The following is a 57671-nucleotide window of genomic DNA, read 5'->3' as shown; positions in this document are numbered from 1 at the left end:
TCAAGCACATTCCGACCTGTCACATTGACTTCTACAGTCTTGTAACCTACAAAAGAAACTTGTAAGACAGCACTATCCGGTACAGACAAAAAGAATTTTCCATCAATATCGGTCACAGTACCATTGGTTCCCCCCTTTTCGCGTATTGTAGCACCGATCAGTGGTTCACCATAGATATCAATAACACGCCCTCTCACGGTATTATTATCAGAAGGAACTTCTATCGTCCCTCTTAACACTTGTTGCTCCGAAGCATAACAATTTCCTCCCTCCAGGAAAAATAGGCCCATTAAGAAGCAACTCACAAAAACTTCTTTTCTCAATGATATAATAAAATATTGTTTGTTCATCACGCCGCAAAAATAACTAATTATTTTAAATCTAGCATTTTTTCTCATTGATTTTGAGGGAAATAAACATTATCACTATTTTTGTACGAAATTAAAATGAAAGGAATTATGGAAATCGAAACACATCCGTTAGAACCGTTTCTCCCAGCGAAATCAAAGCTTCTGATGCTGGGAAGTTTTCCGCCACAGAAAAAACGTTGGTCTATGGAGTTTTACTACCCAAACCTAAACAACGACATGTGGCGTATATATGGAATTTTATTCTTTAATGATAAGAATCACTTTCTAAATTCGACACTAAAATCGTTCTGTCGCGAGCAAATCATAGACTTTTTGAACGAAAAGGGGATTGCCCTATTTGATACCGCTTCATCCATTCGCCGGTTGCAGGATAATGCATCGGACAAGTTTCTTGAAGTAGTGGAAGCTACCGATGTTGCAGCATTACTGCGGCAACTTCCCGAATGCAAAGCAATCGTCACCACAGGCCAAAAAGCAACGGACACTCTTCGACAGCAATTCGACATAGAAGAGCCCAAACTAGGTGATTACTCCGAATTTGTTTTCGAAGGACGTGCCATGCGGCTTTACCGGATGCCCTCATCATCAAGGGCGTATCCATTAGCATTGGACAAGAAAGCGGCCGCTTACCGGATTATGTTTCAGGATTTACAGATATTGAAGTAAAGTTCAAGTATTAAGTATAAAATATCAAGTATTAAATTATAAATGAATATGGCAACATTATTTTTGCAGTACCCGGCATGCAGCACATGCCAAAAAGCCAAGAAATGGTTAACAGAAAATAACATTGAGTTTACCAGCCGCTTAATCGTAGAAGAAAATCCTACGGTGGAAGAATTAAAGGCATGGATTCCACGCAGCGGTCTGCCGGTGAAGAAATTCTTCAACACTAGCGGATTAGTATATAAAGAGCTGAAACTAAGCGAGAAGCTACCTGCAATGAGTGAGGAAGAACAGATAGCACTATTGGCAACCAACGGTAAATTGGTGAAACGCCCATTGGTAGTGACAGACAGCTTCGTTCTGGTCGGTTTTAAGCCCGATGAGTGGGAAAAATTAAAATAATTCAAAACTTATTTACCCGAATGTTTGGAGATTCAGAAGTTTCTACTACCTTTGCAGCCGCAAACACGGGAGTAGCTCAGTTGGTAGAGCACCGGTCTCCAAAACCGGGTGTCGGGAGTTCGAGCCTCTCCTCCCGTGCAGAGTTAAATAGCTGTAAACGACAAGTTTACGGCTATTTTTCGTTTCAGGTCGGACGAAATTCGGACGAAATAAATGATAGTGACGCTATCCGACAAAGATAGTGACGGTATACAACAGCGATAGCGTCACTATCCCGAACATATACCGTCACTATCATTTTCTACGATTATCCATCTGGAATTCTACGTTCATTCATATCTGCGAATCTTACGCATAGTCATATAGCATACACTCACAATGACTCCTGCCCGATTTCCTAGTTCTTATTCGTTCTTTCCAATCCTTTGGCAGCCTCAACCAAACGGATGAATTCTCTTCTATATCCTTTATCATCATTATTCAGTCCCTGTTTGGCCAGATTAATCACTTTATCGTAACTGGCATTTCCTTTGAAGTCAGAGTCCCGAAGCAACTGTCCGAACATAGCCACTGCAGAAGCAAAGCGGAAATCGGAAGAAACATTATTGCCTTTATTATCAACGAAAGGAAGTTCCATTTTCTTGCTGACATCTTTATCCGGAGCTTTATAACGCAGTTTCACAGTCAGGAGATCATTAGAGCCTGTCGGTTTCACTGCCACTTTCTCTTTCTTCTGATATTTCAGATCGTCTATTTTACCCATATATTCATTCTTTGCACCTGTAGGAATCACTTCGTAAAAAGCAGTTACCGTATGTCCCGCACCCATATCTCCGGCATCTTTAGCATCATTATTAAAGTCTTCGTCTTTCAACAGACGGCTTTCGTAACCAATCAAACGATACGCCTGCACTTGGGAAGGATTAAATTCCACTTGCAGTTTGACGTCTTTCGCCACTGTATGCAATGTAGCGCCGAATTCGCCTACTAAAACACGATTGGCTTCCTGCAAGTTATCTATATAAGCATGATTACCGTTTCCCTTTTCTGCCAACACCTGAATCTTCTTATCTTTATAATTACCCATGCCATAACCTAATACGGTAAGGAACACTCCACTCTTACGTTCTTTTTCAATCAATTGTTCCAATCCTTCGGCGGAAGAAACACCCACATTAAAATCACCGTCGGAGCAAAGTATGATACGGTTGTTACCATTAGAGATAAAATTCTTCTTGGCTATTTTATACGCCAACAGGATACCCGCACCACCTGCCGTAGAACCACCTGCCGTCAATTCATCTATCGCTTCACGAATCTTCTGTTTGTCACTACCCGGAGTGGCCTCCAGTTTCACACCGGCACTGCCTGCATAAGTCACGATAGCTACTTTATCTTTATCCCGTAAGTTGTTTACCAACAATTTGAGAGATGATTTCACCAAATCCAACCGGTTGGCTCCCCACATAGAGCCGGAGACGTCAATCAGAAACACCAGGTTAGATGCAGGCAAATTATCCGTCGGAATTTCTTTAGCTTTCAAGCCGATACGCACAAGACGGTGATCCGCATTCCAGGGACATGCTCCGGCTTCCATCGTGATTTTCACAGGATCACTTCCTGTCGGTTTCGGATAATCATAGGAAAAGTAGTTCACTAATTCTTCCGTACGGATAGCATCTACAGGAGGCAATTCACCTTTATTGATAAAACGACGCATATTGCTATAAGAAGCAGCATCTACATCAATAGAAAAAGTAGAAAGCGGAGCATCCGACACACTCTTAAATCCATTCTCCTGAATCTGCCCGTATTCTTCCGCATTTACAGCATCATACATGATTCCCGGTGTCGGACATACCGCCATATAAGCAGCAGACACCGATTTAGTAGCCTTTAGCTCATGCCCGTATCCTACCACTACACATTCTTCCAATACCACATCATCCGCTTTCATCTTCACATCCAGCGCAGCCGATTTCACCACCCTTCTCTCTTGCTTATACCCGATATACTGAAACAACAACGTCTCCCCCTTCTTGGCCTGAATTGTATACCGGCCCTTCATATTCGTTATTGCCCCCTTCGAAGTACCCTTGATCTGTACCGAACAACCTACAAGCGGATTTCCATCCTTTGCATCCGTCACCGTACCCGACACAGTAATAACTTGCGCATTCACCCTACCTAAAGAAATAACCGCCATTAGCAGCACGAGCATCATCGCTCTGAATTGATTTGTTTTCATAACTTCTTATTTTAAAATGTTACTATTAGTTCGCTTTTATTATAGAGATGCACATTTCACACAGATTCCATAAATTGCCTGAACTTTTTTTATCCGGCAGAAAAAAGAGTCATTTCAAAATTCTCACTCATTCCTTTGCAACTCTTAAGATGATGTGTATATTTGCCGATCATAAACATATTATAAATATGAAAAACGAAGTCGACGGAAGGCGGGAAATAGCCTCACGAAACACGGCCTGGGCTACTATTATTGCCCGCAAACTAACTCGTTGGGGTGTCACTCCCAATCAAATTTCCATGATGAGCGTATTCTTCGCTATGGTGGGGTGCCTTCTGTTGATCGGCACAGTCATTGATCCCGGTTTTAACAAGTATGTAGCCTACATTCTGTTCATCGTTTGCATGCAGTCGCGGTTACTCTGCAACCTGTTCGATGGGATGGTAGCTATTGAAGGAGGGAAGAAAAGTGCCAACGGAGATCTCTACAATGATATGCCCGACCGCTTTGCTGATGCTTTGTTCATCATTCCCATCGGATATATAGCAGGTGGATTCGGTATTGAACTGGGATGGCTAGCGGCCCTTCTTGCCGTTATGACAGCTTATTTCCGCTGGATAGGAGCCTACAAAACGCACCAGCATTTCTTTAACGGTCCGATGGCCAAGCAACACCGCATGGCATTGCTCACGCTTGCCTTTGTAGTAGCCACCTGCACCATTCACGCAGGATACGACCGGATGGTATGTCTCATAGCTCTGATAATAATCAACGTCGGCCTTGTCGCAACACTGATACACCGTCTGTACCTCATGTCACACACAACAAACAATGAAATAAAATGAAAGAACTACTGGATATCATATTTCCTACGCTAAGCGATGAATTGATTATCGTCATTTCGCTCATCATCGGACTGCTTGTTACGGCAAGCCTTATTCTTTTTCTCGTAAAGAAGATCTCTCCAAAAACAAATATCAGCGAACTCTCCGCCCGCACGCGTTCATGGTGGATCATGGCGGGCATGTTTATCGGCGCTGTATTTATCAGCTATAACATTTCTTACTTCTTCCTTGCCTTTCTCTCTTTCATCGCTTTCAGAGAACTGTATTCGGTGTTGGGATTCAGAGAGGCAGATCGCGGAGCATTGTTTTGGGGGATATTGGCCATTCCCATTCAATATTACCTTGCTTACCTTGCCTGGTATGGAGCATTCATCATCTTCATTCCGGTAGTTATGTTTCTCGTATTGCCCTTACGACTTGTTTTAAAGGGAGACACCCACGGAATTACCAAGTCGATGGCTCTGTTGCAGTGGATTCTGATGCTTTCAGTATTCGGTATCAGCCATCTCGCTTATCTCCTGTCGCTTCCCGAACTTCCGGGATTCAATGCAGGAGGACGAGGTCTGCTATTATTCCTTGTATTCCTTACGGAAATCAACGATGTTATGCAATTTATCTGGGGCAAACTTCTCGGACGACATAAGATACTCCCGAAAGTAAGTCCGAACAAAACGTGGGAAGGATTTCTGGGCGGTGTAATCAGTACTACCGTCATTGGTTACTTCCTCGGTTTCCTGACTCCCCTCTCCGCTCCCAACGTTATCCTGGTAAGTGCTCTCGTTGCGATTGCCGGATTCTCGGGAGACGTAGTCATCTCCGCCATCAAGAGAGATAAAGGAATTAAGGACATGGGGAACAGTATTCCCGGTCATGGAGGAGTATTCGACCGGATAGATTCTCTGGCCTACACGGCTCCTGTATTTTTTCATTTAGTTTATTACATTGCATATTAAACGGAGGGAATGGAAAAAAGATTCATGCAAGCTGCTGCCATGCAGATTATATATAAAGGTGTATTCCAATGGTTTCTGAAATTGGTTGTAGGAGTTCAGTTCACCGATTGCCAGTTCCTCAAAAAGGAAAAGCAATTCATCATCCTTGCCAACCATAACAGCCATCTGGACACCCTAAGCTTGTTATCTTCCCTGCCCGGAGGACTTTTATGGAAAGTCAAACCCGTAGCAGCAGAAGATTATTTCGGGAAAACCCGCTTTCAGGCTTCCATCAGCAACTTTTTCATCAACACACTGCTAATCAGAAGAAAAGGAGAAAAAGATTCGGAGCATGATCCGATCCGTAAGATGCTTGAAGCCATCGACGCCGGATATTCACTGATTCTTTTTCCGGAAGGAACCAGAGGAAAGCCGGAACAGATGGGAAAAATTAAATCCGGCATAGCCCGCATCCTGTCTCTGCGACCCGAAGTGAAATATATTCCCGTATTCATGACCGGTATGGGACGTTCTCTGCCCAAAGGAAAAATGATATTGTTGCCATATAAAGCATCTATCTATTACGGTATGCCCGCATTGGTAAAGAGTACGGATACGCATGAAATATTAGACCAGATTACAGGTGATTTTGAAGCAATGAAAGAAAAATATCAAGTCATTATTGACGAAGAAGAGGAATAGATGTTGTTTTTCAAAAGAAAAATATCAAAACTATCGGACGAGGAATTACTAATACATTACACGAAGTCCGGTGATACGGAATATTTCGGTGAATTATATAACCGATATATCCCGTTACTGTATGGACTTTGCCTGAAATACCTGCATGATGAAGACCGGGCACAGGAAGCAGTCATGCAACTGTTTGAAGATTTACTACCTAAGTTGGGAAATTATGAGATAAAAGTGTTCAAGCCATGGCTCTACCGGGTGGCAAAGAATCATTGCCTGCAACTTTTACGAAAGGAAAATAAAGAAATTACGTTAGATTATACCGTTAATGTTATGGAATCCGACGAATTTCTGCATCTATTAAGTGAGGAGGAAAGTTCAGAGGAACAACTAAAGGCATTACATCACTGTCTCGAAAAGTTGCCCGAAGAACAACGGACCAGCATTACGCGTTTCTTTTTAGAGGAAATGTCGTATGCCGACATTGTGGAACAGACCGGATTTACTCTGAACAATGTGAAAAGCTATATCCAAAACGGAAAGCGAAACTTAAAAATTTGTATTAAGAAACAAGCCCTATGAAACTATTGGACTACATACGAGGACTCCGCAAAGGAAAAGAGGCACACCGGCTGGAAAAAGAGTCGATGCAAGACCCTTTCCTGGCCGATGCTATGGATGGATACAACCAGGTGGAGGGAAATCACGAACAACGGATCGAGAAACTGCGGATGCAGGTTTCTGCTCATTCGGCAAAGAAAAAGAACACTTATGCTATCACCTGGAGCATCGCTGCGTGTCTGATTATCGGATTCGGTATCAGCAGTTATTTCCTGTTCCTGAAAAAGAGCATGACAGATGAAGTGTTTATCGCTGAAGAGTCTGTTCCTGCAAAGTTGCCTGAAACTACAACGCCGGCAACTCCTACAAATCCGGCGACTCCGGCAGCTCCTGTAACCCCGCGAGCGGACAAGAAAGAGATGAGCGCATCCGCAGTAATAGAACCGATGATGGAGGAAGCCTTGGAGCAGACTGCTGAATTACAAGAGGTAGCAGCAACAATGGATACTTCCGAGTCTGTTTCCGACAAGAAAATGAGAATGGCTAAAGTGGTGACTCCCCCCAACAGTAACATTATTCAGGGAAAAGTGACCGATGAAAAAGGAGAACCGATCATCGGGGCCAGTGTGGCATATAAAGGGACAAATATCGGAACCATTACGAATATGAACGGAGAGTTTTCGCTGGTTAAAAAGGAAGGTAAAAAACAGTTGACAGCGCAGTTCATCGGATACGATCCGGTAGAAATTCCGGTAGATACCAGCCAGACAATGCTCATTGCCATGAACGAAAACAAACAAACGCTTAACGAAGTGGTGGTAGTGGGATACGGAACAAATAAAAATAAGAAGTCGACAACTGTCGTGACGGCTAAGGAGCAGGCAGACAAAGATATTACTCCGCAACCCGTGATTGGTAAACGCAAATATCAGAAGTACCTGAAGGAGAATCTGGTTCGTCCGACGGATGAGAAGTGCGCACAAGTGAAAGGGAAAGTGGTATTAACTTTCCTGGTTAACAAGGAAGGGCGTCCCTTCTACATCAAAGTAAAAGAGAGCCTCTGCGAATCTTCCGACAAGGAAGCCATCCGCCTGATTCAGGAAGGTCCGGACTGGATTTATGGCAATAAATCAGTGGAAATAACCGTCAAATTCGAATAGGACAAAGTCTCTAAATCCAAGTTCCTTTACGCCATAAGAATTCGAGTGGTCCCTGTTTATGGCGGGCAAGCCACCAACGACTGAATATCAACTGAACGGTAAAGATGAGCAATGCAATAAGCAGACTTGCCGTTGCTCCGGCATATTTGTACATCGCTAATCCGAATCCATAATAGATGGTAACTCCCATAATTGACTGGGATATGTAGTTCGTCAGACTCATACGACCGTAAGGAATCAGCAAACTTTGCCAGCTATACCCTTTCTCTTTCTTAAACCAAAGCAGGGTGAAGATAGAAACCAGAATAATCATAAAGGCAAAATTGGCATAAGACGGAACTGCTATGTTATAAGGAACTTGTATGGAAGGATTAGTGAGTAAATCCGGTACAAAGGTTTTCAGGCAATAGAGAGGAATGAACGCAAGGATAGTGCCTATCAGCATCTTCTTCCAGAAACACACGGATTCTTCATTCTTTATTAAATATTTCCGGCGTCCGAGCAACATTCCGAACATGAATAAAGCAGCCGTCTGAAACAAACGACCATTTTCTACTTGCCAGATGTTACTGTATAATTGTCCGTCGATAATGTTAGACCGCAATACTTCAAGGAAGTTGCCGTTGAGCGTCGCCTCCTGCGCACGTATGGCATAAGGCACGCAATGACCGGTCACTGCCACATAATCAGGATTTATCATTGCATAAACGGCACGTCCCCACTCATAAGGCTGAAGAAGCAGAATCAGGGCAATCCAGAAAACCGTTTTATCTTTTAGCTTGCAAACCGGTATCAATGCAAAGCCTACTACGGCATAGAGTAAAAGAATATCCCCGTTATAAAATAAAGCGTGCAACTGCGCAAACAGGAAAAGCAAACACAACCGCCAGGCAAATCGTCCGCGGAAGTCTATGCCACGCTTCTCCGCATTGTGAAACTGAATGTAAAAACTAAAGCCAAACAACAATGAGAAAGTAGCGTAAGCCTTTCCGGCGAATAAGAAAAACATGGTATCCCACGCATATTTATCAATCGTTTGCAACCATGCAGGCATATTCTCCGGTATAAAAAACAGATTATAATGCTCCAGATTATGTAATAATACAATTGCCAAAAGGGCAAATCCGCGCAGAGCATCCACTACTCCAAGACGTTCGGATGTTTTCAGTGTTTGAGTCATTAGATATAATTATTTCAGATTACTTTAGCGGCGGTAAAAGTAAAGGAAATATCTGGAACTCAAAAATTTGTGGATGTAAAAGATTAAATCAATTCATAACTGGCCATCTGTATCGGCATATCCAGATTGTGAAGTACTTTCTCCAACAGAATACCCTCCCGATTGTCATATTCATACCCGAAAGTGGCACGGATTCCTTGCAGGATAAATTGAGTGGCACGGTCTAATGCCATCGGCAAGCTGTCTCCCTGCATCAAAGAGCCGGTTATGACACTTGTAAAAGTATCTCCCGTACCGGGATAATGTGCAGGCAGATAAGGACAGGTCACTTTCCAGTAGCGGTTTCCCTGACGGTTATAAGCATAGACAGACGTTTTATGGGGTTCATCATGCACGGGGACACTGGTTATGATAACCACTTGCGGACCTTTATCGGACAAAAGGCGAAGATATTCTTTCAGCTCTTCATCCGTGTTGTCTGCTTTATAGGGTTCATCCAATAAATAAAATAACTCCGTCAGATTGGGAGTAATCACATCTGCTTTGGTTATCAGATGGCGCATTTCTTTCACCATCTCCATATCAAAGTTAGTGTACAGCCGGCCGTTATCTCCCAACACCGGATCGGCAACTATCAGGCTATCCGGCTGACGAAAGTCTTTGATAAAATCAGAAACAATCTGAATCTGTTTCGGAGAGCCCAGATATCCGGTGTAGATAGCGTCAAACTGTACCTCCAGTTTCTTCCACTGGGCAATAATCTTTGGCATTTCATCCGTCAGGTCGAGGAAGGAGAAACCGGGATATTGCGTATGGTTGGATAATACAGCTGTAGGAAGCGGACAAACCTGAAAGCCCATAGATGAAAGAATAGGAATAACGACAGTGAGAGATACGCGTCCCATTCCCGAAAGGTCATGAACGGCGGCTATTTTCTTTACTTTATTGGCATACATATCATTTAAATTTAAACATTTGACTACTCTTCTATGAACGAACCGGAACAGAGGCTCTATTTACAATAAACAGAAGTTCTGTTTATACCGAACAGAGGCTCTACTTCCTACCAATAGAGCCTCTGTTTTGAAACACTAGATTAATATCACTAATACGTCCCGTGCCCCATGTGCTCCCATCACCAATGCCTGTTCAATGTCGGCAGTCTTCGAAGGACCGGAGATGAATGTTCCGAATTGATATTCCTGTCCATCCAGCTCCCGATAAGCATCATACATGGTATTCACGATTTTATTCCGGTCGAGCAGGATAACCAGCTTTTCCGAGATAAAATAAATAGCTTTATATTTCACCGTCTGCGGTATCCAAATGGCTCCGTTCTCGGCAACTCCTATTTCTCCTTTCACTACGGCTACATCGGTGCCATCCAACTCTTTCGGATCATCCAGATTGTCGGGATTAAATGTCGCGCAGGAAATATCCGGTAAGACGGAAGCAATGCGCATAGCATCCGGATAAGTCCGGCGTATTACCGCATTCACATCTTCTCCTTCGCCCAATACCACTGCTGTGCCACCCACTGCACGACTGATTGCACAAAATTGTTCTATCTTGTCAGGATACGACAATCGCTCCATATCCGCAATATCCGGTTTATCATAACGAGTTTGCGTATTCTTGCGAATACTGGCTAATATCTCTTCTCTGCTGCTCATTTGGATTCCTCCTTTCCCTGTACTTTGTTCTTCTTCCACATTTCATTGAACGACTCTTTGGCAAATTCCGGCAGTTCACGCCCTTTTCCCCAATCGTCGAGATCGTTGTATTTCATAAAACGGGGCAGACCGTTCACTACCGGAGCCGCCCACAAAGCAGCATTGAACAATGCCGGACGTTCCATCAGGAATTTCATGCCGCCGGACATAATCTTCTTTCCTGTATTGGCTTTTCCCAGTCCGTCCAAATCCTGACGCCACTTGTAAATCTGTTCGGCCAAATCAACTTGCACCGGACAAACATCAGAGCAGGACATACACAGGGAGCAGGCAGAAAGATTATCATAATATTTCTCCGGATCGTGAGCCATGCCCAGATTAATACCGATAGGTCCGGGAATAAAATAGGTATAAGAGTATCCCCCACTTCGGCGATATACCGGGCAGGTATTCATACACGCACCACAACGGATGCAATTCAGTGTCTTGATATGATCGGGCTTGGAAAGCAATGTACTCCGGCCGTTATCTACGATAATGATATGATATTCACCGCCTTCGCGGGGACGGCGGTAATGGGAAGTGTAGGTGGTCACCGGTTGTCCGGTAGCCGAACGGGCAAGCAATCGGGTGAATACCCCCAGTGCATCCAAATCCGGAACAATCTTTTCCATACCGAAAGCGGCGATGTTCAACTTCGGGTAGGAAGTACCCATATCGGCGTTTCCCTCATTCGTGCAGACTACGATGTCGCCGGTTGAAGCTACGGCAAAGTTGGCCCCTGTCATAGCAGCTTCGGCATTCAGGAAGAGAGGTCGCAGGTTCTTACGTGCCGCATGAGTCAGGTAGGTAGGGTCGAAGTTTCCTTCCTCGGTTCCCATCTCCTTTTCGAAAAGTTCGCCTACCTGCTCCCGCTTGATGTGGATGGCAGGCAATACGATGTGACTTGGTTCGAGATGCATCAGTTGCAGGATGCGTTCGCCCAGATCGGACTCTACAACATCAATGCCCCGCTCCATTAGGAAAGGGTTCAATCCGCACTCTTCGGCGAGCATGGATTTACTCTTGATGAAATGGTGCACATTATGTTCATTCAATATCTCATAGACAATGGCGCAGTATTCATCGGCATCTTTTGCCCAATGCACAATGGCGCCGTTGGCAGTAGCGTTCTTCTCGAACTCCAGCAGAAGTTCTTCGAGGTGGCTGTTGGAATATAGTTTCAGTTCGCAAGCCCTGTTGCGCAACTCTTCCCATTCGGGAACTTCCTTGCTCATCTTATCCCTTTTGGCACGGACCATCCAAAGGGTTTCATTATGCCATGCTGCCATCTTGCTGTCCTGCAAGAACTTCTCGGCAGCCTTTGAATGTTTTGTACTCATGATTGCGACGCTAGAATTTCTACAATATGGATAATCTGAATAGGCAGATGCTCCCGTTTGATAACACCTTGCATGTGCATCAGGCAGGAACTGTCCGCTCCGACAATATATTCGGCTCCGGTGGCCATGTGGTCTTTCACCTTATCACGCCCCATGCAGACGGAGACTGCCTGCTCTTCCACGGCAAACATTCCGCCAAAGCCGCAACACTCGTCAATATGGCTGGGTTCGAAAACTTCGATTCCTTCAACCAGATCGAGCAAATCACGCAATTTATTGTAATAAGGAATATTCATCTCGGAGGGAGCGGAAATAAACAGTTCGCGCACCCCATGACAGCTATTATGGATGCTGACCTTATGAGGAAAGCGTGCAGGAATCTTGGAAGGTTTCAATACATCGTGAATAAATTCACAAATATCACAAATCTTTCCCGCAGTCTGACAAACATGTCCTTCTTTCTCTAAGATGCCCGGATGATTCTCTTTCACAAAAGCCACACAACTGGCGGAAGGACCGACTATGTAATCGTACTCCCGGAATAAATCGCCAAAACGGAGCGCCAACTTCATCGATTCATCTTCAAAACCGGCATTTGCCATCGGTTGTCCGCAACAGGTTTGATCCAACGGATAATCGACGTCTACTCCCAAACTTTTCAACAGTTTATACGATGCCACTCCCACATTGGGATATATGGCATTGATATAACAAGGAATAAACAAACCTACTTTCATAACTATATTATGTAATAATTTAAGATTCTTCCGTACCACCCGTCTATTTTGCTCAACGGATGTCGATTAATTTGTGTGTTTGCAGGCTGAGTCTCCATTTGGGATGTCGCATTACACAGTCCACTGTCAAAGCAGTGTTATTACAAGAACAAGGCTGGAGGAAAAAATGTTCGGCAGGAAGTAGTTCAAAAATACTTATATCTTGTCCTTCATAGACAACTTTCACTTCATTCATCCGGTCGATTGCCAGTTTTGCCCCTTGTTTGGGTGAGCAGGTCACCCAGTCGATAGATGCCGGTAAGGGGTGTGTACCGTTGGTTTCGATGGTCACATATTTACCAGCTTGGTGCAAAAGGTCGATCAATTGGTCGTCTATCCATAAGGAAGGTTCGCCACCTGTGAGGACAACGGTAACGGCAGGATATTTTTTCACTTTGGTGATAATTTCTTCATCAGTCATCATTGTTCCTTCTTCGTGTTGTGTGTCGCAAAAGTCACATTTCAGGTTGCAGCCGGAGAAACGCACGAAGATGGCCGGAGTTCCGGTGTGGTAACCTTCGCCCTGCAAACTGTAAAAGATTTCATTAATCTTTCTCATCGTCATACTTGTTTAATTTGCTACTCTTGTCCCTCTGCGCTGGCGGAATCTTTCTCATAGATGACTATGTTTCCTTCCGATTCCTGCACCTCTACCTTATAGCATTGAGGAAGCTGTTTGCACACCCACCGGGCGATATTCTCTGCTGTGGGATTGAACGGAAGTACTTCATTCAGATTTTGATGGTCGAGTTTTTCCATGACCACTTCTTTGATACGGGTGAAATCTACCACCATTCCTTCGGAGTTGAGCCGCATGGAACGGCAATAGACGGTGATAATCCAGTTGTGACCGTGTAAACTGGCGCATTTACTGCGATACGGGAGTACCAGCTTATGAGAAGCCGAGATCTCCATGCGTTTGATTACTGTAAACATGGGTGTATGTATTTTAATAGTTACACGCATCTAATGTCACCTCGATGCAACGGCAAAGGTAATACAAAATAGAGTTTTCATCCAGCAAAGAGTGTTATTTTTTCCCTTTTTTTGCACTATCTTTGCCGCATGAAAACTCTGTATATTGTTTTAGGTAGTATCTCTCTTGCACTCGGCATTCTCGGCATCTTTCTGCCGCTACTGCCTACTACCCCTTTTCTGTTACTCACCGCCGCCCTTTATTTCAAAGGGTCCCCCCGATTATATAACTGGCTGCTCAATCATCGGCACTTCGGTCCTTATATCCGCAATTACCGCGAAAACAAGGCGATCCCTCTCCGAGCCAAAGTAATCTCGCTCGTGTTGATGTGGGGAACTATGCTTTACTGCATTTTCTTCCTGATTCCTTTGATATGGGTAAAGATTCTCCTGGGACTGATTGCCGCAGGGGTCACTTATCATATTCTTTCTTTCAAGATATTAAAGTAATGCGATAGTCCCTGTCGTGCATCGGCAAGTTTATCTTCCCAATGTTTCACGGAGTTATGACCAATAATGTCAGTCACATATTTCACGGAAATAAACGGAATTTCTTTTGAACGGCAAACGAATGCCTGTGCATAGGCTTCCATGTCTACGACATCTCCGCTAACGTGAGTCAATTCTGTAAGAAAGCCATCTCCCGTGTTACAGATTCCTTCTTCTGTCCAGTGCTCGCAATAACCTTTTTCTTCGAGCAAGGCCGATGAATCAATCTCACACTCCAATCCGAACTCTTTCATTTTCTGCATATCACGGTCTACGAACTTGCGGCAGACAAAGATATCTCCTACTTGATGGTTGACTGTTCCGGCACTTCCGATATTGAGTACTAAGTCTGGTTGTACCTGGCAGATTGCTTCTGCCAGATGAAAAGCTGATTTTACTTTTCCAATACCTGTACGAATGTAATAAGGTTCTACATCCGGCCATTTAATCTCTACAAATTCGCCTTGGACGGCGTAGGTTACTAATATTTTCAACATATTCTTCTCTTGATTTATGAATATGCAAAAATAGAATTTTTATCGGAGATTAATCATTCAAGTGCAGAATAAGCCGCAAAATTTGCGGCTTATCTCCTGATTTTAACCGCAACATCCTGTCACAATTAAAATCTCATATCAGATAATCTTATAAGTTTTCACGACTATTCATACTACCTTTTGTTCTTCATTGACGTTTTCATACTTATTCTTATTTTTCAGAAATCAGACCAGTTTTCCTTCTTTCACAGCTCTTTCCAAATCTCCAAGTGTTATTCTTTTTTTGACTTTTTCCTTTCGTCCCAAAATTAAATCTAATAATTTAGGAAGTATCCAATCCCCTTCAGGATAAAAATACTCTTCAAAAACAAACTTTTCAACATTTACATTAAATATCCGACTAAACAAAGAGATAAATTCATAAGCATCATCTCCCTGAAGTTTCAAATCTCTTGCAAGATCAGTCTCACGAGTAAATTCACCACCCCACCGTTCTTCCTCAACAAACTGAATCACTTGTCTCCAAATATCTTCTCCATCCATAATTTTCATTCAAAAATCGTTTTTAATCACATACTGATTATCTGTCACATCATAGCTATGCAGTTCCAATTTTAATACTCGAAAACATATCTCGTTTTATAATCAGAAATATACTTTTTTCTATTTAGTATAAAACTGTAAACCCTTCATTTCCGTCTTTTTTATGTTTATATTTTGTAAAGGAACTAATAAATATCAACACAATCAAAGATTTCACTTTCCTTTTCTGAACACACCCAAAAAACAAATATCAAAAACCTCAAATATATTATTAACTTCAAGTATAGTATATATAACCAATACTCTCTATATAGTCACCATATTGTACATATATACACAACAAATAGCCATTACTCCACGAACATAAAAGATTAAGCATCTTTTTCTCTTCACAATGCCAACATATTAAATATATCATTACCTTTGTCACTGAAAGCAATTTGATTGTCAAGCCAATAGAACAAACAATTTTATTATCAAATATTGAAATAGCCTTTCAACATCTTATTGAATGCATAACTATAAAATAAATAATTCCATGAAAAAAGTATCATTATTGCTTTTAACAATATTACTAACAATTGGTTGTAACCAAAAGCCAAAAGAACAAGTAGTATCTCAAGAATCAAATCCACAGCTCACAGCAGCAGAAATAAGGAATCAAGAAATACAAGACTCTTTAAAGAAAGTAAGAAACGACTCGCTTGCCCTAATTGCATGGGGAGATGTTAAATTTGGGATGAGCATGAGAGAAGCATTAGCTACTGAAACATTTAAGGGTGGAGATAAATTTCCTGATAGTAATCGCATATCAATGAACTTCAATGACGAACGAAATTTCAGAAAAGCTTTTGGGTTAAATGAATCTTCCGAAATCTGGGCCAAATTTCAAGAAAATGAATTAACCAGAATATATATAGAATCACATTATCTAACAGCAAATAGCATTAATGATCTAGTGAGTGATTGTGATATATTTATCAAAAATTTCACAGAAAAATATGGAGAACCTTCATATAAGAAGAGTAAAGTTAATATCTCCGAGTTTAATTCCGGTGAAGAGTTTGAATACGCCAAATTCCAAATAGGAGATAAGACGATAACAATAGTATTAGGAGAATTAAGCAGTGAAGTCAAATTCTACTACCATGTATATATAGACAATAGCAAGTTCCCCCAAAAGAAGCATGTCATGACAGACAAAGAAAAAAGAGAAGAACAAAAACAAAAAGAAGATACTGAAAAAATAAGAAATAATTCATTCTAAATAAAGTATTAGAAAAATAAAAAAACAATTATGTTTATGCCTCATCACCATAACTCTGAAATAAATAATTCCATGAAAAAAGTATTTTTTCTTCTATTTATGGCTACTATAGTCTCTTTAGTTGGCAATGCCCAAAGCAGAACTAATAGTGATCCTACAGCGCTATCTTATAAATCTAAAGAAATAAAATCTGCCCTATATTGGCAACAAAGCAGTAAAACGGGACGTTGGGAAAGTCGCAAAAACACAAAACGCGTATATCTTGGCGAAGGAGTAGCCATCGAAAATTTCAACAACATATTCATAGGAGAATATAATAATAAGCGTTATCTTTTTTTGGACTTTTATAGATATTTCTGGCGCTATCCTGCATTGAAAAAAGAATGGATGTATTCACGAACAATAATGGCAGCATTACTTACCGACGATGATTATAGCCATTTATCATCGCTTGCTACCAATCAGACACTCTCAATTATACCACGCTTCTACCATAGTATGTATAAAGGACACGCAGAATACTCATTTCCATTCTTTTTAACTTTAGGAGAAACGCTTCTTTCTGCCACAGAAACACTATATAAATCCAATAAAAGAGCATACGGAGAAGAATATGCTAACAAAGAATGGAAAAAAGACTATCCACCTATTAATTTTATAGTTTTGAAACGTATCACAGATTCTGACGGTCAGGACGTTGTACGATTCATTTTATATCCTAAAGCCCTACCAGAGCTTATAGACTACACATATTTCGAGGTTGATTATTCCGTTTATAAGAACCTACTCACAAAGGACAAGAAAGTAAGCTACAAGTAAAAACAAATAAGGCAGGCGAAATCGATATAATAACTACATAAAAGGAGACTCACTTCCCTTTCTTTGCCTTTTTGCCTGTCTGCTTTTCAAACTCTTGTTTAGTGATATCAACAGCATAATTTCCATTAGACATAAAATGCATAAAAGCAATTTGGGTACCTGGGTGACCAGACCAATGATGATATTCTACCTCCCAATAAACGTTTCCATTTTCAATGACGTAATGCGATTCACTTTCAATCTTTCCTGATGATAAAACAGAATTTATCTTATCATATACTGCTCTTCTCCCCATTTTTACCTGCTCCGATTCGCAAGAAGTGAAAACAAATCCACAAAATAGAATTATAGTAAGAATTATCTTTCTCATACTCAACAGTTTCTTATAGCTTTAAGTTTTTAGATTTATTATTTTAAAGAAATAGAACTTTTATCATAATATCCTGTCGCAAATTCATAAGGATAGTTATCACCTCTAATCAATAATTGCTCACCTCCAGTTCCATAATCTGTCATTTTCTCATGTCCCCAATGAACAAAACTTATATAAAGAGTATAGTATTCTCTTTCACCTCCCAAAACTTCTTCCATGTATGGATGTTTAACAAGGTTGAGATCATTCTTATTTATGGAATAATCAACAGAGTGAATACTTGTAAATTTCCCCCCTTTATATGTATAGTACCCTAATTTCCCATTTTCAAAAACTAAGTAACCCGTTGGCGGAATTAATTCACTAAAAAATGTCAGGAAATAAGTTGTGCATATCATTGATTATTAGTATTTTAATGGTGATCAAACTATTAAAATACAGCTCAATTATGCACAACTTATATGCAATATTCGCTAAATTTCTTGATATATGCAAGATGTTTTCTGCTGATTTAGTAAACGAAAAAGGGAATATACCTCGCAGAGGAGTCGTCCCGAAGTTCTCTGACTTAGAAGTGATCAGTTTAAGCCTTGCTGCCGAATCAATAGGTATAGATAGTGAAAGCTTTTTGTTTTCTAAATTAAATGAATACAAAGATGATTTTTCTTCTCTCATATCCCGTCGTCAATATAATGATCGCAGGAAGCTCACTATCGGCTTATGTAATCAGGTGCGTGAAAGAATTGCATCAAAAGTTGATGGTGGAGAAGCTATTTTCTGTATTGATTCTATGCCAATTGAAGTCTGTCGTCCCATAAGGTCAAAACGTTGTAAAATGGGAAAGAATAATTATGATAAAGCTCCCAATTATGGCTATTGTGCTTCACAGGGTAAACATTATTACGGATATAAATTACATTCTCTCTGTGGGTTGAGCGGTGTCATACACTCTTTTGACCTGACAAAGGCGAGTGTTCACGACATTCATTATTTGAAAGACGTAAAGTGTAACTTTCAGAATTGCACCATCATCGGTGATCGTGGATATATTGGAGCAGCCATACAACTTGATTTATTTGAAAAAGCTAATATCAAGTTGGAAGTTCCATATCGGTCGAATCAAAAAGATTGGAAACCTGTATTTAGTCCATTTGCTAAAGCAAGGAAAAGGGTTGAAACGCTTTTTGCACAATTATGCGATCAATTTATGATAATCAGAAATTACGCAAAACAAACAGAAGGATTGTTTACCAGAATTACGGGGAAAATTAGTGCACTTACAATCCTTCAATATATAAACAAGATTAATAACAAACCCATTGGACAAATTAAATATGCACTAATTTAATTCCGCCAACGGGTTAAGTAATATGTATATGAGCCTTTGTTCATTACATATGTTCCCGTACCAGATTCTAATTCATTTGCAGTAATTTGTTTTTCATAAAACTCATCTTTTTCTTCATCTTTGCTACATCCAGCAAACATTAGTGCAGTAATCATTAAGAGCAGTAAATTCTTCATATTTATTTTTGTATGTTTATTGTTTACAAAGGAACTAATAAGTTTGAATACAAGCAATTTTTTTACTTTACTTTTTTGAAGATATTCAAAATACAAATATCAAAAGGCTCAAATACATTATTTATTATAAACATGTTGTGTATATATCTCCAGCGTATTGGATATATATAACCAATGTGCAGGAGATATATAACCAATATGTAGCGCATATATACCATGCGTGTAACATATACATAGCCTGCATGTAGCACATATATACACAACAAACAACTACTACTTATGCAAACATGAAAGATTTAGTACAATTTCTCTTCAATAATGACCCGATTACAAAATATATCATTACCTTTGCCGCAAGAAATAGTTATACAGCGAAACAAACAGGCTTATACTTCTAATTCAAAAACAAACACTTAGACAAAACTAATTTTAAACATATAATAATGAAAAAAATTCTACTTCTATTGGCTATATTGCCAATATTGACAACAGCGTGTTCAAAAGATGATAAATCTACCGAACAAACCTTCTTTGTTAATGTGTACACCAAATGGGAAAATGATGAGGAAGAAATATCAAAACAGGCTTTTGTCTATATCTTCGCAAATGAAAACAAGAGTATTGATAATGCCAAAAGTGCTGAATCTGTAGCAGATGATGGAGTAATCACTTACACAGATGGCAGCAAATCTTCCAAACCTAAATATGCTACTAAATATCAATCCGGTGTGTTTAATATAGAAAACATGCCCAATGGAGAATATATATTATGGGTTACAGATATGAACGAGTACGGTGGTGCATGCTATTCATCATATAAGAAGATATCTGTAAATGAAAGTTATAGAGGTACAAGTGAGAAGAAAGTATTCCTAAGAACTGCACAAGACAGAGGGTTGTACCTCTATCAAAACTGGTAACAAAATGACGATATAATTTTTAAGACATATATTTATAAAGAATTTTTTATTTTTAATTGCAGTTACATTAGTAATAGCTGGATGTAGCAATGACAAACAAGAAGAGATTATTGAACAGACTACCCCACAAGAGATTATAGTAACTTTTGATTATTATTTTTGGGAAAGTGGAAGTATGACAAAAAGTACAGGAAATGAATTATATACTACTTTTTATAATAAATATATAAAAAACAAGACACTTACTCCAAGAAGCTATGCATTGACATTGAAAAATCTGAAAACAGGAGAATCATCTTATATAAGAGGTTATTGGAATAAAAAAGAAGGTGTTAAATTAATGGAAGGCACATACGAAGTTACAGGAACCTCTTCACCTATATATAATAGTTATCTTTATCAGAAGTTAGACACAGTTTATCTAGCGTTTAAAGAAAATATAGCCATAAACAGTAATACCACATCTGTTAATCTTTCCGCAAAATACAATTCTTTCATGTTGATGTTTGATACAGATAATACAAAATCAATCGAATATGGTTATGGAGAAAACAGTAGCAATAATATTGTGTTATCCAAAGTAGACAATATTTATTATATGTTCCTCGACAAACTCTCAATAGCTGGTAACGACAGACTTCGTATAAAGAGAACTAGCGGTTCTGAATCCAACATTGGTATAAGCAAAACTCCTTTTGAAAATGGAAAATACTATTATTTCAACGATATAACTAATTCTTTTGATGTCCCCCCAATGGAACAAGGAAATTAATACAATCTGCATCTCAAGTATTAATATTCACCGTGTAGAATGTTGATACTTGAGATGTTGACTATTAATATCCAAGAAGTCAGGTATTAACTATCAAAATTAAGAATCTTTTAATAATGACAATCTCTTTCTAAATTAAAGAAATCATTAAATCTAACACATTCAACTTTATAGGTATTTTTTCGAATAATGATTCTCGTTGCATAAACAAGCTCCTTAGGAATTAAAGAAGAATTATCTTTTTCCTCTTCTTTTATCTTCAGAATGTTCCATTGGGATACTAGCCCCATCATATATTTTGTAAATAACAGATTGCTTACATATCCAGGTTTATCCTCCGTATTTGTATATGAGATTGTATCTACTTTATTCCAATAAGTCAAATACAAATCTCCTTGAAAGCCCAACATTTCTAAAGCAAATACAGTATCATTAGCTGCCGAATATCTTAGCCTTTCTAATATATTCGACTTTTCCCTATATGCTTGTAGCCCTTTTAGCAGCATAGCATCACCAAACGCTTGAATTTGATTCATGTAGATGTTATTAGCAACCTTCACGAAATTGAGTTGCTGTTTACATCCTCCTAAAACAGCTATAAACATGAATAAATATATTCCTTTCTTCATGACTACTGCATTTTTTTACTTTGCCTATTCCGCTTGCATTATGAATTCAATTAAACCATATCTTTAACTTCATGGATATCATAAAAAACGTGATAAACATATCTCTATTATTATTTAATAAACAAACAGAGACTAAAAAGATTTTGTAAATATATTGATTATTAGAAACAAAATCTATAAAATTTCAAAGAAAAAATACAGAATAATTTTGTTGTTCATTATCCCCTTCGAAATATCGAACCCAATAATATGCGTAAGAATTAATTTGTGCATACTGGATTATAATACAAATAAGAATAGTCTACTTCACAAAAATAGTCTACCTTTGTATCGTCTTAATCGACTAGGTGTTTTTACCAATTCATAAGGAAGATATAATTAGTTCTACTTCATATATTAATAATTCCCCCTTATCTTTTAGCAAATTCATCCGCATGAATTAATCTGTTGCACTTGAGCAACTATTCAGTTATACTTGTGCAACCACCCAGCTACACAAGTCCATTTCTGGATTTACTCAACTGCAATATATAATAGTCATCTAAAAGAAATTATAATTATGAGCATACTTTATAAAACCACTCGTTTTGCAGATACTTTTACCGGCGACAAAGAAACGAATGTGCGGGTACAACTATTATCATGGGACACTTTGGATACCAAAGCTTTTGTTGAATACTTAGCTGACAAAAACAATATCACCAAAGGCGACGCATACAGGAATCTAAGTATGATACTGGAGGGAATAGAGGCCATTCTGAAAGATGGAAATATTCTCAATCTGGATGACTTCGGCAGTTTTTCTCTGAATGGCAGTTTCTGCGAAGACAAAGAACCAGGTGAAAACCACCGGGCAGAATCCATAGAAGTGAAGAATGTTGTATTCAAAGCTGAAAAACGTTTGAAAAAGGCGATAACAGCAGCCGGATTTGAGAAATATAATCCGGAAAGACACAACAAACGAAAATACTAAAACAACATGGAATACGATAGAATTTATTCCATCCGAAAAGGTGAATACTTTGCGGATGCATTGAAACGTGCCGGCAAAGACTTTATCCCGACCAATTGTATCATTAATAAACTCCTTCCCGGATTGGGAGCTACACACTGCGAATTGACGGCACTCCGAAAGTCTATTATTATCGAGCCCAACGTGCCTGTTATTGAGTCTAAAGCAAAGGTACACAAAAACTCATTGGCTATCTATAAAGGAGTCAGCGTCCGGCAAATCACAGACTTTCTGGAGAAGAACCAAGACAAACATTACAAACTGTTGACTACTCCCGAAGGCTTCACCAAAATCAAGGAAGCCATGCTGGCTGTAGATATAGATATGTATACAGAATGTTTCATCTTGTTTGATGAATGTGAAAAGCTAGTGCAGGACGTGCATTATCGTGATTCTATCCGCGAACCGATGAATGATTTTTTCCATTTTCAGCATAAGGCATTGATTTCGGCTACTCCCATCGTACCCGAAAAAGACAATAGCTTCGACAGTTTCATGCGGGTACTGATTCAGCCGGATTACGAATATCGGCAAAAGCTGAAACTAATCACCACCAACAATGTTCTGGAAACTTTGCAGGAGGTGATTGAAGCGAAGCGCGGCACGGTCTGCATTTTCTGCAACAGTATCGATTCGATAGATAGTTTCTATCGATTGATTCCCGAATTGAACAATGCCTGTACTTTTTGTAGTGAAGACGGACAATACAAACTATGGAAAGGCAACCGACGCAAAAAATCAATGATGATTACCGAACTGGAACGTTACAACTTCTTCACTTCACGTTTCTACTCCGCGGTGGATATCTTATGTAAAAACCCGCCACATGTGATTCTCATCAGTGATTTGCATGGCGCAACCCAATCGGTTATCGATCCTACTACCGAAGCCATTCAAATCATCGGACGATTCCGAGGGGGAGTAAATACCGTGACACATATCGCTTCCATCCGGCCGGATCTGGAATGTATGTCAGCCAATGAGATTGATAGTTGGATACAAGGCGCTTCCCATATCTTCAACGGATGGAAAACTCAACTGGCACAAACCTCCAATATTGGTGAACGTACTTTGTTGCAGGAAGCTATCGGAGAAAATTCATATCTCCCCTATCTGGATGCGAATGGAAAACCTGATCCGTTTCTAATAGCAAATTTATATGAGAAAGAGCAAGTGAAGCGACTATATACGTCCACCGATCTGCTTTGCAGTGCCTATCAACAGACCGATTATTTTATATTCTCTCATGAGGAACGTCTCATGCCGGTTTCGGATAATGAACGTATGGCAATCCAGCATCGCTTGGCAAAAAAGAAACGGGCAGAGTTGATCGTCCGCAAGCTGGAAGAAATGGAGAAGATGAGCCGCACTACTGACAAGAAAGTGCAAAAACGCTACCAACGTATGCTGGGAAATCTGCTTACTACGACCAATGACAGGTATATATACGATTGTTTTTGCCGATTTGGAGGAGATTTCATTCGTGAATCAGATTACAACGAGAATAAATTGCGGGCTGCATTGAATGTAAGCAGTGAGCATACGATTAAACAATCCGTGCAGATGCGTAGCTCTATCCAACGTACTTTTCCCATAGGTTCGGAACTTTCCGTTCAGGAAGTGAAAAGTATGCTGAAACAAGTATATAAAAAGATGGGACTGAATACGGGACGAGGGATCACAACCAAAGAACTGGAACAATATGCAGAAATAGAAAAAGGATGGAAACACGACAATAGAACAATCAAAATACTGAAGTTCAAATAATTGGCAATAAAATGCAGTTTTCCTTCCGAAAAAAGCAGAAACACCGTATATGTTTCCTGTAAACTTCTCTTATTTTCGGCTATTTTCAGAGATAAGTCATTGATTATATGATCTGCCACATTTTTGTTTCTCCCCGTATAATACTTAAAAGAAAGACGAAAATGTGGCAGAGAGTTTCTTTAAACGTCTGCGGGCAAACAACGCTAAAACAAGTACGAGGCATACGCCCAATCCCCATATCCACAACAAGAAATCTCCTCCTTCGGTTTTTCCATAAGAATGCAGACCGCTCAAATAGTAGTTCACCCCAAACCAAGTCATTATAACCGAAAGGACGGCAACGACGGAAAGCAGATTAAAACACCAGGTGGTCTTTCCTTTTAGGAGGGGAATAAAGCGGATATGAAGCACCAATGCATAGACAACGATTGAAATCAATGCCCAGGTTTCTTTAGGGTCCCATCCCCAATATCTGCCCCAGGAGACATTTGCCCAGATAGCTCCAAGAAATGTTCCGGCGGTCATAAAGAACAGACCGAGAATCATTGCCATTTCGTTCAGCAGTGTCAGTTCACGGATGCGGAACAAGAGTTTCACCCGGTTGGTGGCGGAAAGTAAACTCATCAATACAAGATTAAACAACCCTGTCAGCGCACAAAGAGCAAAAAAGACGTAACCGATCATAATGATAGCGACGTGAGACATCAGCCAATAAGATTGAAGTACCGGAACTAAAGGAGTTATTTCCGGATTCAGGTGATTAAGTCCTGCTACAAAAAGCATGATTCCGCCCAATAGTCCTGCCAATGCGGGAAGAATACGGAATCGGCGGGCAAACAGTAGTCCACTACCTACCAGCATCCAGGAAGTACATATCATCGACTCGTAAGCATTTGCCCAAGGGGCATGTCCGCAAATATACCAACGTAACAAGACACCTCCCGTATGTGTGAGAAAAGCGATTGCCAGAAGAGCAATCAGAATACTGCTAATTTTTCTTCCCCATTTAAAGTCCGCAATAATCTCTCCGCAGGCAATGAAAAGTAGGATACCACCCAAAATCAAGTAAGCCAGACGACACCAGAAAAATAAATCCAATTGATTATAGAGAAGTTCGGCTTTCACTTTTCGGTTGTCAATAGCGGGGACTTTAGCCTTTGCTTGTTGGTAGACATTCATCATTTCAACTACCTTGTCTGCTTCCTTCCAGTTGTTGGAACGAACTCCATTTCCTAGCTCATAGATATACCAATCCATGATTTTAGTTACAAATAGAGAATCTTTCCCATGAAAAGCGCTCAAGTCATCACCCGGTGAATACCATTTTCCCTGCAAATCATTTCCATCCGGGAAAAGCGGTAACAGTTGGTGTTGCATGATGCGATATACGATGTTTACTGATTCATCCAGTTTTAATAAATCCGAGTCCAATCGTTTTCGCTCCGCAGCCGGTTTAGCGTAAATTGTGTTCAGTTCATTCGTCAGGATATAGTTACCGTCTGCATCAAACACATCTTGCCAGGCAATGTATTTGCCATCTCTGCCGAAGCGTTGAAGAAGTTCTTTATTATCAACTTTGATAAAAGGAAAAGCGCCCCATTCATCGGGAAAAGAAAGTAGATTCAAAAAGAATTGATCTGAATTAATGCCATTCAGTTTATCGGCTCCATACAATTTGCGTAAAATGGCAGATGTATAACTGTTGACGGGTTCGAGGCGTCCGTTAGGGTTAAGCACTACCAGACTGCCAAACTTTTCGGCATGTAAGGAAGAAACACAAGGTAATTGTGAAGCGAGGAGAGATTGTTGTGAAGAGACAGCCGGTTGTTGTGCACGCAATGCCTGCATATTGAAGATGCCGGATACAGTCAGAAAGAGCAATAAGCAGAAAGGGGTATTCTTTTTCATTTCTCCCAATTCTTTACGCAACCGCCCGAAACGGGATTTCTTACTGAACAATGTCAAGACAAAACCTACCAGTAAAAGGAAATATCCCGTATATGTAAGCTGCATACCGGGACGGTCATAGCTCACTGATAACACGGTACCTTGTTCGTCAGAATCGAATGAAGACTGGAACAGACGGTAACCATTCACATCAATCACTTTATTCATTCGTATGGTTGCCTGTAAAGGAGATTCATTTTCTCTCTTAATCACCAGGTCACTTTCATAAGACATCGGACTATGAGAACCCGGATAGCGCTGCAACCGGAAATCTTCCAGAGTTACAGAGAAAGGCAGGGAAGCATTTTCCATCCCTGTTCCTTCCTCTTTCATCATGCTATTTGCCGTTTCCCCTTCACGGATATGCATGATACCCGTCACTCCTACATAGTGAGTAACAGCAGCCCCCAACCAGATAAAAAGAAAAGCTCCATGAAAAATCAGACTGCCTTTACTAATTCTCTTAAAATAGCTTCCCTGAAAGAACATAGCCAATAAATTAGCTGCCTGCAACAACTGCAACAGTATAAACCAGGGGGCATAATAAAAAGATTCACGGGCAACGGCAGGACCATAAGAGTTTTCCACTAAAGTGGCTACCGCCAATATCAGGGCATAAAGTCCCGCTAATATGTACATCAATACCGGTGAAGCGATCAGTCGAATCAATTTCATCTGTTTTTCTTTTATAATAAACAATGCTTTTATAAATGAGGCTTTTATAGATAAGCAATTCCTTCAATTTCTACCAGCAATTCCTCTCTGCATACATCCGCATAAAGATATACGATAGGAATGTCCGGACAGAGTTTATCCAAGTCTGCTTTCACTGCTGACGCATCCTCTTCATTCTTGAGATATACACGAAGAAGTCCCAACTTACCGGAATGTTCCGGTAGTTTCTCCCTACCCTCTTCCAAGCCAATCAAATGCTGGATATTTTCAAGAGTGATTTCCGTTTGAGAAAGAACATCTCCGGTCGTTACACTTTCCTCGCCACGGATAGCAGCTGTGCCGGAAATATAAATCACCTCCTGCCGACGGTCGGACAGTGACTTTCCTCTTTCAAATTTAGGTGTTCCTTTCTTCCTATCTGCCCGATGGCTAATCAATACCTCATCCGAATAGACATGAGCAGCTCGTTGCCAGTCGTTATCTAAAGGAGCAATATCCACTTCTCCACTGACAGCATTGAAATCAATCAGAACGCCGCCATGCTGTGTGCCAATCCCCGTTGCCGCCGGATAACCTGATTCCCACTCCGAAGAAGCATAGAACAGGGTACGCACATCATTGAAATCCTGATAACACTGATTGCCATGTGCAATATCCGTGATATTTTCCAGATAATTCCACTGACGGACAATGTCGCCAAAATTCATCTGCTCCGTCTTTAAGATCTCTTCCGCCTTTCTGAAAGCCTGTTCCGATTGTTCACGAACAGGAAGATTCAAATCATCTGCGTAAAGTCCCCCTACTATTATTTCCCGATAGTGAGGAGTCATGATCCGCAGGTAGCGGACAGAGGAAGAAGTGATTTGTTCCTCTATGGTGACTGCCTCATCCGTAATTTCCACCAACGAATGTACCTCCAATACCAAGTCTGCTACCAAAGGCTTTTGAGCCACCAGCGAAACAACCGGACGGGGAGAAACGAAATGCCGCTCCACCCATTGTTCCAGAAAGGAACGCTGAAACTTGTATTCCTGATTATCCGTACAGCGTGTAAAGAGTACAAGACGGAGCACCCTCTCTTCGCGGACAGCGGATGAAAGTAATTCCTCCGCCATCTGTTCCCAACTGTTTCCTGTCGTTTTATACAAATTACATGTGATTCGATGATACTTCATACTGCAAATTTCAATGTTTTTCTGATGATATATACTTTTTAATGATAGGAAGCAACACCTGCCGGAACGTCCATGCTATAGACAGATGACATCGTCTTCAATCCCGGAGTATTCTCCAAAGAATAAAGCACTTTCTTTTGACGGTCTACCAACAACATGTGTACCTTTTCTTTTGGATTCACATGTCCCGTCCAGTTCGTTATCAGGATGCGTCCGTCAGAAAAATACTGAAAACCTCCCAAAAACTTCAACGGTTTTCCAGGGATATCCGCATTCGATAATTCCCAAACAGTCTTTCCGTCTGCCGTTACTTCGATAATTCTCGGATTCTGGTCTTTATCTGCTACGGCAATCAACGTATGCCCATTGGGCAGACGAGTCAGAGAATGCGGTCCGCCGGGAACATCCAGTTTCCACACCTCTTTGCCGTTCGTGTCATATTCCGTCACACATTGCGGTCCGTAATGTGCTACCAGAAAATGCCCGTTATCCAAGCGACGTGCATTACGCATAAATGCAAAACCTTTCTCTTTCACTCCCTCCGGCAGGATGCAGACTTCTTTCACAATCTTACCTTTAGGAGAGATTTCCAGCATACGCCCCGTGGTACATTCACCCACAAACGTATTGCCGTTCTTCAACCGCTGACAGGCAAAGACCGGACTTTTAGACTCGTAATGGAAGATTGTATCATTCTGACGGGTCATTTCGAGTACCCCATGCCCAGTGGTGAAAAGGATATTGCCATTAGGCAATACCCATAAATCATTAGAATCGGGAGCTTTGTGCTGCCATACAATCTGATTGTTTTCCATCACAAAGACGATTCCCTGTGAATAATCTGTTCCTGCAAACGTCCGGGTCTGTGCCAACAGGGGTGCAGAGAACAGAAATATCAAAATCGCACTATATATTCTTGTCATAACTAATCATTCAAAATTACAAAGACAATACATATTCCTCCAACTCTTCCAGTTCTTTATCAGAAACAGGCTTATGAGGTCCGTGTACCTTTAACATATCTTTCATCGAATAGCTACGACCGTCATACAAATAAGGAGCCGTACGCCAACATTCGTTCAGAGCAGGAACGTCCATAGCCAGTCCTTTATCAGGTCCGGTAGTCCAATCCACTTTATATTGCTTCTGATCCGTATAGTATTCTCCGGAATGGCAACTCGCGCAGTTTTCTTCAAATATCTTCTTTCCTCTTTTCGCTTTCGCAGAAAGTTTACCATTCTCAAGATAAGGGCTTGGCAGAGGCTTCAGAGATTTCAGATATTCGTCGATAGATTCGTAGATCTCATCATTTCCCTCCATAAACAGGATATATTTCACTCCCGAACGAACGGCTACTTCGGCATTTTTACGAATACCGGTCGCCATACAAGGCGGAGTTTGATGGGAAAGCAAGAGTGTTTTCGTGTTTTTCGGATTACCCATGCCATCATTCAGCAAGTCCCAGTTAAGCCCGTCCATGCGTGCATCATTCGGATGACAGGTTGCACAACTTTGCCAGTTCTGGAAACAAATGGTTGCATCATGGAAGTACATATCTCCCTTACCAACTTTAGTGAAAGCCAATGGAGCACCCAGAATCTGCTTCTGCACATTCTTACCGTTCAAATCCATAGACACCAATTCCGACGTATAATAGTTGGCAGTATAAATTTTACCTCCCGTAGCTACGACCGAACGCGGACCTTTTCCCTGTGTAGGAATGAAGTCACGGATGCCATACAAGAATCCCGCATCATTAGGTATATTCCCCCACGCTTTCATGGAAGGAGTAACCATTTCTCCTTGTTTCGCTTTGCCAAGACGTTCATGCAAAGCTATACGATCGATGCGCACCAATTCCTGACTACCGGCAGCAGCTACTATGATCTGCTTATCATCCGGAGTAACAATTACCGACCACGGATTGGCTGCTCCTTTCTGTGGAGTGTCTAAGATGACGGAAGTGAGCCACTTTCTAGCTTTCAAATCAATGATGGATAATGTATTTGTAGCCATCCATCCTCTATCCAGCTGATTGGTAGGCAACTGATAGCGGGAGATTAAATGAGTGACATACGCGAAAGTATGATTCTTATCCACCGCTACCGACTTCACATCCGTAGAACCGTTCGGCAACATAACACGTCCCGAAACCTTTTTCGAAAGTACATCTACCATATCGAGCTGTACTGCAATCGGATAAGGCGTAGAAGGCATTTCCGGCAGATTATTGGCTATCAGCAGACAGGAATCACCTGCAAAGGCAGCCATCGACACTGGTTCGCGACCGACAGCTATTTTTGTTTTCACCTTACGGGTGGCCGGATCAATCTCCCAGAGTTCGTTGTTGAACCGCTGCGTAACCCAAAGAGATTTAGACAACGGATTATACAGAATATCCGAAGGAGTAGCTCCGCTTTTTGTTTTGGATTGTACAGAGAGTTTCTTTCCATCCAGTTCGTACATGGTACCGTAGTTTCCGTCACATACCACCCAGAGTTTACCATTCGCATCCTGCGTCATGGCATTGACAGGGGACGAGAAAGAGACTTTCTTTTCCATTTTCTGTCCGTCGGACGACATCTTGATAATTTCACAGCCTGCCCTGTTTGTTACAAACAAGGATTTCCCGTTGTCTGCCAGAAACAAACGGTCCGGTGAAACCGTCGTTTCCGCTTCTTGCCAAGACGCACAAAGAAATATAGCAGCCATACCAACAGGTATCAATATCTTCTTTTTCATTTTTTCTCTTGTTTAGTTTGAAGGGATTGAATGTATTGACGAATATTCTCCTGATCTTCCGCACGGGCTGCTTCCCGCTTCTTATCATAATAGTTGTAGAAGTCGAGATCCTTTTGCGACCAGTTGTTCGCTTCACGGTAGTCTCCGATTTGAGGCACAAGCAAATCAATCCAGAGAGCTACTTTTCGTATTTCCTGCGGAGTCAGTTTAGTACCTCCATGTCCGCTTTCCAAACGTTTAATCAGATTGCTCGTGTTGGAGCCTGCAAAATAAGGCGGCAACAACGTAGGTTCGGACAAAGCACTGATCCAGTTTACTTCCGGATGATGTGCGTTACCTCTCCATGATCCCTCTTCTTTTTTCTGGGTGGCATGAGTCAGGTTCAGATACGAATCCGTATATTTTCTTTTGCTTCGTTTATCCATTACTTTCAATTCGCCTTTCAGGCTCATTGGTTGCTTCACTCCATCGTGACAAGAGATACAATGCTTGTCCCAGATAGGTTGGATTTCTTTCAGGTAACTGAAATTACGTTCGCCCATCTCATCTTCCGGAGCCAATGCCTTGACACCTTTATTCATTGCCATGGATACCGGATGCCCTGCTACGGGAACCGTGTTCTTATGTTCGTGGCATCCTACACAACTCTGCACTTCATTCGGCTGCAAAGTAGACCAGCTACGCATAGTTTGCACCACACGCCCGTTTTCGTCCAATGCCTGAAAATAAAGCGGTCTGCGTGCAGGAACTTTAAAGAATGCGGAACCGTCAGGATATACTTCCGTCACTCCCAACACTCTCTTCACATCCCAGGCAGCATTGCCCACTCCTACCGGAGAACTCATGATAGCTCCTCCACCTTTATCATTACCGTTCACTTCACCTACACCTGCTGCACGGAACTGGATTTCCACCACACGCAACTGTTTGATAGTTCCCGGTTTCACACCTTTCAATCCATTACCCTCGTAGATATTCTGCATATAATATACGCCTTCATTCTTTGTATAATCTACCGAAGATGAACGGCGGAACGGACGTTTACGGGGAGCGACCAACACAGGCTGGTTGCAGGATATGCGTGCATCGGATACGAGTAATTCACGTTCTCCGTCCGCATTCATCCAATAAACGCCAAATTCCATCGGATGTCCGACGTAATAACCCAACGGAGTATACGATATTAAAAATTCCGTCTCGCTCAATGGAAAAGGATACTGGAACTGATCGGTAAACTTTCCATAACCGTCAATACGTTCCGGTTCCGGTTTGTGAACCGGAGCTACGAACATAACACCTTCATTCTCATCACGCCCGGCTTCGGGATCTATAATACCCAGTTTGCCATGTTGAGGAGTATGGTGACCCATAAAAACTGCCATCAACTTACGAGTGCCGGGAATCTGGCGAATCTGTGCCACCGTTGTCGGGAACCAGCTGTTCATTCCGTAATATTCAGCCTGTCCTGTTCCATCGGGATTCATCTGGAACAAAGGCTGTGCCCATACCTGGCCACGGTCATTGTAATCCCAACGAGTATAGACCACCCGACCGTCATCCAACAAAGTCGGTGTTACCGTATGTACCTGGTCGAAACCAACCTGACGCATATAACGCCCCTCCCTGTCGCAGAGATACATATTGCTGACTTCCGTAAACCAGCAGTCTACCGTACTTCCGCAACGGGTAGAGTTGAACAGGATATTGTCATCCGGCAAGTAAATACCTTCAATGTCGGCATGTCCTTTCCCGAAAGTCAACTGCTTGATTTCCCGTGTCTTTAAATCCATTTCATACAGATGGAAGTCGTCTTCCTTGCGGGATTTCTTCCAGGAGAAAAGCAGATGCTGACCATCAAAATGAAGATTCGGATCACGCACTACTCCTTCTTCATCTGTCAGCATGGTTTCTACTTCCGCCCAAATTCCATTCATCTTCAATTTCGCCAACGCACCGCCCGCAATGTAGTTGCATTCAGCACGGGCATCCGACACCCCTTCGGTATAAGCAAAGAAAGAGGGACGCAACGTTCTGTACTTTGTGAAAACAATCTCCGGTTTATCTGCTGTGAAGGCTTCCAAACGCTTGATACGTCTTTGTTCACACGCTTTCAGATAAGAAAGGAAAGCCGATTCGATGCTTTCCGGAGTATTAGTCACGGGAGCTTTGATGTTCAGTTTCTGTAAACGCACGGAAAGTTCCTGATTAAAACTCTTATTAAACCAGTCTACATCACCCGTTGTTCCATCCTGTAGCCACCAATCGTAATAGACTGGATAGGCACGCGTCAATCTCCGGTGCACGGCTTTTATCTTGTTTTCTGTTTCTTCCTGATTACCTTTCTGTTTTATCGCCTGAATTTCCGCGTACTTCTTCTGAATCTCGACGATAAAACCTTTCGCGTCGGTAGGCTGAAGGGAAGTGTCTTTCGTCTGCCATGCTACAATGGAGAGAAACACACAGCATGCCATCCCACACTTCAACAGCTTCATTAATTTCGATCTTATCATTTTATCTTCTTATTTACCTTAAATTTACCTTCCTGAAAAAAGAACGATTACAAACCTTTCTTCAGCTCCTTATAGGATTCCACAATCTGAATACCGCTTGATGTACCGATACGGGTAGCGCCCGCCTGAATCAATGCCAACGCAGAATCCAGATCACGAATACCACCTGCTGCTTTCACTCCGATAGTAGGTCCTACCACACGACGCATCAATGCTACATCATGCACTGTTGCTCCTGCTGTACCGAATCCGGTAGAGGTTTTCACAAAATCCACTCCGGCTTCTTTAGCTATACGACATACGGTTTCTTTCTCTTCATCCGTCAGATAGCAAGTTTCAAGAATGACCTTACAGATCACACCGGCAGGTTTGCAGATAGAGACCATGTCTTCAATCTCTTTCTTTACGATTTCAGTCTGTCCTTTCTGTAAAGCACGAACATTGATGACTGTATCTATTTCAGTAGCACCTTTGGCAATGGCATCACGGGTTTCAAATGCTTTGCACTCTACTGTGTTCTGTCCCAACGGAAAACCGATAGCGGCTCCTACACGTACTCCCGATCCTTCAAGCAACTTCACACAAGTTTCTACTTCCGCAGGATTGATGGCTACCATCGCAAACTGATACTGACGGGCTTCCGCACAAAGTTTCTCAATAGGCGATGCATCACCGAAAGGTTTCAGGAATGTATGGTCGATCATACCTGCCAACTGTTCTACTGATAATTCTGCAATCACTTCGTTTATATTCTTCTTTTCCATTATTTTGAGTCGTTTAATAAGTTATTATAAATATGCTGTTTCTTAAAAAGTCAATACGCATTTCAATACTTCACCCCGTTTCACGGCAGCAAAGGCTTCTTCTATTTCTTCTATCGCAAAGCGATGCGTGATAAAGTCGGATGCAGAAAGTCTGCCCTCTTCAATCCATTGTGCCAATGTGGTCATTGCCGCCTTTTCTTCGGAACGGGTAGGCCATTGATGCATGTGCAGGTCGAAGTTATAAGGAGCTTTCGATAAGTCGAAAGTTGGATTCTTAGTCATGACGCCATAGACACAAACATCTCCACCCATCTTCACTAATGGTAATACGGAATTTACGACTACATCCAGTCCTACCGCATCAATGACAGCATCATAAGAGCGATTAGCCGCGGCAATAAATTCCGAAGTACTGATTTCAGCGGGTGTATATCCGTTGTCTGCTCCCATCCGACGGGCTACTTCCAGTTTAGCGGGAAGCATATCGACAATATCAATCTGTCCCAGACCGAACAATTTACCCAACTTCACAAAGCTCAATCCTACAGGACCAGAGCCTACTACGATCACCTTTTTCCCCGGAGTCAGATTGAAATCCTTGAAAGCTCCCAACACTTCGCGCCAGGTACAAGAGATAACTGCTTCTTCCGGTTGCACATGTGAAGGGACTGTGTTCTGAATCTCAAAACTGTCCCAGCATCCCTGTTCGGGTGTAGCCAGTCCCTCTTCTTTCAGTACTTCAAAGTCATTCACTACTACATATTCGCTGAAACCACCCCAGCCGCTGTCGACACCTTGCGCACCAAAATCGGAAATAAGACCACCAATAGCACGGTCGCCTACCTTAAAATTACGTACTTTTTCACCGACAGCTACTACAATTCCGGCATTCTCATGTCCCAAAGCCAGCGGGTAAGTATCCACTCCGGGGAATTTTCCGGCTATCAGTTTACTGTCAGTCGCATTACACAAAGCGACCATTTCCGTTTTCACCAATGCCTGATAAGCATTGATAACAGGAGTTCCCACCTGTCGTATTTCAATTTTGCCGGGAGCCGGCACTATTACTGTTTTCATTTGATTATTAGGTTTTATATAGAATCTAGTTCAGTTTTTGCAATTTCAGTATACATATCGCACAAAGCGTGATAAGCTTTATCAAAAACAGGCATCCAAGCCTCATACTTCTTCACGTTTTCCTGAATCGGCTGCACAGTCTGTTCGATACGGACAAAGCGGTCTATCACAGAGAAGTCTTTAAAGACTCCCGCACCGATACCTGCCAGAATAGCCGCTCCCATCGAAGTAGCCTCTTCCAGATAATTAGGTACACGGATTTCTGCCTGATAGATGTCTGCCATCATCTGGCGCCATACAGGATTCTGCGCACATCCTCCAATCACCGTCACCTGGTCGATGGGAACGTGTTTGCGGAAGATATTGACGATAAATCCCAGATTGAGGGTAATTCCCTCCATCACAGCACGTAGCATATCACCATGTGTATGCCCCAGCGTCAGACCGATAAATGCTCCTTTGGCGTCTACATTCCAACGGGGAGTACGTTCACCAAGCATATAAGGTAGGAATAGGAGTTTATTGGCTCCTATCGGAGAGGAAAGAATCTGTTCGTCAATCAGTTCGAACACGCTACGTCCGAATTGAGTAGCCAATGCCTGCTCGTGCTGGCAGAGTTGGTTAATCATCCAATTGTAAGAGGAGCCTGCCGCCTGCATCGTTCCCGACGGATGCAGCATACCCGGCACTACATGCGCCCAATTCATAGTGCGGCGTTGTTCGTCTACAATCGGCTTTTCCACTGTGAGTGCTACCCAGGAGGAAGAACCCAGATAATTGTATGCACTACCCGGAGCCACACAGCCAACCCCTACTCCGGCACAGCTGCCATCGCCACCGCCACAAATGACGGGAGTTCCGGCCAGTAGGCCTGTTTCACGGGCTGCTTCGTTTGTTACTTCACCGATAACGTCGATAGATGAACGAACGTCCGGAAATAAAGCAAGGTCAAGTCCTGCCGCTTCTATGATTTCTTCACTCCATTGCCAACGGTTCAGATCGTATGCGTTAGTACCCGAAGCATCGGAAGGGTCCGTAGCAAGAGTGCCACACAAGCGATAATTGATATAGTCTTTTGCGTTCAGCATCTTGGCTGTCTGCGCAAAGACTTCCGGCTCGTGTTTCTTCACCCACATCAGTTTCTCTATGGAGTAGGAAGCACTGATCCTGTGTCCCGTGATTTCATAGAAATGAAGAGGGTCTATCTTTTCGGAGAGAGTCATCTCTTCTTCCTGCGAACGCTGGTCACAATAAAGCATGTGAGGACGAAGCGGACGACCGTTCTTGTCCACACAAAGGCATCCCATCATTTGTCCGCTAAGTGCCACACCGGCAATATCAGCGGGAGATACCAGTTCGAGAAGTGCTTGTGTAGTGTCTACAATGGCTTTCCACCAATGGTGCGGATTCTGTTCCGCCCGGTTGCCGGAAGCGTAATCTGTTGGGTAAGCGGCTGTGCGCGAAGCAATCAGCAAGCCCGATTCGTCGAATAAGGTTGCTTTATTACCGCTGGTACCCAAGTCATGTGCTAATATATACATATATGTTTTTTTTCTTTTCAGTTAATAGAGTTAGAGTGCCGCATTTGTATATCCGGTAAGTCCTACGAAAATACCGCCGACAATACCACCCAGAATAATCACCAGCCAACGGGGAAATGCTTCTTTCAATAGTCCTCCGCGTGTTCCTTTCGGCGCGCAAAGTACGTCGGACAAGATAAATCCCATTGCAATTGCCCATCCCATATCTACCCAGGGAGCACTGCCACGATTTCCCTGATGAATCAGGCAGAATTGCATCGGCAAGCCTTCGGCGTCATTCAACAGTCCGGTAGAAAAACCGAATCCGGGCAATTTGTGATTGACTACCCAGAAAGTACCGATAATAAGGGCGGCTGCCATAAATCCACCTATCGGCCCAAAGTCCTTTACTAATTTAGGCCAGCTCATCAGCACTGTAAAAGTGACGGCAAAAGCTCCGAAAATAGATGTGATGATTCCGGCATGATACATGCCGAAAAACTCATTATAAGTCTGTAACCATTCGCTCATTGTTCTTTCCTCCTTAATTTATCTTCCGGGCACAATCGCACGAACGGATTTTCCATACTAGTATTCCTGCCAGGGCACCTCCTATCAGACAACAGATTAAAGTGGGCACTGCATAAAAGAAGTTGGTGATATCTCCCTGAAAACGGACAATTCCCCAGGCGATTCCGGCAGAACCGATGCACCAACCCTGATCGAGCCATATTTTTCCCGGAGGATTGAGAATGGCTCCATGATAATGATTCATATACCACATAATGCCGATAATCAGCGTTGCCGCCAGCCAGCCTCCCATCAGACCGTATGTCTTCCAAAGTTCTGGCCAGATGCCAAACGCAAATCCACCACAGATAGCGGAGCCGGCAAAGGTCGATAGATATTGTTTCATATAATTGATAATGTGTTTTTTAGGTTTATAATAGTAGTTCGGGGTTGTTTATTTATTCCAAAGACAGCTTAGCCAGTGTGAAAGGCTTGTCGTGTTTCGTGTTTACCTTATCCGGTCCGGTCACCAAGTCGAAGCAAGATACAATCACCTGTCCGTTCCATACGATAGGTTCACCCGGCTGATCCAGACCTCCGTCGCTTCCGTCACAGTCAGGACTTTGAGCAATACGCTGAATTTTTCCGTCTTTATCAATACGTGCAACTGCATTTGCCGAGAAATCCGCTACCCAGATATTACCTTTATCGTCTATACACATTCCGTCCGTGGTACGCAACTGGGTGGTATCTTGCGCCCATACATCATTACTAAGTACATTCCCTTCCACATCCATCTTTATGCGATGAACTGCACCGTCACCGAAGTTTCCTACAAAGAGGTCGCCCGCTTCGTTGAAAACAATTCCATCCAGTCCGTATTGTACTTCTGGGTTCTTTGTGATAACGGTGGTAATAAGGTTTTTATCTTCTAATGTATTAGTCACTGCCACATCACGGTCATTCATATCAAAGCAATATACCCCGCTGACCAACAATCCCGAAGGATCTTTTATCTGCGATAATGAACTCTGGGTGACGTACAGTTTCCCGTTGCGGATACGCAGACCGTTAGGATGCTCCATACCGGATGCCACAGTGATTGTTTCTTTTAATTGGTCGTTTTCAAACTTCAGACGAAGAACACGTCCTTTATTCTGTGCTTTCTCTGCTCCACTCCAACCTTGATTGTCGCAAATAAACAGATCACCCTCTTCATTTAAGGCAATCCCCATCGGAGAAGCCCAGCCGGTTTCTTCCAATACCGGAACATCCATCCATTTCGTAATCTCGCCATTTTTGGTGATGCGCATCAGACAAGCAGGCTGTGTGATATCTGCAAAATTCGGACAGGCCAGAATCAAATCTCCATTAGGAGCGATAGCCATTCCGTCCGGTGTCGGACAACAATCCGGTAAATTTGCAAACAATTCGCTCTTCTGCGGAAGAGCATTCTCACCACCTTTTTGTTTCGGAGAAGTACATTGAATACAAGTTGCTCCCATCAAAGAAGCTGCCACAAGAGATAGTAAATAATACTTTTTCATGGTTAGATAATACAAATATTTATGTTTATAATATGAGTCCGTTAGTTCGGTACGCAAACATACTGGTATTTATCAGCAAAGAAGGAAAATGACAAATCAATAAAAGACAAAAATTGTTCAAAATGCTATTAAAAGAGCCGGTTTGAGCTGTAAATAGAGAGAAGGAACAAAATATGGAAAGGCTGAAAACAGAATATGAAAGGATTGAAACCCCTTTCATATATACCTTATATTATAAAAGCAGTCGGCACTTACTTCCTATGCAATACTCTACTTTCCCCTCCGTTCATGGCTAATTTAGGCTAAAAAGAACATTTTCTCATAAAAAGTTTTTGTAATATCAGAGTTAATCGTATTTTTGTGTACAATTTTGGTGTAGTGATGACAGAAGAAGAAAAAAAGTTATTGAATTCCTTTGAAACGCAACTCCGGCATTTGATTTATTTACACGATGAACTAAAGCGTGAAAATGCCGAGTTGAAGAAGCTTCTCGATAATGAAAAGCTGAAAAACGAGAAGGTACAAGCTCAATACAATGAATTGGAAGTCAGCTATACAAACCTAAAAACAGCTACGGCAATCAGCCTTAACGGCAGCGACGTAAAAGAGACGAAGCTGCGATTGTCAAAATTAGTGCGTGAAGTCGATAAATGCATCGCTTTGTTGAATGAATAAGAAGAAGATGTATGAACGATAAAATAAAGATAAACCTGCAGATAGCAGATTCAAACTATCCGCTAACCATCAACCGTGAGGAAGAAGAAATGGTACGGGAAGCCGCCAAGCAGGTAAATATCAGGCTTAATAAGTATCGGGAGGTTTATAAGAACTTGGAACCGGAGAAAATTATTGCCATGGTAGCCTATCAGTTCTCGTTAGAGAGACTGCAATTGATGCAACGTAATGATACCAGCCCCTATGTGGAGAAGGTAAAAGAACTGACAGAATTGCTGGAGGATTATTTTAAGGAGGAATGAATCCTGACCGGCTATTCACTGATAAGAGATAAAACAACCACGCACTGCACAATATCCAAGCAAAAGTATATGCTTTGATATTTGGCGGTGCGTTTTTATTTATATACTTAAATTAAATGTAGAATGATAGCAATAATAGCAACAGCAATTGCCTGCTTCATCGTAGGAGGAATCCTTTCATATATACTATTCCGGTATGTACTGAAATCCAAATACGATAATGTCCTGAAAGAAGCGGAGACGGAAGCGGAAGTAATTAAGAAAAACAAGCTGCTTGAAGTAAAGGAGAAATTCCTGAATAAAAAAGCAGATCTTGAAAAGGAGGTAGCATTGCGGAATCAGAAGATTCAGCAAGCGGAAAACAAACTGAAACAACGCGAAATGGTTCTTAGCCAGCGTCAGGAAGAAATCCAACGTAAAAAGATGGAAGCCGAAGCTGTAAAAGAGAATCTGGAAGCGCAACTTGTCATTGTCGATAAGAAAAAAGATGAACTCGACAGACTGCAACAACAGGAAATCGAGAAACTGGAAGCAATCTCCGGATTGTCTGCCGAGGAAGCTAAAGAACGTTTGGTAGAATCACTGAAAGAAGAAGCTAAAACGCAAGCACAATCATTCATCAACGACATTATGGATGATGCCAAGTTAACTGCCAGCAAAGAAGCGAAACGGATCGTTATCCAGTCTATCCAACGGGTAGCTACGGAAACTGCCATCGAAAACTCTGTTACGGTATTCCATATTGAATCAGATGAAATCAAAGGACGTATTATCGGACGTGAAGGACGTAATATCCGTGCCTTGGAAGCTGCTACCGGCGTTGAAATCGTTGTTGACGACACTCCGGAAGCAATCGTTCTTTCTGCTTTCGACCCGGTTCGCCGTGAAATTGCCCGCTTGGCACTGCATCAGCTTGTGACCGACGGACGTATCCATCCGGCCCGTATCGAGGAAGTGGTAGCTAAAGTTCGCAAACAGGTGGAAGAAGAAATTATCGAAACCGGTAAACGCACAACCATCGACTTGGGTATCCATGGTCTGCATCCTGAATTGATCCGTATCATCGGTAAGATGAAATATCGTTCTTCTTATGGTCAGAACCTATTGCAGCATGCACGTGAAACAGCCAATCTTTGTGCTGTGATGGCATCTGAACTGGGATTGAACCCGAAGAAAGCGAAACGTGCAGGTTTGCTGCATGATATCGGTAAAGTGCCTGATGAAGAACCGGAATTGCCGCACGCATTGTTGGGTATGAAACTTGCCGAGAAATACAAAGAAAAACCGGATATCTGCAACGCTATCGGTGCTCACCACGACGAGACGGAAATGACCAGCTTACTGGCTCCTATCGTACAGGTATGTGACGCCATCTCCGGTGCACGTCCGGGTGCACGTCGCGAAATCGTAGAGGCTTACATCAAGCGTCTGAACGATCTCGAACAATTGGCAATGGCTTATCCGGGTGTAACAAAGACTTATGCTATCCAGGCAGGGCGCGAACTCCGCGTGATCGTTGGTGCGGATAAGATTGACGACAAGCAGACAGAAAGCCTGTCAGGCGAAATCGCTAAGAAGATCCAGGATGAAATGACTTATCCGGGACAAGTGAAGATTACCGTCATTCGTGAAACACGTGCGGTTAGTTTCGCTAAATAAAGCAACTATTCAAAAGAAGATTCATATAAGGGCGAAGAAATTCGCCCTTTTTTAGTACAAGACTATGGAAAAGTATCAAATTGAGATTTGTACCAATTCAGTAGAAAGCTGTCTGGCTGCACAGGAAGGTGGTGCCAACCGCGTGGAATTATGTGCCGGAATACCGGAAGGCGGGACAACCCCTTCCTATGGTGAAATAGCCATTGCAAGAGAAGTATTGGCTCATACCCGCCTGCATGTTATTATCCGGCCACGTGGAGGAGATTTTCTTTATTCGGAAATGGAAATCAGAACAATGCTGAAAGACATCGAAATCGCACGAAAATTGGGAGCGGACGGAGTTGTATTCGGTTGCCTGACAGCAGACGGCGAAGTAGACTTAACATCAATGCAGATTCTAATGGAAGCCTCTAAAGGGCTGTCAGTCACCTTCCACCGGGCATTCGACGTATGTCGTAATCCTCAAAAAGCATTGGAGGAGATCATCGAGCTGGGATGCAACCGTATTCTGACTTCCGGTCAGCAACCTACGGCTGAACAAGGTATCGGTCTTTTAAAAGAATTGCAAGGACTGGCTGCGGGAAGAATTACGTTACTTGCCGGCTGTGGAGTAAATGAAAATAATATTGCACGGATTGCGGCAGGAACCGGAATCAATGAGTTTCATTTCTCGGCACGCGAAAGTATTCAAAGTGAAATGAAATTCAGAAATGAAGTTGTCTCAATGGGAGGAACAGTACATATCAACGAGTACGAACGAAATGTGACTTCCGTGCGAAGAGTCAAAGAAACAGTTGAGGCTTTATATAAAGGAATGTAAGTGATCGCCTCTCTACTATATACTAAGAAATGGTGAACATACAGCTTTAAGCCTTTTGTTCACCATTTCTGTTTTGCATTACCACCAGCGGTATCAAGAAAAACTGCTATACCTTTATTTATAAATAAGGAATCACCGTAATATAAATACCTGTAATAATAGCCGAAGTAATTACTCCCGAGATATTAGCTCCCAAGGCATCTCCCAAGACGAATGAGTCCGGATTATCTTAGCTTACAATCTTTTGTGCAACCTTTGCGGTAGTCGGCACACAGCTAACTGCTGCAATACCGATGACCGGATTGTAATTACCCCGTTTAATAATATACATGATATATCCTCCGATTATTCCTCCGATACCGGAAAGTAATAATGCTACAATGCCTAATACTAATAGTTTCAATATCTTCGGATCGAGCAGCAGATGTGCATCACAAAGTACACCCAGCAACACGCCCAACATAAAAGTCGATCCATAAAGCAACGGACCGCTCACAAAATCATAGATGTGTTTCATACCCGACTCACGAACAGCAACCCCCAGGAACAAAGAGAAAAACAAAGGAGAAGCTACCGGGAATAAGAAACAGAGAATAGCACAAAGAACAGCAGAGAAAGCCAGTTTTACTTTAGCATCGTAATTCTTCGGAGCTTTCTTTGTCACCATCTTAATAGCACGGAAACGTTTGGGAACCAACAGCTTCACAAGGTAAGGATAGCCTCCATATGTCAATCCTAAATAAAGATAGGCAACCACCGTAATAGGCACAAACAAATGCTTTGCCAATGCCAGTGAGGTAAACAAGACCATCGGTCCGTCTGCTCCACCTACCATCGCCACTGATGCACTTTCTTTGAGAGTCAGGCCGAAAGCGGAAGCAATAGGAACCGTCAGGAAAGTACCCAGTTCTGCACACAGAGCAAGGAATATACTTGCAAAAGGTTTCTGAAGCAAGAATCCGACATCCAGAAGCGCCCCGATACCCATAAAGACAAAGCAGGCTATGAGCCCATTACTAAACGTCAGGGTGTAAACAGGTTGCAGGAAATCTATCTGCATGGTATTCATTAATTGATCCGTATCTGAAAGCATCGGATCGAGAAAGAGGTTACCCAGTGTGCCGTCGGGCATCATCAGTGTTCCACAGTTGATAGCCACCATTCCGAGTCCCATCGGAATCATCACCATAGGTTCGAGGATACCTTTCCAGCCCAAATAGATCAATAACAGACCGAGAAGTACCAGAAAAACTCTTGCAGAAGCAAGCACCCATCCGCTTGCCATCATTGTACCAATACCTTGAAATAAGGTAGCAAAATCTATATTTTCCATAAATTAGTTTTCTTTCATTGTTTGTTGTTAGTCAGTTTCTTTGAGTTCTTCTTATTGGCATGTACCTGCTCTTCTTCCCGAAGAAAAAATTCACGGGTATCCTGCGAATAATAATAATTAACCAGATTATTTTCCGAAGCTCCCGGACTCACTCCATGATAATAGCCGGGATAACCAGTAAAGTTCCTGTCAATCCCCCTACTATAGTCTTCACGAGAATCTCCTAAAGCATCTTCATCTACAATAGGTATTTGCCGGACTAATCTTTCCACCTTCTGCCGATGCTGCCGCCAGCGTCGTAGCCGGGCCGGAGTAGCTCCAAACGGTGGGAACTATAAAAATCAAATGAATCAGCCGCATAGGCAATCAACTTGATGACCGCAGCGACAAAAAAACCGATGAGGAAAGTAAGCCCCATCATCGCAAGAGTAGATAGTAATAAATGAATCATAGTAATATAAAAATTAGGTTGTACAATCATATTCAAAATAAAGAAGAGGCGCCCAATGGTGAAACCATTATAAAATTTAGACACACATGAAAGTTAATCCCACTGGGCATTCCTCATCACCATATAAAAACAATCGGCGGATATTATTTGCCTGAAATCACTTCGGTATATATCCTAGTTTTTATACGACGTAACTCCCGTTTCACAACGGAAAACACAATATTTTAATCCTTAAACACCTTATCATTAGTATTCAGGAGGTATATCATTCAACTGGGCTTTGGTAAATACGGGACCGTCTTTACAGACATACAACTTCCCGACATTACACCGTCCACATTTTCCAACACCACATTTCATCCGGTTCTCCAGGGTGGTATAAATATTCTCATCGGCAAAGCCTAACTTCTCCAATACAGGAAAAGTGAACTTTATCATCACCGGAGGTCCGCAAACTATTGCCACAGTATCTGCACTGGCAGGTGCAGCAGCCTCAAGCACCGAAGGTACAAAACCGACTTTTCCTGTCCAGTCGGGAGTCTCCCCCCCAGGATCAACCGTAGTTATCAGATTGACATCCGGACGGTTTTCCCATTCTTTCAGCTCTTCTTTATATACCAGGTCGTTAACAGACTTGTCTCCGTAAACAATCGTTATATCTTTAAAATCTTCCCGCCTGTCCAATGCATTCCAGATGACGCAACGCATCGGCGGAAGTGCTATACCACCTGCAACGAACAACAGATTCTTTCCTTTCCACTCGTCCAACGGAAATGTGTTTCCGAAAGGTCCGCGAAAACCGACGGTAGCTCCTTCTTCCAGTTTGGCAAGTCCGGTAGTCACCCGTCCTGCCTGACGGAATGTACACTCGATATATCCTTTACGAGTAGGCGATGAAGCAATACAGAAAGTTGACTCTCCTTCACCAAACGCAGAGTATTCACCAAACTGTCCGGCTTTGAAATGAAAGGCTTCTCCTTCCTTCTCGTCTTTAAATCTTAACCGGAAAGTCTTCACTCCCGGAGCTTCATGGGTTATCTTCTCAATCACCATCAGGTGCGGAAGATATATATTCGACTGCTCATTCATGGCTTGATATCGATATTAAGTGTTCAAGTATATTCATATCTACCGGGCAGGCACGCGAACAACGTCCGCATCCGGTACAACCGGTTTCCTGTATCCGTTCAGGCATATAGGAGAACTTATGCAAAATGCGCTGACGCCAACGGGCGCTTTGTGTCGGACGCGGATTATGTCCGGACGTATGGAGGGTAAACAGCGAAAAGCCGCAAGAATCCCAACAACGGACACGATGGCCGGACGAACCTTTGGCATCTTCCTGAATATCAAAACAGGCACAGGTTGGACAAACATAAGCGCATGCGCCACATCCCAAACAGCGTTCGGACTGTTGTTTCCAAACAGGACTGTCGAATGCTCCCGCCAACTTCTCCCGTACATTATCAACATTGAAACGAATGGGAACGGATGCCAGATATTGTTCCTTATCAATTTCTTCGGCAGGTGTATATTCTTTCACAAAGAATTTAACCAATGCTTTGCCTTTTGCAGTCAAGACTTCCACCAATGCACTCTGATCCGGCAACTCCGTAATCTGAATATCACTGCCGGCAGTATTACCGGGCCCCCCGTGAACGGAAGTACAGAAACATGATTCATCGCATTGTGCACAACTGAAGCTGATTAATGTCATTTTCTCCCGCCGGGCATTATATAGTTTATCTTTATAATCCCAATTAAAAATACCGGAAAGGGGTGCAACCCCTGCCGCATCACAAGGACGGATTTTCCAGAGAATCATTTCGGGAATTGCATTAATATCCGCTTCCTGCAAAGTAGCTTCTTTCCCGTCTTTCTGATAAGAGAACAGCACTTCTGTTTTCGGGAACGCAAATCGTTTAGCCGACTGGGTAGTCTGCACATAGTCCGTCGCTACCTCATCGTAAAAAGTCACTCTTTTGAAGTCTACTTTATCTCCTGAACGCACAGGAGCAAAAATATGCATCTCCTTTTTCACCATCTGGTGAAACCATTCTTGCAGACTGCTTTTACTGATATGTAGATTTTCCATTACTTTCTTTTAATGTATAAAGTTCTCTTTATCTTCTGCCTTGAAGGTAGAAAGTACATTTCCCGCAGGATTGATAGCACCGGGAGCAACCCCGAACTCGTCCTGAATGTCTTCCATCATACTTTGTGTCATCAAATGAAGAGGAATCCCCACCGGACAAGCTTGCTTACAAGCGCCACAACCGATACAGCGTCCTGCCATGTGCATCACGCGGTTAATCTGCCACTCCATATTTGTCAGCGGAGCAGACCAGGGTTGTACCCACTGCGGACAATTGACCTCCACAATACACCGGCTGCAATAACACAACGGACAGGCAGCCCGGCAAGCATAACATTTGATGCATTTCGACATTTCCCCCATCCAGTATTTCCACCGCTCTTCACGACTCATCTTTTTCAGACGATCAATCAGTTGAAGATTCTCCTCACTAATAGTCAAGGGAAAATCTGCCAGATATGTTTTTATTTCATCGAATCCTTTAAACTGGATAAGTTCTCCATGTCCGTCAACGGTCAGTACCAGAAGATTATCTTCTTTCAACTGGTTTTCGAATGCCAATTGAACAATCGTCCGTAATGCCGGAACCGTAGCTGTTATAGCCACTTTGCCTGTTCCTGTTAATTCCCGTTTTGTCAGATAGACTGCGATATTATTCGTGCAACGGTCGTCCAGTATCAGTCTGTCGGCATTTTCTGCCTGCCGGCAAAAGAGAGGACGTGTTCCGTGATTTCCTTCTTCATAGCCTATCACAAGATTCACTTCTCCTTCTTGTAACAAAGCAACTGCTTTTTCTGTCAGTTTACTCATAGATAGCCTCCTTTTCCAAATAGTCCGAAGCTTTCTGATACTCCAGATAAGGTCCCAGTTCACGGATTCCGGCAACTGTTTCATTCACCAGATCAGCCCACTTGGCTCCCTCCGCCGCCGACACCCATGAATAACGGATACGACGTACATCAATACCCAAGAAGTCGAGCAGTCCGCGGAATACAATCCAACGACGACGTGCATGGAAGTTTCCGGATGTATAATGACAGTCATTCGGATGACAACCTGAAACGATAATTCCATCAGCACCTCCGGCAAAGGCTTTCAACAGTAACATAAAGTCAATTCTTCCTGTACAGGGGAAGCGAACAATTTCTACATTAGCCGCATATTTCAACCTGCTCGTACCTGTCAGGTCTGCCCCAGCATACGTGCACCAATTACAGACAAAAGCTACAATGCGCGGTTCAAATTCTTGATTATTCTCGATCTTATTTTCGTTCATAGCTTACTCTCTTTTTAATGGTTCAGCAATGCCATCACTTCGGCATAGACCTGTTCATTGGAATATCCCTGTATATCAATAGATTTGGAACGGCAGAAAGCAACACAGGTACCACAACCCTGACAAAGTCCGGGATTTACTTTAGCAACTGTCTTTATTACATTCCCATTCCTGTCTTTTATTTCTTCACGTTCGATAGCCTGATAAGGACAAGCTGTCTGACACATGAAACATCCTACGCAAGTACTGAATAACGGAGGGGCAGTACGATTGACAACGGCTATCAACGGCTCACGAACCAGATTTGCCTGTGAAAACAATCCTGCTACTTTCACAGCGGCTCCCGAAGCCATTCCCACTGTTTCGGGAATATCTTTCGGTGCCTGACAGGCTCCTGCCAGATAGATTCCGGCTGTATTCGTTTCCACCGGTTTCAGTTTGGGGTGAGATTCGGCAAAGAACTGATAAGGGTCATAGGAAATGTGCATCTTCTGCGCCAGTTCTTCCGCTCCCTTGTTGGCGACTCCCGCTGTGGCAAGCACTACCATGTCAGCTTCTATCTCGACAGGTGATGCTCCCAACAGGGTGTCTACTCCTTTAACAATCAATTTACCGTTCTTCTCATATATGCGGGCGACGCGACCACGGACGTAATTCACTCCATCCTCTTCAATGGCACGGCGCACAAATTCTTCATAATTCTTTCCTCCGGCACGAATATCCATGTAGAACACGTACGATTCGCCACCATGTACCTTGTGCTGATAAAGCATCGCATGTTTGGCAGTGTACATACAGCATATCTTAGAGCAATAAGGAATTCCTTTGGCCGGATCACGGGAACCGGCACAGGCTACAAATACAATCTTTTGAGGAATCTGTCCGTCAGACGGGCGGCGTATTTCACCGAACGTAGGACCGGAAGCCGATGCCAAGCGTTCAAACTGTAGCCCGGTAATGACATCTTTGTATTTTCCATATCCGTATTCGGGGAAAAAGTCAGTGTTCAACACATTGAATCCTGTGGTAACAACAATGGCTCCTACTTCTTCGGTGATGATGCTGTCTTCCTGTCCGAAGCGGATAGCACCCGTTGGACATAGCTTTTCGCAGACTCCGCACTTACCGTTACGATAATGGGTACAGTGTTCTTTATCGATCACCGGTTTATTGGGCACTGCTTGAGGAAAAGGAACATAAATAGCTGTACGCATTCCCAAACCGGCATTAAATTCGCTCGGTATCTTTTTATTGGGACATTTAGTCGTGCAAAGTCCGCAACCGGTACATAGTTTTTCATCGATACTCTTTGCTTTCAGGCGAATACTGGCTTTGAAATTTCCAATAAAACCTTCCACATGTTCCAATTCGGCGTATGTATAAAGAGTGATATTCGGATGCCGGGCTACTTCCACCATTCGCGGAGTGAGAATACACTGCGAACAGTCTAATGTAGGAAAGGTTTCCGAAAGTTGTGACATGTGTCCGCCAATAGAAGGTTCTTTCTCTACCAGAATGACCTGATGTCCGCAATTGGCGATGTCCAGACTTGCCTGGATTCCAGCAATGCCTCCTCCGATTACCAATGCTTTTTTGGTGATAGGAACTTGAATGGGAACCAAAGGATGATTCCGTTTTACTTTTTCAACCAGACTTTTGACAATATCAACAGCTTTACGGGTGGTTGCCTCTCCTTTCTCGTGTACCCAAGAGCAATGCTCGCGAACATTAGCTATTTCACACAGATAAGGATTCAACCCGGCTTCCGCACAGGCCCTCCGAAAGGTAGGTTCATGCATTCGCGGAGAACACGCAGCAACTACAACGCCATCCAATCCGTATTCTTTAATGGCATTCTTTATCAAAGTCTGTCCCGGATCAGAACACATATATTTATAATCAATGGCATAGGCAACGCCTTCCATTTCTTTTGCCGCTTCGGCCACTTTTTCGCAGTCGACAGTTGCACTGATATTTTCACCGCAATGGCAGATAAAAACTCCTACTTTAGACATACTTCTGCCTCCTTCAAATTTACAGCTACAAAATGACGACCCAGTCCCAACTCTTTGGGAGTCAGTCCGACAGCGAGTCCGATAGCTTGTGTGATATAAAGAACGGGTATGGTCACAGGTTTTGCCAGATAGTTATTGATAGCAGGACGACGCATATCCAGATTGGAATGGCACATCGGACAAGCTACAACCACAGCTTCAGCTCCCCGGTCGTCAGCATCTTTTAGTATATTTCCGGAAAGACGTCCTACCAGATCTGTACGGGAAACGGATAAACCGGCACCGCAACACTCTGTTTTAAAAGCCCAGTCAATAGGAGTCGCCCCAATCAGAGACATGATTTTATCCATGCTTTGCGGATCTTCCAGACGGTCGAAGTTTAATATTTTATGGGGACGCACCAACAAGCAACCGTAGTAACAAGCCACTTGATGAGCGAACGGACGTACTATTTTCTCTTTTAATGTATCCAGCATGTATTTCTCTATCATCTGGAGGACATTCAATATTTTCACATTTCCAAGGTAACGCATTCCAACTGTAGTCAGTATTTCATCCTTCAATACTTCATTGTTCATTAATTCGTGTTGAGCAACACTCAAACGATTGTAACAGGAAGCACAGGGGACAACGATTTCTTGAAATCCCTGTTGTTCCGCCAATGCCAGCACACGGGTGGGTAAGGCAAGAGACAATTCTCTACTCATGGAGTGAGCTGCCGTTGCACCGCAACAGTTCCAGTCTTTCAACTCGATCAGTTCGAGTCCCATCACCTGTGCCAGTGCTTTGACTGATTCATTGTATTCACGAGAAGTTCCGTTTAGCGAACATCCTGGATAGAAACCTATTTTCATAGCTACTTTTGAGTCTTTTCAATGGTTTGTGCAAATATCTTTTTGATCTTATTCTCATCTTTTACCCGTTCCGGAAGAAGGTTGAGTTTCCCTTTGACAAACATAACAGGAGCTACATTCAAATCCTGTGTCAAACGTAAGGTACGGACTTTAAACCCTGCAACCAATCCGACTTCGTAGAGCCTTCCCGTTCTTTTCACTGATTCGAGAAAAGCGGAGTGAAAAGCTACGACAGGACGTGATTCTTTATTGATGCATCCTTCTTTACGGGATCTCTCACACAGATAGTCCATTACTTCAGGAATGTTGATCTCTTTAGGACACCGGGCAATACAGTTTTCGCAACTCAAGCAAATCCAAATGGCATTGGAACTTAACACACGACGGTCATTTTGAGCATTTTTTGTCTGCAACAACCGGAGAATATAGCTGGGAGCATAATCCATCTCCTCTGACAACACACATCCGGCCGTACACTTACCACACTGGTAGCAATAAGACACATCAATACCCGTCTTTTGTTCCAAGTCACAGGAAATACATTCTTTGTTTTCCATGTTGACATGAATAAAATAGATAATAAATAAAATAAAGGAAAAAAGTGGCAGAGAGGGATCAGAATAATAGGCACACCACACCCTACCTAAAGATAAGAATTGGGTCTAAATGAGAATATGCGCTAATGTATAGACGTAATACTTACACGAATATTTAGTGTAATTAACATTAAGGCCGGTATGCCCCAAACGGTTCTCCGGAAGCAGAACATTCAGAGAGCTCAATATCTGTATAATGACAGTATTGGTATTGAACTTCAGGTTCTTGAAAGGAACAATGCTTCTCGGAAAAGAAATATTGTCAAAAATGCAGTCACTAACCTTACAATTGGATGTCTCGTCAACAAACTGCGAATGAGAATCTTTACCTGACTTATCGAAGCCGGCAGAAGAGACGCGGCAACATGACTCTGCTGTATATTGCATATCATTAGCCGAGATTTCAGCTTCTTTCTGAAATCCCTGCAATTCTTTATCGGAAACATTACTAAATCCCAATACCAGAAATGCGCATGCTAATATGCAAAAAATGTACTTAGTCATAATTTGCTGCAAACGTAATCATTCTTTTCCGAAAAAAAGCATTAAGGGCAAGAATTAACGATTATTCATACAGGCTCTTTCTTACAAACCATGTACAACTTTCATCAATTGCTCACCTAAACCGATTGTATATCCTTGAGAAACAAAGACTACCCTATTAAATGTATCTGCAATAATAAATACCGGCAAAATGGAATTGTTCAAGTTCATAGCCCGCACAATTTCCTTGCGGATGCTATCATCAATATCAATACCGTAAGTGATGGTCGACGGAAGTCCTTTGAATTCGTCGGCATTAAATTTCTTGTATTGTTCTTCCGAAGGAAAAAGAAAGACCATCTTACGCCCCCATTGTTCGAAGTCATTGCCCAAAGCGGCTATATCTCTTAGTGCATGATTGGTAGGTTCCTGCCCTACCCCAAGCACAGCTACTACAAAATAGCCACGCCCGCAGGTTTGCAGAATACTCTGCTGTTCAGTGCTGCCCACCGGGTGATAGGTCGCTTCCGAATTAAAATTTCCGATCACTTGCACCTGGTCTTTGCTTTCACGCATCACAAGGTCAACGGTGGTTGTCTTACCGGGTTCTACAGTAAAGAACGTACTGTTGGAAAGCACCGCTCCACTTGCCAGACGGGTTCCGGTCACCATCATATAATAACCTTCGTCAAACTCTCTTCCGTATCTTAACAGATTATACCAGGTAGTTCCATCGCCCATATCCGTCTCCCCTTCGTCATAATTAAGCAGCTGGAATGTGCCGTTTTTAAATTTGGAAAGAGTGAAATGCGAATAATATTTAGGATCTTCCACTGAACGGATAGGCGTGTAAGTCGCTTGCAATACTCCCTTTCGGGACTGGGTAGATTCTGCCGTATCAAAGTTGACATCTTCCTTAACTAATTCTTTATTTAGAATCTGCACTTTTCCTGTCACTTCATCAATCCAGGCGGCGGATGCCCACCCCATGCTCCGGTAAGCTGCCACAAAGAAAATATCACGCGACTTTTCATCAGCCACCCGTGCTTTCCAGACTCCCATCGGAGAGATAGGAATCTGTTGGGAATTCAGTTCATTATTGATTTTAATCTCTTTTCTGCACCATTCTATTAATACTTTAGGATCATGTTTCATGCTATCAGGCACAGACTGGTACACTGTTTTCTCAATGGCTTCACGAAGTTCCTTTTTATAAGGAGTCAACATTTCATTGGCTATACGAGGAGGATTGAGGTACATCCTTTTAAATAAATCAGTCTCTATCTTCTCCCAATCCGAGATATTAGTCAGCAAATGGTCATTCAATATATCCAGAGTTACATCTCGGAGATCTTTAGCCGAAAGGCTCTCTAATATCCACATGGCTCGTATTTCTTCCCACGAAACAGCATCTTTCTCTTTTCTGATAGACGAAAGGAAGTCTTTCAAGGTTTGGTGATTTCCTCGCGAAGCAACCAGGAAGTTTACCAGTTCTTCTTTCTTTTCCGGTTGTAAAGCATTTCCATATAGTTTATCTATCCAATCTTTGGCCTGTTTTTCCGTCATCATTGTTGCCACGTACGCATTGCGGATTGAATCTTCCTGCGCCATCCGCCGATCATTCTCCGCCCGTTGTTCGGGAGTGACCTCGGGAATATTCGCTCCTTCCACCGGAGGTACAAAATCCATAGGCAAGGAATAGGCTTCACCTTCTTTCCTATTTAAAGAGAGTTGCAGTGCATCATCTTTTCCAAATGAGATTTTGGCATAACCAAATTGCCCGTCGCGGGATGCCCAAACCAACATATCTCCTTTGCCGGCAGTCAGGCTGGCTTTCCCCTCTGCATCTGTATATTTCGTGGCTACTGTATAGAACTCCGCATAATTGTATATCTTAAATTCGACTTTGGCATCTGCCACCGGTTTACCTTCGGCATCCGTCACCGTTACGATAGCTTTGGCAGTAGGGGCATAATTATCAACCACATTGATTTCTGTGTAATTGGGTGTTTCAAGCATGATCTCTTCCGGACCGTTGTAACGTCCGAAAACCTTGGTATGCATCAACATTCCCCGACTGGCAGGGGCATTGAACCATCCCAGGTTCAAAACCGGTTCCGGCTCACAAGCTCCGAAGAAGTACCAATGTCCATCCGCCCATGCTTCCACCCAAGCATGGTTATCATCCGTATGCGCCCAACGGGGTGTATACACTTGCCGTGCCGGAATACCGACTGCCCGGAGCGCAGCCACCGTAAATGTAGACTCTTCGCCACAACGTCCATACGCAGTTTTGACTGATGCCAATGGTGAGCTGGTACGCGCGTCACTCGGACGATAGACTACTTTCTCGTGACACCAGTGATTCACCTCCAATATCGCGTCTTTCATCGGCAATTCTTTCACCCGTTCTTTTAGTTCGCCATAAAAGACACGGCGAGAATCGTCCAGATTCTCGTTATTCACCCGGATCGGCAGAACAAAATGACGGAACACTTCATCGGGAATCGCTTTTCCCCAAGACATCTCGTCACGTGTCTGCTTCGACAGCCGGACATTCTCCAAGTAATAATCTCCCGGATAGTCCGTCACATCCCCTATCGGCATATAAGCGTAGAGAAACATCAATGCTTCGCGCTCGTACACTGACAGAGCGGAATCACCAAAGATCGCAAATAAGTCTCCATGAGGAAGTGCCTGTTTCTTCCGCTCAAAGTCATGAGCTACTTGATTCCGGTAAGATTCTTCTTTGAGGAAATGAGTATTGTTACAAGCAAACAACACAATCGACAAAATCAGGACGCATAAAAGATGGGTGAATGTTTTCATATAAGTGTTTGGTTTATTCTATTAATAAGGCTGCTGACTGACAAAAATACAAGAATATTTTCTGAATGCCTAGATAAGTACATAAAAATGTGATAGATAAGAATAATATTGTCATTGACGGGAAATTACGGGAGTTTTGTAACAGGTTTGTAATATAGACCGTGTTCGGACCCTTATAAAAAGAAAATTCAAAAGAAAAAGAAGATTTTTATGTTCTACAGCATATAATTCAAAAACAATTCGTATCTTTGCAGTGTTATTAGAGAAAACAAGATGTAAAACCGCTCTTCAAAACGTGGAGGGCAAAAAAAGAGGAAACAAATTATGAAAAAGAATGCAAATGAAAAAATTATGATGTTACAGTACCGTATTAAACGCTATCAAGCAATGGGAAATGGTGCTATGTGCCAAACATTGAACGGTAAACTCCAAAAACTGCTGTCACAGCAGGTTGCCATGTAAATAAACACACTAATTATAATAAAATAGAGCGAGGAACTTTCAAGTATCCTCGCTTTTTTTATACATTTGCAAAATGTAAAGATAATAAAGCACATTATGAAGAAACTATTTATGTCGGTTGCGCTCCTCTTATTGACCGTAACCTCTTTTGCACAAACACCCGGTTATGAGTTCACAACCGTTGTATCTCACAAAGCAACACCTGTCAAAGATCAGGGTTCCACAGGAACTTGCTGGTGCTTTGCCACCGCTTCTTTCATGGAGTCGGAACTGCTCCGAATGGGAAAAGGAGAATATGATCTCTCAGAAATGTTTATCGTTCGCCAAAAGTACATGAATCAGCTGGAAGACAATTATCTCCGTCGTGGTAAAGGAAGTATCAGTGAAGGAAGTTTGGCGCACACTTTCAAAAACGCTTATAAGAAAGCGGGAATCGTTCCGGAAGAAGTGTACACCGGATTGCCGGGCGATAACAAAGACCACAATCACGGAGCATTGTCACGCTACCTCAAAGCATTGGTAGACGCAAATATCGCTTCTAAAAAGCGTACTCCGCAATTTGATGCGCTTATTAATAATCTGTTCGATATTTATCTGGGTAAGCTTCCCGAAAAGTTCACTTATAAAGGAAAAGAATATACTCCTCAATCTTTCACAGAAAGTCTGGGATTGAATATGGATGATTATGTTGAGCTGACCAGTTTCACTCACAAGCCTTATTATGAGACATTCTCACCTGAAGTTCCCGACAACTGGGAAAACCAGCCGATGTATAATCTTCCGTTGGACGAACTGATCGGGGCTATCGACTATGCACTGAACAAAGGATATACCGTATGTTGGGACGGTGACGTAAGCGAACAGGGTTTCTCTTTCAAAAACGGAATCGCCATCAACCCGCAAGTGGAGGACGTGAAAGATTACTCGACTACCGACCGTGCGCGTTTTGAAGCTATGCCTAAATATCAGCGTATGGATGAAGTGTTCAAGTTCGAGCATCCTTATCCGGAAATCAATGTTACATCGGAAATCCGTCAGGACGGTTATGAGAAGTTTGTAACGACCGATGACCACCTGATGCACATCACCGGCATTGTAAAAGACCAGAATGGTACTAAATATTATATTACCAAGAATTCCTGGGGAGCAGAAAGCAACAAATCCGGAGGTTATCTGAATATGTCTGAAAGTTATGTACGTGCCAAAACTATTTGTGTCATGGTTCATAAAGATTCTCTGCCAAAGGGTTTGAAGAAGAAACTCGGAATCCAATAAGCCGCTTGGTATCACCCTAAATAGAGGGTTGATTATTCTATGGATGTCTATATATTAAGTATGTGTTCTTAATAATTTAGGCACGGATTACACGGATTAACACGGTTACTTTGTAGCAATGACAATACTTAAGACCGTGAAATCCGTGTAATCCGTGCCTAAAAAAGATAGCAATTTATGAGTGACAGGCACTTACCCACCCTTAGTTTTTATTTTTTTCTCAATGTCACGTCGCTGATTTCTACAACGCCACCTTTGTTTTGTGAAAGAATAGCCAGATAGCAATCTTTCAGAATAGCAGCGTCATCATCCGTGTCAGATACTTCCAAGTCAGCATTTGCCTTCTTGCTGCTAATAGCATTAACCACTTGTCCCATATCATAATAAACCACTACTTTAGTCCATTTATCAGCATCTTTAATCTTAAAGTTATACTGTGCACCCGAAGCATTCGGTTGAGCATCCGCATCATAATCTCTACGCATGAAGAAAGTGGTATTGTACTTACCATTATCGTTCTTTTCTTCATTGGTCTGTTTGATGTATACACCTACCGGAGTACCAGCTTCTTTAGCTTTTGCATAGAAAGTAAGAACATAGATGCCTTTTTCCAAACCATCGGTAATACGTTGTCCCAGAAAAGCCTTGTACCAAGAGATATTTTTTTCGGCACCGGAATTATCAAATTTCATCGCATTCGGATATTTGGCATCTCCCGTTTGTTCCCAAGCAATAGTAGTTACTCCGTCAGCTTCATTATTCAAAATAAACCACTCTCCTGCGGCAGCTTTGTTAGCGTTAGTCACTTTAGTCTTTACTTCGGTAGCGAATTTTTCATTCTTTATCAGGTTCTGTGCACTTACACTTACTCCTGCAATGACCAAAAGGCCGGCAAATAAAACTTTTTTCATCTTACTGTGATTTAAATGTTTATACTTTATTTTTTCTTATTTAAAAGAATCTACTTCATCTTACTTCACTTGTTGGATCACAAATTCATATTTACCAGTCGCTTTCTTTTCTTCTGTCTTTAGTGTGATGCGGTAAATCTCCTTGCCCCATACGTTAGACAGGCGCGGATCATCTAATTTGATTGTTTCCAGTTCTGCTTTAAATTGTGACGGATAATGCATTTCCACCTTTTGTCCCTTCACTTCGATTCGGATTTTCCCTTCAGACGGGAAAGTAACATTGCCCCAAGTTAAGAAATTCAGTTGATTAGGAGCAACAACCTCATCCAATGTATAAGTATCGCCAATAGTTAATTTATTATTATCAAGTGCGTAAGAGCGAATCCAACTTTTCACTTTCGCCTCTGCCGGATAAGCAGTAGCTATATCAGTAGAGAATGTCCGTTTCTTCTCATTGCAAACTGTATTTGTCGCTTTATACTGCTGACCGAATTTTTGCGGTACTCCGTTAATCATCGGCAAGTTGTGATAATTGCTCTGCATGGTCCAGATAGTATAGCGGTCTTTACCGAACGTCTGTTTGGTATAGGTACCTACACCGGCATCAATAATCACGGGGATCGTATTCACGTATAGAGAGAAGGTCCCTACATCATTGTGATTATGACTTTCGTTATTAAATCCGCCTTTAG

At 42.3% G+C, this 57671-nt stretch carries 57 protein-coding genes, 1 tRNA gene and 2 pseudogenes (2 of these 60 running past the window's edge); 21 read left to right on the top strand and 39 right to left on the bottom strand.

Annotated features, from left to right (window positions below):
- On the bottom strand, positions 1-350 hold the 5' portion of the coding sequence (locus CJF29_RS06330; protein ID WP_074557866.1) for a SusC/RagA family TonB-linked outer membrane protein. The gene continues 2779 nt to the left of window position 1, outside the view; 350 of the gene's 3129 nt are visible here — the first part of the coding sequence; its start codon is at positions 348-350; the stop codon falls past the left edge of the window.
- A 108-nt stretch (positions 351-458) separates the two neighbouring features.
- Here CJF29_RS06330 and CJF29_RS06325 point away from each other — a divergent pair, with 108 nt between their 5' ends.
- The 3 genes from CJF29_RS06325 (at position 459) to CJF29_RS06315 (ending at position 1577) form a co-directional block, all read left to right on the top strand.
- Positions 459-1037 (top strand): uracil-DNA glycosylase family protein, encoded by a 579-nt coding sequence (locus CJF29_RS06325; RefSeq protein ID WP_074557930.1) that lies wholly within the window; start codon positions 459-461, stop codon positions 1035-1037.
- A gap of 48 nt (positions 1038-1085) precedes the next feature.
- Positions 1086-1439 carry an arsenate reductase family protein gene (locus CJF29_RS06320; protein ID WP_074557929.1) on the top strand — a complete coding sequence of 118 codons (354 nt, stop codon included), beginning with the start codon at positions 1086-1088 and terminating at the stop codon, positions 1437-1439.
- 65 nt (positions 1440-1504) lie between these two features.
- Positions 1505-1577: transfer RNA gene (locus CJF29_RS06315), tRNA-Trp, on the top strand.
- Between the two features lie 259 nt (positions 1578-1836).
- On the opposite strand, the gene CJF29_RS06310 is transcribed toward CJF29_RS06315, so the two are convergent.
- Complete coding sequence (locus tag CJF29_RS06310; RefSeq protein WP_074557864.1) at positions 1837-3687, bottom strand: vWA domain-containing protein; 1851 nt, start codon at positions 3685-3687, stop codon at positions 1837-1839.
- A gap of 188 nt (positions 3688-3875) precedes the next feature.
- Here CJF29_RS06310 and CJF29_RS06305 point away from each other — a divergent pair, with 188 nt between their 5' ends.
- Genes CJF29_RS06305 through CJF29_RS06285 form a run of 5 tightly spaced genes read left to right on the top strand, consistent with a single transcriptional unit; the run spans position 3876 to position 7878 of the window.
- A complete protein-coding gene (locus CJF29_RS06305; RefSeq protein ID WP_004308290.1) occupies positions 3876-4532 on the top strand; it encodes a CDP-alcohol phosphatidyltransferase family protein in 657 nt (218 codons plus the stop codon).
- Complete coding sequence (locus CJF29_RS06300; protein ID WP_004301949.1) at positions 4529-5485, top strand: phosphatidate cytidylyltransferase; 957 nt, start codon at positions 4529-4531, stop codon at positions 5483-5485. The genes CJF29_RS06305 and CJF29_RS06300 overlap by 4 nt, the downstream gene beginning before the upstream one ends.
- Positions 5486-5509: 24 nt before the next feature.
- Positions 5510-6166, top strand: a complete 657-nt coding sequence (locus tag CJF29_RS06295) for a lysophospholipid acyltransferase family protein (RefSeq protein ID WP_004320683.1) — start codon at positions 5510-5512, stop codon at positions 6164-6166.
- Positions 6167-6739 carry an RNA polymerase sigma factor gene (locus CJF29_RS06290; RefSeq protein ID WP_004301947.1) on the top strand — a complete coding sequence of 191 codons (573 nt, stop codon included), beginning with the start codon at positions 6167-6169 and terminating at the stop codon, positions 6737-6739.
- Complete coding sequence (locus CJF29_RS06285; protein ID WP_099147426.1) at positions 6736-7878, top strand: carboxypeptidase-like regulatory domain-containing protein; 1143 nt, start codon at positions 6736-6738, stop codon at positions 7876-7878. The genes CJF29_RS06290 and CJF29_RS06285 overlap by 4 nt, the downstream gene beginning before the upstream one ends.
- Before the next feature lie 10 nt (positions 7879-7888).
- Here the strand turns inward: CJF29_RS06285 and CJF29_RS06280 are convergent, their stop codons facing one another.
- The 7 genes from CJF29_RS06280 to CJF29_RS06250 form a co-directional block, all read right to left on the bottom strand.
- Positions 7889-9058: a DUF418 domain-containing protein gene (locus tag CJF29_RS06280; protein WP_099147427.1), complete on the bottom strand. Its 1170-nt coding sequence runs from the start codon at positions 9056-9058 to the stop codon at positions 7889-7891.
- Positions 9059-9141: 83 nt separating this feature from the next.
- Positions 9142-10014 carry a pyridoxamine kinase gene (locus CJF29_RS06275; protein WP_004301944.1) on the bottom strand — a complete coding sequence of 291 codons (873 nt, stop codon included), beginning with the start codon at positions 10012-10014 and terminating at the stop codon, positions 9142-9144.
- Between the two features lie 135 nt (positions 10015-10149).
- The gene (locus tag CJF29_RS06270; protein WP_004301943.1) at positions 10150-10731 is read right to left on the bottom strand and encodes a LutC/YkgG family protein; all 582 of its coding nucleotides are present in this window, start codon (positions 10729-10731) and stop codon (positions 10150-10152) included.
- Positions 10728-12113 carry a lactate utilization protein B gene (locus CJF29_RS06265; protein ID WP_004301942.1) on the bottom strand — a complete coding sequence of 462 codons (1386 nt, stop codon included), beginning with the start codon at positions 12111-12113 and terminating at the stop codon, positions 10728-10730. The genes CJF29_RS06270 and CJF29_RS06265 overlap by 4 nt, the downstream gene beginning before the upstream one ends.
- A complete protein-coding gene (locus CJF29_RS06260) occupies positions 12110-12850 on the bottom strand; it encodes a (Fe-S)-binding protein (protein ID WP_004301941.1) in 741 nt (246 codons plus the stop codon). Before CJF29_RS06260 ends, CJF29_RS06265 begins: the two co-directional genes overlap by 4 nt.
- Before the next feature lie 52 nt (positions 12851-12902).
- Complete coding sequence (locus tag CJF29_RS06255) at positions 12903-13448, bottom strand: 7-carboxy-7-deazaguanine synthase QueE (RefSeq protein WP_009000631.1); 546 nt, start codon at positions 13446-13448, stop codon at positions 12903-12905.
- Positions 13449-13468: 20 nt separating this feature from the next.
- The gene (locus CJF29_RS06250) at positions 13469-13825 is read right to left on the bottom strand and encodes a 6-pyruvoyl trahydropterin synthase family protein (protein WP_009000630.1); all 357 of its coding nucleotides are present in this window, start codon (positions 13823-13825) and stop codon (positions 13469-13471) included.
- 129 nt (positions 13826-13954) lie between these two features.
- Here CJF29_RS06250 and CJF29_RS06245 point away from each other — a divergent pair, with 129 nt between their 5' ends.
- Positions 13955-14314, top strand: a complete 360-nt coding sequence (locus tag CJF29_RS06245) for a YbaN family protein (protein WP_074638736.1) — start codon at positions 13955-13957, stop codon at positions 14312-14314.
- Here CJF29_RS06245 and CJF29_RS06240 read toward each other — a convergent pair.
- Positions 14284-14850, bottom strand: a complete 567-nt coding sequence (locus tag CJF29_RS06240) for a nucleosidase (protein WP_074638735.1) — start codon at positions 14848-14850, stop codon at positions 14284-14286. The two genes, CJF29_RS06245 and CJF29_RS06240, sit on opposite strands and share 31 nt — an antisense overlap.
- Before the next feature lie 225 nt (positions 14851-15075).
- Positions 15076-15402 (bottom strand): DUF1493 family protein, encoded by a 327-nt coding sequence (locus CJF29_RS06235; protein ID WP_004301936.1) that lies wholly within the window; start codon positions 15400-15402, stop codon positions 15076-15078.
- A 529-nt stretch (positions 15403-15931) separates the two neighbouring features.
- On the opposite strand from CJF29_RS06235, the gene CJF29_RS06230 reads away from it, so the two are divergent.
- A complete protein-coding gene (locus CJF29_RS06230) occupies positions 15932-16660 on the top strand; it encodes a hypothetical protein (RefSeq protein WP_009000629.1) in 729 nt (242 codons plus the stop codon).
- A gap of 72 nt (positions 16661-16732) precedes the next feature.
- Positions 16733-17479 (top strand): hypothetical protein, encoded by a 747-nt coding sequence (locus CJF29_RS06225; protein ID WP_099147429.1) that lies wholly within the window; start codon positions 16733-16735, stop codon positions 17477-17479.
- A 49-nt stretch (positions 17480-17528) separates the two neighbouring features.
- Here the strand turns inward: CJF29_RS06225 and CJF29_RS06220 are convergent, their stop codons facing one another.
- Together CJF29_RS06220 and CJF29_RS06215 are read right to left on the bottom strand one after the other, a co-directional pair.
- Positions 17529-17849: a hypothetical protein gene (locus CJF29_RS06220; RefSeq protein ID WP_009000627.1), complete on the bottom strand. Its 321-nt coding sequence runs from the start codon at positions 17847-17849 to the stop codon at positions 17529-17531.
- A 38-nt stretch (positions 17850-17887) separates the two neighbouring features.
- On the bottom strand, positions 17888-18250 hold the full coding sequence (locus CJF29_RS06215; RefSeq protein WP_255299435.1) for a hypothetical protein: 363 nt from the start codon (positions 18248-18250) through the stop codon (positions 17888-17890).
- Between the two features lie 17 nt (positions 18251-18267).
- On the opposite strand from CJF29_RS06215, the gene CJF29_RS06210 reads away from it, so the two are divergent.
- Positions 18268-19200, top strand: a complete 933-nt coding sequence (locus CJF29_RS06210; RefSeq protein ID WP_413544527.1) for an IS982 family transposase — start codon at positions 18268-18270, stop codon at positions 19198-19200.
- On the opposite strand, the gene CJF29_RS06205 is transcribed toward CJF29_RS06210, so the two are convergent.
- Positions 19197-19376 (bottom strand): hypothetical protein, encoded by a 180-nt coding sequence (locus CJF29_RS06205; RefSeq protein WP_141561014.1) that lies wholly within the window; start codon positions 19374-19376, stop codon positions 19197-19199. The two genes, CJF29_RS06210 and CJF29_RS06205, sit on opposite strands and share 4 nt — an antisense overlap.
- 443 nt (positions 19377-19819) lie before the next feature.
- Between CJF29_RS06205 and CJF29_RS06200 the strand changes: the two genes are divergently transcribed.
- Together CJF29_RS06200 and CJF29_RS06195 are read left to right on the top strand one after the other, a co-directional pair.
- Entirely contained in the window at positions 19820-20296 is a 477-nt protein-coding gene (locus CJF29_RS06200) for a hypothetical protein (RefSeq protein WP_009000625.1), read from the top strand.
- 175 nt (positions 20297-20471) lie between these two features.
- Positions 20472-21068, top strand: a complete 597-nt coding sequence (locus tag CJF29_RS06195; RefSeq protein WP_081352755.1) for a hypothetical protein — start codon at positions 20472-20474, stop codon at positions 21066-21068.
- Positions 21069-21178: 110 nt separating this feature from the next.
- Here CJF29_RS06195 and CJF29_RS06190 read toward each other — a convergent pair whose 3' ends face one another.
- Entirely contained in the window at positions 21179-21697 is a 519-nt protein-coding gene (locus CJF29_RS06190; RefSeq protein ID WP_009000623.1) for a hypothetical protein, read from the bottom strand.
- A gap of 559 nt (positions 21698-22256) precedes the next feature.
- Here CJF29_RS06190 and CJF29_RS06185 point away from each other — a divergent pair.
- Both CJF29_RS06185 and CJF29_RS06180 read left to right on the top strand, forming a co-directional pair.
- Positions 22257-22670, top strand: coding sequence for an HU family DNA-binding protein (locus CJF29_RS06185; RefSeq protein ID WP_009000622.1), 414 nt, complete (start codon positions 22257-22259; stop codon positions 22668-22670).
- Positions 22671-22676: 6 nt separating this feature from the next.
- Positions 22677-24476 carry a hypothetical protein gene (locus tag CJF29_RS06180; protein ID WP_099146228.1) on the top strand — a complete coding sequence of 600 codons (1800 nt, stop codon included), beginning with the start codon at positions 22677-22679 and terminating at the stop codon, positions 24474-24476.
- Positions 24477-24620: 144 nt separating this feature from the next.
- On the opposite strand, the gene ccsA is transcribed toward CJF29_RS06180, so the two are convergent.
- Genes ccsA through CJF29_RS06125 form a run of 11 tightly spaced genes read right to left on the bottom strand, consistent with a single transcriptional unit; the run spans position 24621 to position 38943 of the window.
- Positions 24621-27098 (bottom strand): cytochrome c biogenesis protein CcsA, encoded by a 2478-nt coding sequence (gene ccsA, locus CJF29_RS06175; protein WP_074638559.1) that lies wholly within the window; start codon positions 27096-27098, stop codon positions 24621-24623.
- Between the two features lie 44 nt (positions 27099-27142).
- The gene (locus CJF29_RS06170; RefSeq protein WP_074638560.1) at positions 27143-28273 is read right to left on the bottom strand and encodes a PTS cellobiose transporter subunit IIC; all 1131 of its coding nucleotides are present in this window, start codon (positions 28271-28273) and stop codon (positions 27143-27145) included.
- 38 nt (positions 28274-28311) lie between these two features.
- On the bottom strand, positions 28312-29196 hold the full coding sequence (locus tag CJF29_RS06165) for an aryl-sulfate sulfotransferase (RefSeq protein ID WP_074638561.1): 885 nt from the start codon (positions 29194-29196) through the stop codon (positions 28312-28314).
- A gap of 16 nt (positions 29197-29212) precedes the next feature.
- Positions 29213-31015, bottom strand: a complete 1803-nt coding sequence (locus CJF29_RS06160) for a c-type cytochrome (RefSeq protein ID WP_074638562.1) — start codon at positions 31013-31015, stop codon at positions 29213-29215.
- A complete protein-coding gene (locus CJF29_RS06155; RefSeq protein WP_099146229.1) occupies positions 31012-33525 on the bottom strand; it encodes a hypothetical protein in 2514 nt (837 codons plus the stop codon). Before CJF29_RS06155 ends, CJF29_RS06160 begins: the two co-directional genes overlap by 4 nt.
- Positions 33526-33572: 47 nt before the next feature.
- Positions 33573-34289, bottom strand: a complete 717-nt coding sequence (gene deoC / locus CJF29_RS06150; RefSeq protein WP_009000615.1) for a deoxyribose-phosphate aldolase — start codon at positions 34287-34289, stop codon at positions 33573-33575.
- 42 nt (positions 34290-34331) lie between these two features.
- The gene (locus CJF29_RS06145) at positions 34332-35366 is read right to left on the bottom strand and encodes a zinc-dependent alcohol dehydrogenase (RefSeq protein ID WP_074638564.1); all 1035 of its coding nucleotides are present in this window, start codon (positions 35364-35366) and stop codon (positions 34332-34334) included.
- Between the two features lie 14 nt (positions 35367-35380).
- Complete coding sequence (gene xylB, locus CJF29_RS06140; protein ID WP_099146230.1) at positions 35381-36907, bottom strand: xylulokinase; 1527 nt, start codon at positions 36905-36907, stop codon at positions 35381-35383.
- Between the two features lie 30 nt (positions 36908-36937).
- Positions 36938-37417, bottom strand: coding sequence for a Lin0368 family putative glycerol transporter subunit (locus CJF29_RS06135; RefSeq protein ID WP_004304749.1), 480 nt, complete (start codon positions 37415-37417; stop codon positions 36938-36940).
- Positions 37418-37430: 13 nt separating this feature from the next.
- Positions 37431-37802 carry a Lin0368 family putative glycerol transporter subunit gene (locus CJF29_RS06130; RefSeq protein ID WP_004325051.1) on the bottom strand — a complete coding sequence of 124 codons (372 nt, stop codon included), beginning with the start codon at positions 37800-37802 and terminating at the stop codon, positions 37431-37433.
- Between the two features lie 52 nt (positions 37803-37854).
- Entirely contained in the window at positions 37855-38943 is a 1089-nt protein-coding gene (locus CJF29_RS06125; protein ID WP_099146231.1) for an SMP-30/gluconolactonase/LRE family protein, read from the bottom strand.
- A 381-nt stretch (positions 38944-39324) separates the two neighbouring features.
- Here CJF29_RS06125 and CJF29_RS06120 point away from each other — a divergent pair, with 381 nt between their 5' ends.
- The 4 genes from CJF29_RS06120 (at position 39325) to CJF29_RS06105 (ending at position 42399) form a co-directional block, all read left to right on the top strand.
- Positions 39325-39618, top strand: a complete 294-nt coding sequence (locus CJF29_RS06120; RefSeq protein ID WP_074557927.1) for a hypothetical protein — start codon at positions 39325-39327, stop codon at positions 39616-39618.
- 11 nt (positions 39619-39629) lie between these two features.
- Positions 39630-39920 carry a cell division protein ZapA gene (locus CJF29_RS06115; protein WP_074557855.1) on the top strand — a complete coding sequence of 97 codons (291 nt, stop codon included), beginning with the start codon at positions 39630-39632 and terminating at the stop codon, positions 39918-39920.
- Positions 39921-40043: 123 nt separating this feature from the next.
- The gene (rny, locus tag CJF29_RS06110) at positions 40044-41579 is read left to right on the top strand and encodes a ribonuclease Y (protein ID WP_074557854.1); all 1536 of its coding nucleotides are present in this window, start codon (positions 40044-40046) and stop codon (positions 41577-41579) included.
- A gap of 64 nt (positions 41580-41643) precedes the next feature.
- Positions 41644-42399 (top strand): copper homeostasis protein CutC, encoded by a 756-nt coding sequence (locus CJF29_RS06105; protein WP_074557852.1) that lies wholly within the window; start codon positions 41644-41646, stop codon positions 42397-42399.
- Between the two features lie 118 nt (positions 42400-42517).
- On the opposite strand, the pseudogene CJF29_RS06100 reads toward CJF29_RS06105, so the two are convergent.
- The 11 genes and pseudogenes from CJF29_RS06100 to CJF29_RS06050 all read right to left on the bottom strand — a co-directional run bounded on the left by CJF29_RS06100 (position 42518) and on the right by CJF29_RS06050 (position 54331).
- A pseudogene (locus tag CJF29_RS06100) lies at positions 42518-43732 on the bottom strand (sodium ion-translocating decarboxylase subunit beta).
- 14 nt (positions 43733-43746) lie between these two features.
- Positions 43747-44183, bottom strand: a pseudogene (locus tag CJF29_RS06095) (LapA family protein).
- A gap of 246 nt (positions 44184-44429) precedes the next feature.
- Complete coding sequence (locus tag CJF29_RS06090) at positions 44430-45272, bottom strand: FAD/NAD(P)-binding protein (protein ID WP_074557850.1); 843 nt, start codon at positions 45270-45272, stop codon at positions 44430-44432.
- Positions 45265-46278 carry a 4Fe-4S dicluster domain-containing protein gene (locus CJF29_RS06085; RefSeq protein WP_099146233.1) on the bottom strand — a complete coding sequence of 338 codons (1014 nt, stop codon included), beginning with the start codon at positions 46276-46278 and terminating at the stop codon, positions 45265-45267. The genes CJF29_RS06090 and CJF29_RS06085 overlap by 8 nt, the downstream gene beginning before the upstream one ends.
- A gap of 9 nt (positions 46279-46287) precedes the next feature.
- Positions 46288-47088 carry a 4Fe-4S binding protein gene (locus tag CJF29_RS06080; protein WP_074557846.1) on the bottom strand — a complete coding sequence of 267 codons (801 nt, stop codon included), beginning with the start codon at positions 47086-47088 and terminating at the stop codon, positions 46288-46290.
- Entirely contained in the window at positions 47081-47554 is a 474-nt protein-coding gene (locus CJF29_RS06075) for a hydrogenase iron-sulfur subunit (protein WP_074557844.1), read from the bottom strand. Before CJF29_RS06075 ends, CJF29_RS06080 begins: the two co-directional genes overlap by 8 nt.
- A 14-nt stretch (positions 47555-47568) precedes the next feature.
- Positions 47569-49569 carry a CoB--CoM heterodisulfide reductase iron-sulfur subunit A family protein gene (locus CJF29_RS06070; RefSeq protein ID WP_099146234.1) on the bottom strand — a complete coding sequence of 667 codons (2001 nt, stop codon included), beginning with the start codon at positions 49567-49569 and terminating at the stop codon, positions 47569-47571.
- Entirely contained in the window at positions 49557-50423 is an 867-nt protein-coding gene (locus CJF29_RS06065) for a CoB--CoM heterodisulfide reductase iron-sulfur subunit B family protein (RefSeq protein ID WP_099146235.1), read from the bottom strand. The genes CJF29_RS06070 and CJF29_RS06065 overlap by 13 nt, the downstream gene beginning before the upstream one ends.
- A 2-nt stretch (positions 50424-50425) precedes the next feature.
- A complete protein-coding gene (locus CJF29_RS06060) occupies positions 50426-50980 on the bottom strand; it encodes a 4Fe-4S dicluster domain-containing protein (RefSeq protein ID WP_099146255.1) in 555 nt (184 codons plus the stop codon).
- A 105-nt stretch (positions 50981-51085) separates the two neighbouring features.
- Entirely contained in the window at positions 51086-51523 is a 438-nt protein-coding gene (locus CJF29_RS06055; RefSeq protein ID WP_099146236.1) for a hypothetical protein, read from the bottom strand.
- 81 nt (positions 51524-51604) lie between these two features.
- Complete coding sequence (locus CJF29_RS06050) at positions 51605-54331, bottom strand: transglutaminase domain-containing protein (protein ID WP_099146237.1); 2727 nt, start codon at positions 54329-54331, stop codon at positions 51605-51607.
- A gap of 558 nt (positions 54332-54889) precedes the next feature.
- On the opposite strand from CJF29_RS06050, the gene CJF29_RS06045 reads away from it, so the two are divergent.
- Positions 54890-56068, top strand: coding sequence for an aminopeptidase C (locus tag CJF29_RS06045; protein ID WP_074557375.1), 1179 nt, complete (start codon positions 54890-54892; stop codon positions 56066-56068).
- A 209-nt stretch (positions 56069-56277) separates the two neighbouring features.
- Here CJF29_RS06045 and CJF29_RS06040 read toward each other — a convergent pair whose 3' ends face one another.
- Both CJF29_RS06040 and CJF29_RS06035 read right to left on the bottom strand, forming a co-directional pair.
- Positions 56278-56979, bottom strand: a complete 702-nt coding sequence (locus tag CJF29_RS06040; protein ID WP_074557373.1) for a DUF4627 domain-containing protein — start codon at positions 56977-56979, stop codon at positions 56278-56280.
- A gap of 60 nt (positions 56980-57039) precedes the next feature.
- Positions 57040-57671: the 3' portion of a heparinase II/III family protein gene (locus CJF29_RS06035; RefSeq protein WP_074638864.1), read on the bottom strand. The gene runs 1303 nt beyond the window's last position; only the last 632 of its 1935 coding nucleotides appear in the window; the start codon falls outside the window, past its right edge — the gene reads right to left on this strand; its stop codon occupies positions 57040-57042.

This window comes from Bacteroides celer, assembly GCF_002632415.2.
Classification (GTDB): Bacteria; Bacteroidota; Bacteroidia; order Bacteroidales; family Bacteroidaceae; genus Bacteroides.
This window is presented reverse-complemented; position numbering and strand designations above follow the sequence as displayed.

What these genes read in the sequence shown, in the direction of transcription:
- CJF29_RS06225 (WP_099147429.1), top strand. Translation starts at nt 16,733, where the DNA reads ATGAAAAAAGTATTTTTTCTTCTATTTATGGCTACTATAGTCTCTTTA.
- CJF29_RS06245 (WP_074638736.1), top strand. Translation starts at nt 13,955, where the DNA reads ATGAAAACTCTGTATATTGTTTTAGGTAGTATCTCTCTTGCACTCGGC.
- CJF29_RS06210 (WP_413544527.1), top strand. Translation starts at nt 18,268, where the DNA reads ATGGTGATCAAACTATTAAAATACAGCTCAATTATGCACAACTTATAT.
- rny (WP_074557854.1), top strand. Translation starts at nt 40,044, where the DNA reads ATGATAGCAATAATAGCAACAGCAATTGCCTGCTTCATCGTAGGAGGA.
- CJF29_RS06130 (WP_004325051.1), bottom strand. Translation starts at nt 37,802, where the DNA reads ATGAAACAATATCTATCGACCTTTGCCGGCTCCGCTATCTGTGGTGGA.
- CJF29_RS06265 (WP_004301942.1), bottom strand. Translation starts at nt 12,113, where the DNA reads ATGAGTACAAAACATTCAAAGGCTGCCGAGAAGTTCTTGCAGGACAGC.
- CJF29_RS06230 (WP_009000629.1), top strand. Translation starts at nt 15,932, where the DNA reads ATGAAAAAAGTATCATTATTGCTTTTAACAATATTACTAACAATTGGT.
- CJF29_RS06270 (WP_004301943.1), bottom strand. Translation starts at nt 10,731, where the DNA reads ATGAGCAGCAGAGAAGAGATATTAGCCAGTATTCGCAAGAATACGCAA.
- CJF29_RS06240 (WP_074638735.1), bottom strand. Translation starts at nt 14,850, where the DNA reads ATGTTGAAAATATTAGTAACCTACGCCGTCCAAGGCGAATTTGTAGAG.
- CJF29_RS06180 (WP_099146228.1), top strand. Translation starts at nt 22,677, where the DNA reads ATGGAATACGATAGAATTTATTCCATCCGAAAAGGTGAATACTTTGCG.
- CJF29_RS06205 (WP_141561014.1), bottom strand. Translation starts at nt 19,376, where the DNA reads ATGAAGAATTTACTGCTCTTAATGATTACTGCACTAATGTTTGCTGGA.
- CJF29_RS06275 (WP_004301944.1), bottom strand. Translation starts at nt 10,014, where the DNA reads ATGTATGCCAATAAAGTAAAGAAAATAGCCGCCGTTCATGACCTTTCG.
- CJF29_RS06055 (WP_099146236.1), bottom strand. Translation starts at nt 51,523, where the DNA reads ATGACTAAGTACATTTTTTGCATATTAGCATGCGCATTTCTGGTATTG.
- CJF29_RS06195 (WP_081352755.1), top strand. Translation starts at nt 20,472, where the DNA reads ATGACAAAAAGTACAGGAAATGAATTATATACTACTTTTTATAATAAA.
- CJF29_RS06185 (WP_009000622.1), top strand. Translation starts at nt 22,257, where the DNA reads ATGAGCATACTTTATAAAACCACTCGTTTTGCAGATACTTTTACCGGC.
- CJF29_RS06070 (WP_099146234.1), bottom strand. Translation starts at nt 49,569, where the DNA reads ATGTCTAAAGTAGGAGTTTTTATCTGCCATTGCGGTGAAAATATCAGT.
- CJF29_RS06280 (WP_099147427.1), bottom strand. Translation starts at nt 9,058, where the DNA reads ATGACTCAAACACTGAAAACATCCGAACGTCTTGGAGTAGTGGATGCT.
- CJF29_RS06145 (WP_074638564.1), bottom strand. Translation starts at nt 35,366, where the DNA reads ATGAAAACAGTAATAGTGCCGGCTCCCGGCAAAATTGAAATACGACAG.
- CJF29_RS06040 (WP_074557373.1), bottom strand. Translation starts at nt 56,979, where the DNA reads ATGAAAAAAGTTTTATTTGCCGGCCTTTTGGTCATTGCAGGAGTAAGT.
- CJF29_RS06050 (WP_099146237.1), bottom strand. Translation starts at nt 54,331, where the DNA reads ATGAAAACATTCACCCATCTTTTATGCGTCCTGATTTTGTCGATTGTG.
- CJF29_RS06090 (WP_074557850.1), bottom strand. Translation starts at nt 45,272, where the DNA reads ATGAATGAGCAGTCGAATATATATCTTCCGCACCTGATGGTGATTGAG.
- CJF29_RS06190 (WP_009000623.1), bottom strand. Translation starts at nt 21,697, where the DNA reads ATGAAGAAAGGAATATATTTATTCATGTTTATAGCTGTTTTAGGAGGA.
- CJF29_RS06045 (WP_074557375.1), top strand. Translation starts at nt 54,890, where the DNA reads ATGAAGAAACTATTTATGTCGGTTGCGCTCCTCTTATTGACCGTAACC.
- CJF29_RS06060 (WP_099146255.1), bottom strand. Translation starts at nt 50,980, where the DNA reads ATGGAAAACAAAGAATGTATTTCCTGTGACTTGGAACAAAAGACGGGT.
- CJF29_RS06215 (WP_255299435.1), bottom strand. Translation starts at nt 18,250, where the DNA reads ATGATATGCACAACTTATTTCCTGACATTTTTTAGTGAATTAATTCCG.
- CJF29_RS06065 (WP_099146235.1), bottom strand. Translation starts at nt 50,423, where the DNA reads ATGAAAATAGGTTTCTATCCAGGATGTTCGCTAAACGGAACTTCTCGT.
- CJF29_RS06170 (WP_074638560.1), bottom strand. Translation starts at nt 28,273, where the DNA reads ATGAAGTATCATCGAATCACATGTAATTTGTATAAAACGACAGGAAAC.
- CJF29_RS06255 (WP_009000631.1), bottom strand. Translation starts at nt 13,448, where the DNA reads ATGAGAAAGATTAATGAAATCTTTTACAGTTTGCAGGGCGAAGGTTAC.
- CJF29_RS06080 (WP_074557846.1), bottom strand. Translation starts at nt 47,088, where the DNA reads ATGAGTAAACTGACAGAAAAAGCAGTTGCTTTGTTACAAGAAGGAGAA.
- CJF29_RS06290 (WP_004301947.1), top strand. Translation starts at nt 6,167, where the DNA reads ATGTTGTTTTTCAAAAGAAAAATATCAAAACTATCGGACGAGGAATTA.
- CJF29_RS06125 (WP_099146231.1), bottom strand. Translation starts at nt 38,943, where the DNA reads ATGAAAAAGTATTATTTACTATCTCTTGTGGCAGCTTCTTTGATGGGA.
- CJF29_RS06165 (WP_074638561.1), bottom strand. Translation starts at nt 29,196, where the DNA reads ATGACAAGAATATATAGTGCGATTTTGATATTTCTGTTCTCTGCACCC.
- CJF29_RS06120 (WP_074557927.1), top strand. Translation starts at nt 39,325, where the DNA reads ATGACAGAAGAAGAAAAAAAGTTATTGAATTCCTTTGAAACGCAACTC.
- CJF29_RS06320 (WP_074557929.1), top strand. Translation starts at nt 1,086, where the DNA reads ATGGCAACATTATTTTTGCAGTACCCGGCATGCAGCACATGCCAAAAA.
- CJF29_RS06305 (WP_004308290.1), top strand. Translation starts at nt 3,876, where the DNA reads ATGAAAAACGAAGTCGACGGAAGGCGGGAAATAGCCTCACGAAACACG.
- CJF29_RS06220 (WP_009000627.1), bottom strand. Translation starts at nt 17,849, where the DNA reads ATGAGAAAGATAATTCTTACTATAATTCTATTTTGTGGATTTGTTTTC.
- CJF29_RS06160 (WP_074638562.1), bottom strand. Translation starts at nt 31,015, where the DNA reads ATGAAAAAGAAGATATTGATACCTGTTGGTATGGCTGCTATATTTCTT.
- CJF29_RS06260 (WP_004301941.1), bottom strand. Translation starts at nt 12,850, where the DNA reads ATGAAAGTAGGTTTGTTTATTCCTTGTTATATCAATGCCATATATCCC.
- CJF29_RS06300 (WP_004301949.1), top strand. Translation starts at nt 4,529, where the DNA reads ATGAAAGAACTACTGGATATCATATTTCCTACGCTAAGCGATGAATTG.
- CJF29_RS06200 (WP_009000625.1), top strand. Translation starts at nt 19,820, where the DNA reads ATGAAAAAAATTCTACTTCTATTGGCTATATTGCCAATATTGACAACA.
- CJF29_RS06310 (WP_074557864.1), bottom strand. Translation starts at nt 3,687, where the DNA reads ATGAAAACAAATCAATTCAGAGCGATGATGCTCGTGCTGCTAATGGCG.
- CJF29_RS06285 (WP_099147426.1), top strand. Translation starts at nt 6,736, where the DNA reads ATGAAACTATTGGACTACATACGAGGACTCCGCAAAGGAAAAGAGGCA.
- CJF29_RS06235 (WP_004301936.1), bottom strand. Translation starts at nt 15,402, where the DNA reads ATGAAAATTATGGATGGAGAAGATATTTGGAGACAAGTGATTCAGTTT.
- CJF29_RS06075 (WP_074557844.1), bottom strand. Translation starts at nt 47,554, where the DNA reads ATGAACGAAAATAAGATCGAGAATAATCAAGAATTTGAACCGCGCATT.
- CJF29_RS06295 (WP_004320683.1), top strand. Translation starts at nt 5,510, where the DNA reads ATGCAAGCTGCTGCCATGCAGATTATATATAAAGGTGTATTCCAATGG.
- CJF29_RS06135 (WP_004304749.1), bottom strand. Translation starts at nt 37,417, where the DNA reads ATGAGCGAATGGTTACAGACTTATAATGAGTTTTTCGGCATGTATCAT.
- ccsA (WP_074638559.1), bottom strand. Translation starts at nt 27,098, where the DNA reads ATGAAATTGATTCGACTGATCGCTTCACCGGTATTGATGTACATATTA.
- CJF29_RS06105 (WP_074557852.1), top strand. Translation starts at nt 41,644, where the DNA reads ATGGAAAAGTATCAAATTGAGATTTGTACCAATTCAGTAGAAAGCTGT.
- CJF29_RS06325 (WP_074557930.1), top strand. Translation starts at nt 459, where the DNA reads ATGGAAATCGAAACACATCCGTTAGAACCGTTTCTCCCAGCGAAATCA.
- CJF29_RS06085 (WP_099146233.1), bottom strand. Translation starts at nt 46,278, where the DNA reads ATGGAAAATCTACATATCAGTAAAAGCAGTCTGCAAGAATGGTTTCAC.
- deoC (WP_009000615.1), bottom strand. Translation starts at nt 34,289, where the DNA reads ATGGAAAAGAAGAATATAAACGAAGTGATTGCAGAATTATCAGTAGAA.
- CJF29_RS06250 (WP_009000630.1), bottom strand. Translation starts at nt 13,825, where the DNA reads ATGTTTACAGTAATCAAACGCATGGAGATCTCGGCTTCTCATAAGCTG.
- xylB (WP_099146230.1), bottom strand. Translation starts at nt 36,907, where the DNA reads ATGTATATATTAGCACATGACTTGGGTACCAGCGGTAATAAAGCAACC.
- CJF29_RS06155 (WP_099146229.1), bottom strand. Translation starts at nt 33,525, where the DNA reads ATGATAAGATCGAAATTAATGAAGCTGTTGAAGTGTGGGATGGCATGC.
- CJF29_RS06115 (WP_074557855.1), top strand. Translation starts at nt 39,630, where the DNA reads ATGAACGATAAAATAAAGATAAACCTGCAGATAGCAGATTCAAACTAT.